The 57671-nt window shown below is 58.2% G+C and carries 50 protein-coding genes and 6 tRNA genes (2 of these 56 only partly in view); 26 read left to right on the top strand and 30 right to left on the bottom strand.

Going from position 1 to position 57671, the window contains the following annotated elements; translation table 11 throughout:
* The 12 genes from carB to rpsF all read right to left on the bottom strand — a co-directional run.
* Nucleotides 1-574 carry the beginning of a carbamoyl-phosphate synthase large subunit gene (gene carB, locus ACTQXI_RS04690; protein WP_441048766.1) on the bottom strand. The gene continues 2741 nt to the left of window position 1, outside the view, so 574 of the gene's 3315 nt are visible here — the first part of the coding sequence; the start codon lies at nt 572-574; its stop codon lies off the left edge, out of view.
* Nucleotide 575: 1 nt separating this feature from the next.
* Nucleotides 576-2021 (bottom strand): glutamine-hydrolyzing carbamoyl-phosphate synthase small subunit, encoded by a 1446-nt coding sequence (gene carA / locus ACTQXI_RS04695; protein WP_441048767.1) that lies wholly within the window; start codon nt 2019-2021, stop codon nt 576-578.
* Nucleotides 2022-2432: 411 nt separating this feature from the next.
* Complete coding sequence (locus ACTQXI_RS04700; RefSeq protein ID WP_441063247.1) at nt 2433-3398, bottom strand: hypothetical protein; 966 nt, start codon at nt 3396-3398, stop codon at nt 2433-2435.
* A 19-nt stretch (nt 3399-3417) separates the two neighbouring features.
* The gene (locus ACTQXI_RS04705) at nt 3418-5187 is read right to left on the bottom strand and encodes an ABC transporter ATP-binding protein (RefSeq protein ID WP_441048769.1); all 1770 of its coding nucleotides are present in this window, start codon (nt 5185-5187) and stop codon (nt 3418-3420) included.
* Between the two features lie 82 nt (nt 5188-5269).
* Nucleotides 5270-5965, bottom strand: a complete 696-nt coding sequence (locus ACTQXI_RS04710; RefSeq protein WP_195838565.1) for an NUDIX domain-containing protein — start codon at nt 5963-5965, stop codon at nt 5270-5272.
* A gap of 21 nt (nt 5966-5986) precedes the next feature.
* Nucleotides 5987-7291 (bottom strand): phosphoribosylamine--glycine ligase, encoded by a 1305-nt coding sequence (gene purD / locus ACTQXI_RS04715; protein ID WP_441048770.1) that lies wholly within the window; start codon nt 7289-7291, stop codon nt 5987-5989.
* 120 nt (nt 7292-7411) lie between these two features.
* Nucleotides 7412-8698: an adenylosuccinate synthase gene (locus tag ACTQXI_RS04720; protein WP_427717940.1), complete on the bottom strand. Its 1287-nt coding sequence runs from the start codon at nt 8696-8698 to the stop codon at nt 7412-7414.
* 92 nt (nt 8699-8790) lie between these two features.
* A complete protein-coding gene (gene dnaB, locus ACTQXI_RS04725) occupies nt 8791-10188 on the bottom strand; it encodes a replicative DNA helicase (RefSeq protein WP_427718155.1) in 1398 nt (465 codons plus the stop codon).
* A 220-nt stretch (nt 10189-10408) separates the two neighbouring features.
* Nucleotides 10409-10948: a 50S ribosomal protein L9 gene (rplI, locus tag ACTQXI_RS04730; protein ID WP_441048771.1), complete on the bottom strand. Its 540-nt coding sequence runs from the start codon at nt 10946-10948 to the stop codon at nt 10409-10411.
* A gap of 15 nt (nt 10949-10963) precedes the next feature.
* On the bottom strand, nt 10964-11230 hold the full coding sequence (gene rpsR, locus ACTQXI_RS04735; protein ID WP_006235829.1) for a 30S ribosomal protein S18: 267 nt from the start codon (nt 11228-11230) through the stop codon (nt 10964-10966).
* 72 nt (nt 11231-11302) lie between these two features.
* Nucleotides 11303-11755, bottom strand: a complete 453-nt coding sequence (locus ACTQXI_RS04740; RefSeq protein WP_006235830.1) for a single-stranded DNA-binding protein — start codon at nt 11753-11755, stop codon at nt 11303-11305.
* A gap of 48 nt (nt 11756-11803) precedes the next feature.
* Entirely contained in the window at nt 11804-12097 is a 294-nt protein-coding gene (gene rpsF / locus ACTQXI_RS04745; protein ID WP_006235831.1) for a 30S ribosomal protein S6, read from the bottom strand.
* A 493-nt stretch (nt 12098-12590) separates the two neighbouring features.
* On the opposite strand from rpsF, the gene ACTQXI_RS04750 reads away from it, so the two are divergent.
* From ACTQXI_RS04750 to ACTQXI_RS04765, 4 genes are all read left to right on the top strand, one after another.
* Nucleotides 12591-12681 (top strand) — tRNA-Ser (locus ACTQXI_RS04750).
* Between the two features lie 48 nt (nt 12682-12729).
* A tRNA-Ser gene (locus ACTQXI_RS04755) sits at nt 12730-12820 on the top strand.
* Between the two features lie 301 nt (nt 12821-13121).
* A complete protein-coding gene (locus tag ACTQXI_RS04760; RefSeq protein WP_229770653.1) occupies nt 13122-13811 on the top strand; it encodes a trimeric intracellular cation channel family protein in 690 nt (229 codons plus the stop codon).
* Nucleotides 13812-13995: 184 nt separating this feature from the next.
* Nucleotides 13996-15141: a polymer-forming cytoskeletal protein gene (locus ACTQXI_RS04765; protein ID WP_441048772.1), complete on the top strand. Its 1146-nt coding sequence runs from the start codon at nt 13996-13998 to the stop codon at nt 15139-15141.
* A 104-nt stretch (nt 15142-15245) separates the two neighbouring features.
* On the opposite strand, the gene typA is transcribed toward ACTQXI_RS04765, so the two are convergent.
* From typA to ACTQXI_RS04835, 14 genes are all read right to left on the bottom strand, one after another.
* Nucleotides 15246-17084, bottom strand: a complete 1839-nt coding sequence (gene typA, locus ACTQXI_RS04770) for a translational GTPase TypA (RefSeq protein ID WP_154516764.1) — start codon at nt 17082-17084, stop codon at nt 15246-15248.
* A gap of 117 nt (nt 17085-17201) precedes the next feature.
* Nucleotides 17202-17651, bottom strand: a complete 450-nt coding sequence (locus tag ACTQXI_RS04775) for a hypothetical protein (protein ID WP_154516767.1) — start codon at nt 17649-17651, stop codon at nt 17202-17204.
* Between the two features lie 30 nt (nt 17652-17681).
* Entirely contained in the window at nt 17682-18038 is a 357-nt protein-coding gene (locus tag ACTQXI_RS04780) for a hypothetical protein (RefSeq protein WP_441548391.1), read from the bottom strand.
* A 33-nt stretch (nt 18039-18071) separates the two neighbouring features.
* Nucleotides 18072-18572, bottom strand: a complete 501-nt coding sequence (locus ACTQXI_RS04785) for a bifunctional nuclease family protein (protein WP_427748159.1) — start codon at nt 18570-18572, stop codon at nt 18072-18074.
* A 186-nt stretch (nt 18573-18758) separates the two neighbouring features.
* A tRNA-Ile gene (locus tag ACTQXI_RS04790) sits at nt 18759-18835 on the bottom strand.
* Nucleotides 18836-18839: 4 nt separating this feature from the next.
* A tRNA-Ala gene (locus ACTQXI_RS04795) sits at nt 18840-18915 on the bottom strand.
* Nucleotides 18916-18982: 67 nt separating this feature from the next.
* A tRNA-Ile gene (locus tag ACTQXI_RS04800) sits at nt 18983-19059 on the bottom strand.
* A 298-nt stretch (nt 19060-19357) separates the two neighbouring features.
* Nucleotides 19358-22069: a DNA gyrase subunit A gene (gene gyrA / locus ACTQXI_RS04805; protein ID WP_441548403.1), complete on the bottom strand. Its 2712-nt coding sequence runs from the start codon at nt 22067-22069 to the stop codon at nt 19358-19360.
* Between the two features lie 185 nt (nt 22070-22254).
* Complete coding sequence (gyrB, locus tag ACTQXI_RS04810) at nt 22255-24285, bottom strand: DNA topoisomerase (ATP-hydrolyzing) subunit B (RefSeq protein WP_441048774.1); 2031 nt, start codon at nt 24283-24285, stop codon at nt 22255-22257.
* Nucleotides 24286-24389: 104 nt separating this feature from the next.
* The gene (locus ACTQXI_RS04815) at nt 24390-24953 is read right to left on the bottom strand and encodes a DciA family protein (protein ID WP_441048775.1); all 564 of its coding nucleotides are present in this window, start codon (nt 24951-24953) and stop codon (nt 24390-24392) included.
* The gene (recF, locus tag ACTQXI_RS04820; protein WP_427717918.1) at nt 24940-26046 is read right to left on the bottom strand and encodes a DNA replication/repair protein RecF; all 1107 of its coding nucleotides are present in this window, start codon (nt 26044-26046) and stop codon (nt 24940-24942) included. Before recF ends, ACTQXI_RS04815 begins: the two co-directional genes overlap by 14 nt.
* A gap of 9 nt (nt 26047-26055) precedes the next feature.
* A complete protein-coding gene (dnaN, locus tag ACTQXI_RS04825) occupies nt 26056-27159 on the bottom strand; it encodes a DNA polymerase III subunit beta (protein WP_427729028.1) in 1104 nt (367 codons plus the stop codon).
* Between the two features lie 238 nt (nt 27160-27397).
* Complete coding sequence (locus tag ACTQXI_RS04830) at nt 27398-29101, bottom strand: DnaA ATPase domain-containing protein (protein WP_441048776.1); 1704 nt, start codon at nt 29099-29101, stop codon at nt 27398-27400.
* Nucleotides 29102-29116: 15 nt separating this feature from the next.
* Nucleotides 29117-30493 (bottom strand): ATP-binding protein, encoded by a 1377-nt coding sequence (locus ACTQXI_RS04835; RefSeq protein ID WP_441048777.1) that lies wholly within the window; start codon nt 30491-30493, stop codon nt 29117-29119.
* Between the two features lie 345 nt (nt 30494-30838).
* Between ACTQXI_RS04835 and rpmH the strand changes: the two genes are divergently transcribed.
* From rpmH to ACTQXI_RS04880, 9 genes are all read left to right on the top strand, one after another.
* Nucleotides 30839-30973 carry a 50S ribosomal protein L34 gene (gene rpmH, locus ACTQXI_RS04840; RefSeq protein ID WP_019127408.1) on the top strand — a complete coding sequence of 45 codons (135 nt, stop codon included), beginning with the start codon at nt 30839-30841 and terminating at the stop codon, nt 30971-30973.
* A 20-nt stretch (nt 30974-30993) separates the two neighbouring features.
* Nucleotides 30994-31332 carry a ribonuclease P protein component gene (rnpA, locus tag ACTQXI_RS04845; protein ID WP_154516785.1) on the top strand — a complete coding sequence of 113 codons (339 nt, stop codon included), beginning with the start codon at nt 30994-30996 and terminating at the stop codon, nt 31330-31332.
* Nucleotides 31329-31553, top strand: coding sequence for a membrane protein insertion efficiency factor YidD (gene yidD / locus ACTQXI_RS04850; RefSeq protein ID WP_154516787.1), 225 nt, complete (start codon nt 31329-31331; stop codon nt 31551-31553). Before rnpA ends, yidD begins: the two co-directional genes overlap by 4 nt.
* Before the next feature lie 29 nt (nt 31554-31582).
* The gene (locus ACTQXI_RS04855; RefSeq protein WP_441042215.1) at nt 31583-32353 is read left to right on the top strand and encodes a YidC/Oxa1 family membrane protein insertase; all 771 of its coding nucleotides are present in this window, start codon (nt 31583-31585) and stop codon (nt 32351-32353) included.
* Nucleotides 32354-32397: 44 nt separating this feature from the next.
* Complete coding sequence (locus ACTQXI_RS04860) at nt 32398-32967, top strand: Jag family protein (protein ID WP_154516793.1); 570 nt, start codon at nt 32398-32400, stop codon at nt 32965-32967.
* 96 nt (nt 32968-33063) lie between these two features.
* Complete coding sequence (gene rsmG / locus ACTQXI_RS04865; protein WP_441548392.1) at nt 33064-33801, top strand: 16S rRNA (guanine(527)-N(7))-methyltransferase RsmG; 738 nt, start codon at nt 33064-33066, stop codon at nt 33799-33801.
* Nucleotides 33802-33931: 130 nt separating this feature from the next.
* Complete coding sequence (locus tag ACTQXI_RS04870) at nt 33932-34732, top strand: ParA family protein (protein WP_441548393.1); 801 nt, start codon at nt 33932-33934, stop codon at nt 34730-34732.
* A gap of 19 nt (nt 34733-34751) precedes the next feature.
* Complete coding sequence (locus tag ACTQXI_RS04875; RefSeq protein ID WP_441548394.1) at nt 34752-35630, top strand: ParB/RepB/Spo0J family partition protein; 879 nt, start codon at nt 34752-34754, stop codon at nt 35628-35630.
* Complete coding sequence (locus ACTQXI_RS04880) at nt 35620-35874, top strand: hypothetical protein (protein WP_441548395.1); 255 nt, start codon at nt 35620-35622, stop codon at nt 35872-35874. Before ACTQXI_RS04875 ends, ACTQXI_RS04880 begins: the two co-directional genes overlap by 11 nt.
* Nucleotides 35875-36066: 192 nt before the next feature.
* On the opposite strand, the gene rlmN is transcribed toward ACTQXI_RS04880, so the two are convergent.
* Nucleotides 36067-37119 carry a 23S rRNA (adenine(2503)-C(2))-methyltransferase RlmN gene (rlmN, locus tag ACTQXI_RS04885; protein ID WP_441548396.1) on the bottom strand — a complete coding sequence of 351 codons (1053 nt, stop codon included), beginning with the start codon at nt 37117-37119 and terminating at the stop codon, nt 36067-36069.
* Nucleotides 37120-37204: 85 nt separating this feature from the next.
* Here rlmN and ACTQXI_RS04890 point away from each other — a divergent pair, with 85 nt between their 5' ends.
* Both ACTQXI_RS04890 and ACTQXI_RS04895 read left to right on the top strand, forming a co-directional pair.
* Nucleotides 37205-38170, top strand: a complete 966-nt coding sequence (locus ACTQXI_RS04890; protein WP_441548397.1) for a D-alanine--D-alanine ligase family protein — start codon at nt 37205-37207, stop codon at nt 38168-38170.
* Nucleotides 38164-41058, top strand: coding sequence for a helicase C-terminal domain-containing protein (locus ACTQXI_RS04895; RefSeq protein ID WP_441548398.1), 2895 nt, complete (start codon nt 38164-38166; stop codon nt 41056-41058). The genes ACTQXI_RS04890 and ACTQXI_RS04895 overlap by 7 nt, the downstream gene beginning before the upstream one ends.
* Here the strand turns inward: ACTQXI_RS04895 and ACTQXI_RS04900 are convergent.
* Both ACTQXI_RS04900 and ACTQXI_RS04905 read right to left on the bottom strand, forming a co-directional pair.
* Nucleotides 41055-41972 carry a helix-turn-helix transcriptional regulator gene (locus tag ACTQXI_RS04900; protein WP_441548399.1) on the bottom strand — a complete coding sequence of 306 codons (918 nt, stop codon included), beginning with the start codon at nt 41970-41972 and terminating at the stop codon, nt 41055-41057. The genes ACTQXI_RS04895 and ACTQXI_RS04900 overlap by 4 nt on opposite strands.
* Nucleotides 41959-42981 (bottom strand): helix-turn-helix transcriptional regulator, encoded by a 1023-nt coding sequence (locus ACTQXI_RS04905; protein WP_441548400.1) that lies wholly within the window; start codon nt 42979-42981, stop codon nt 41959-41961. Before ACTQXI_RS04905 ends, ACTQXI_RS04900 begins: the two co-directional genes overlap by 14 nt.
* 198 nt (nt 42982-43179) lie before the next feature.
* Here ACTQXI_RS04905 and ACTQXI_RS04910 point away from each other — a divergent pair, with 198 nt between their 5' ends.
* Nucleotides 43180-46290 (top strand): hypothetical protein, encoded by a 3111-nt coding sequence (locus ACTQXI_RS04910; protein ID WP_441548401.1) that lies wholly within the window; start codon nt 43180-43182, stop codon nt 46288-46290.
* A 20-nt stretch (nt 46291-46310) separates the two neighbouring features.
* Complete coding sequence (locus ACTQXI_RS04915; RefSeq protein WP_427729007.1) at nt 46311-46529, top strand: hypothetical protein; 219 nt, start codon at nt 46311-46313, stop codon at nt 46527-46529.
* 62 nt (nt 46530-46591) lie between these two features.
* Here ACTQXI_RS04915 and ACTQXI_RS04920 read toward each other — a convergent pair whose 3' ends face one another.
* Nucleotides 46592-50023, bottom strand: a complete 3432-nt coding sequence (locus tag ACTQXI_RS04920; protein ID WP_441548402.1) for a SpaA isopeptide-forming pilin-related protein — start codon at nt 50021-50023, stop codon at nt 46592-46594.
* Between the two features lie 298 nt (nt 50024-50321).
* On the opposite strand from ACTQXI_RS04920, the gene ACTQXI_RS04925 reads away from it, so the two are divergent.
* The 9 genes from ACTQXI_RS04925 to ACTQXI_RS04965 all read left to right on the top strand — a co-directional run.
* Nucleotides 50322-50396, top strand: a tRNA-Gly gene (locus ACTQXI_RS04925).
* 192 nt (nt 50397-50588) lie between these two features.
* Complete coding sequence (gene purB, locus ACTQXI_RS04930; RefSeq protein ID WP_154516820.1) at nt 50589-51935, top strand: adenylosuccinate lyase; 1347 nt, start codon at nt 50589-50591, stop codon at nt 51933-51935.
* 129 nt (nt 51936-52064) lie between these two features.
* Nucleotides 52065-52328 carry a TIGR03905 family TSCPD domain-containing protein gene (locus ACTQXI_RS04935; RefSeq protein WP_427717875.1) on the top strand — a complete coding sequence of 88 codons (264 nt, stop codon included), beginning with the start codon at nt 52065-52067 and terminating at the stop codon, nt 52326-52328.
* 47 nt (nt 52329-52375) lie between these two features.
* Nucleotides 52376-53539 (top strand): hypothetical protein, encoded by a 1164-nt coding sequence (locus ACTQXI_RS04940; protein ID WP_427794048.1) that lies wholly within the window; start codon nt 52376-52378, stop codon nt 53537-53539.
* Between the two features lie 152 nt (nt 53540-53691).
* Nucleotides 53692-54414: a response regulator transcription factor gene (locus ACTQXI_RS04945; RefSeq protein WP_006236208.1), complete on the top strand. Its 723-nt coding sequence runs from the start codon at nt 53692-53694 to the stop codon at nt 54412-54414.
* Between the two features lie 11 nt (nt 54415-54425).
* Nucleotides 54426-55991 (top strand): sensor histidine kinase, encoded by a 1566-nt coding sequence (locus tag ACTQXI_RS04950; RefSeq protein ID WP_154516828.1) that lies wholly within the window; start codon nt 54426-54428, stop codon nt 55989-55991.
* Nucleotides 55992-56109: 118 nt separating this feature from the next.
* On the top strand, nt 56110-56988 hold the full coding sequence (locus ACTQXI_RS04955; protein ID WP_154516897.1) for a phosphoribosylaminoimidazolesuccinocarboxamide synthase: 879 nt from the start codon (nt 56110-56112) through the stop codon (nt 56986-56988).
* Nucleotides 56989-57564 (top strand): hypothetical protein, encoded by a 576-nt coding sequence (locus tag ACTQXI_RS04960; RefSeq protein ID WP_427717870.1) that lies wholly within the window; start codon nt 56989-56991, stop codon nt 57562-57564.
* Between the two features lie 93 nt (nt 57565-57657).
* Nucleotides 57658-57671, top strand: the start of a protein-coding gene (locus ACTQXI_RS04965; protein ID WP_441048787.1) for an aminopeptidase. The gene runs 1267 nt beyond the window's last position; only the first 14 of its 1281 coding nucleotides appear in the window; its start codon is at nt 57658-57660; its stop codon lies beyond the right edge, outside the window.

Consider the following 57671-nt stretch of genomic DNA (forward strand, 5'->3'; position numbering starts at 1 on the left):
CGATGGAGACGAGCTCCTCGTGGGTGTGCGCGATGCCGCCGCCGGCGCCGCCCAGGGTAAAGCTCGGGCGCAGCACGCAGGGATATCCCACGCGCTCGGCGATGGCCTCGGCGTCGGCCACGCTGTAGGCATAGCCCGAGCGCGCGACCTCCAGGCCGATCTCGGCCATGGCCTCGTTAAAGAGCTTGCGGTCCTCGCCGCGCTCGATGGCGGCAAGGTCGCAGCCGATCATCTCGACGCCGTACTGGTCGAGCGTGCCGTCCTTTGCCAGCTCGACGGCGGCGTTCAGACCGGTCTGGCCGCCCAGCGTGGGCAGCAGCGCGTCCGGGCGCTCCTTCTTGATCACGCGCTCGATAAATTCGGCGGTGATGGGCTCGACATAGGTGCGGTCGGCCAGGCCCGGGTCGGTCATGATGGTCGCCGGGTTGGAGTTGACCAGGATGACCTCAAAGCCATCCTCCTTGAGCACCTTGCAGGCCTGGGCGCCGGAGTAATCGAACTCGCAGGCCTGGCCAATGACGATGGGACCCGAGCCAATGACGAGGATACGCTTGATGTCAGTACGCTTAGGCATGTTAGTTCTCCTCGGTCTCGGTCGTGGCGGAACCATTGTCGGCAAAGTTCCAGCCCTGCAGGCGGTCCTTCGCGGTGTCGATGTCCAGGTAGTTCTCCTCGCCGTCCATGAGTCGCGTAAAGGCGGTAAAGAGATAGTGGGCATCGGTGGGGCCGGGCGAGGCCTCGGGGTGGTACTGGACCGAGAAGCACGGGGCGTCGAGCAGCTGAATGCCCTCGGCGGTGCCGTCGTTGAGGTTCACGTGTGTCAGTCGAATGCGGCCAAAGCGCTCGTTCATCACGACGGGCGCGATACCACGGCGCACCCAGACGCGCAGATCGCCGTCGGCCGCATGCTCGGTCTCGCCGCCCGAAAGTTCGGGGACAAGCTTGCCCAAGCTGGGGAACAGCAAGCCAAAGCCATGGTTTTGCGCGGTAATTTCCACGCGGCGGCTGACCAGGTTCATAACCGGCTGGTTACCGCCACGGTGACCGAATTTGAGTTTTTCCATCTGGGCGCCGCATGCCAAGCTGATCATCTGGTGACCCAGGCAAATGCCAAAGACGGGCACCTTGCCGATCAGCTGCTGCACCTGCTCGTAGGTCTCTACCACGGCATCGGGGTCGCCGGGACCGTTGGACAAAAAGACGCCATCGGGATTCATGTCGAGTACCTGACGCGCGGGTGTATCCCACGGCACGACGGTGAGGTCGCAGCCAGCACGGACCAGACCCTCCAGGATGCCACGCTTGACACCGCAGTCGTACGCGACCACGTTGTGGCGGGCGGGAGCGGGGGCCGCAAGCGCAAAGCCATGCTCGGCAGGCAGATCGCTTCCGGCGAACGGATGGGGTGCAGGGCAGCTCACGGTCTTGACCAGGTTCTCCCCCACCAACGTGGGAGCAGAGGCCAAGCGCTCGGCAAGCTCGTCGATGTCGAGGACCTCGGTCGAGATAATGCCCATCTTGGAGCCATTGTCGCGCAGGTGGCGCACCAGGGCTCGGGTGTCGACGCCCTCGATAGCGACGATGCCGTGTGCGCGCAGGTACTCCGGCACGCTGACGGCCGAGCGCCAGTTAGAAGGCGTGGCACACATGTCGCGCACGATCATGCCGCGCATGGCGGGAGCACTCGCAGGGCGTACGTCATCGCCGGGGAAGGCGGACTGGACATCGGTCTCGTCGATGCCATAATTGCCAATCTGCGGATAGGTCATGGTAACGATCTGGCCAGCATAGCTCGGGTCGGTCATAACCTCAAAGTAACCCTCGAGTGAGGTATTGAAGCAGACTTCGCCGGTCGCGGTGCCCTCGGCACCACATGCACGGCCATAAAAAATGGTCCCATCCTCAAGGTACAGGATGCAGGGACCGCAAGCACCCTTGCTGGTTTTGGCCAGCATGCGCTGGCACAGTTCGCTGGGCGCGATGGTGCGGGCGGCAGCGCCCGCAATATGGTTGTTCGCCATAGTTCTCCTTCCCGGTCTCTCGGGACCGGCTTAAAGGTGTGTAGTTAGGCCTCGCGGTATTCTAACCGTAAGTATGACTTATGGCGTTAATTACATAGAATTGTTTACAAAATGATAATTATGACTTCTTATGCATAATGATTTTTCTGGGACGGGGATTAAAAAATCATTCTGAAAGCAGAGCTTTGTCGCTGAGTAGTCAATTTGGGACGGGGCTATTTTAGCTGCCCCGTCCGTCAATCAACCTAACCGTCGTGCCACCAGCCGGGGTAGCTAAAATAGCCCCGTCCCAAATTGACTACTCGCCAACCGCATACATGACAGAATAATTTTTTAATCCCCGTCCCAGAAAAATCATCCCGCGTGGACTTGCGGCTCACGCGGGATGTCATCGTTCTATATGGCTGGGGACTACTTTTGCTTGTCCTGCTCAAGTAATTCGGACGGGGTGCGGCCAAGCTTGCCGCCACGGAAAATCTCGCGGCCGTGCAGGCGGTGCTCCAGGTCACGTTCGGCCTTTTCCTCGTCAATCTTAGTCTGGCTCACCGCCGGGTCCTCGATGAGCGACGATACCGAGTTCACCTGTTTCTGAATACGCTCGGCAATGGTGTCATCCATGCTCACGATACGCATCTTCCAGTCGATATTGGTGGCGTTGGAAGAGCTCTTGGTCCAGACGAACGTCAGGATGGCGCTCTGGTGGCCCTGGGCGGGAAACATGCCAAAGAAGGAATCATGCTGAATCCTGCTGTCCTCGTCGATATAGGCGTGGACGTTATACACCACACGGTCAATCTTGTCGTTGAGCAGGGCATTGGTTGCGAGCGCCGCCGCCTGAATCTGACCGTTGGACAGCAACTCGAGCTCATTGGCAGAAGACGTGTCCAGCACCGTCACCTCAACCGTGCCCGCACTCTCGTCGGCCTCGTCGACGGTAAAATCGAGCGGGAACTGCGTAAAGCCGTTGCCCCATTCAAGTCCACCTTTGAGCGCGGTCGAGACGGTATCCACCGAAACGCTCTCGGAGAGGTTCGCGGTGTTCAGGCGTCGCATCACGCCGTAGCCGATCTGCATGCCCACAATCAGCACCAGGATGCCGATAACCACGGCCATGGCAGTTTTCGTAATGGTATGGCTCACCTGCGAACCCGAAGGATCGTCCTCGGACAGCGGGTCGATATGTTTTGCCTGGCTCGCGCGATCCTCGCTGCGCAGCCGCGCCAGTGTCGCCTTGTCACCGCGTTTGACGGCAGACTCTTTCTCGCGCATGCGCTCGGTACGCTTTTTGGCGAGTGTAGGATCCAAGACGCCGGATGCATCGATTTCGGAGAATAACTCCGTCACTTCTTCCGGAGTCAGATGGTTCTTATCAGCCATAACCTTCCTGCCATATCAATCAGTCGAGCTCGTGCGCACGCGCACCTTCGAACTGCATTCGATAGTAACGGGCATAAGTGCCGCCACGGGCGAGAAGCTCCTCGTGCGTGCCACGTTCCACAACGCGACCATGCTCAACGGTCGCAATCTCGTCGGCATGCTTAATGGTCGAGAGACGGTGAGCGATGATGATCGTGGTGCGGCCGCGCGCCAAGCGCTCGAGCGACTCCTGCACCGCCTCCTCGCTCTCGTTATCCAGAGCACTGGTCGCCTCATCCAAAATAAGGATCTTGGGATTTTTGAGAAACACGCGCGCGATGGCGACGCGCTGCTTTTGACCACCAGAAAGACGGCTGCCGCGCTCGCCCACCACGGTGTCATAGCCCTGCGGAAGCGACTCGATAAAAGCATCGATGTTGGCGCGATGGGCCGCCTCGGCGATTTCTTCTGCCGTGGCGCCCGGCTTGCCATAGGCGATGTTCTCGCCAATCGTTCCGTCGAACAGATAGACATCTTGCTGCACCAGGCCGATGGATCGGCGCAGGCTACGCTGCGTCACGTCGCGCACATCCTGGCCGTCAATGCTAATGGAGCCGGCGGAAACGTCGTAAAAGCGCGGCAACAGCGAACAAGTCGTTGATTTGCCGCCGCCCGAGGGACCAACCAAAGCGATGGTTTGACCGGGCTTAATGGACAGATCCATATGGTCGATAACGGGACGCGTCCCGTCGCCCGCGCCCAGCTCGACATCCTCGTAGCTAAAGCACACGTCGCGATACTCAACAGAGCCGGCCGTCACCTGCAGATCCGCAGCACCCGGCTTATCCTGAATATCGGGGACAGTCGAGAGCACCTCGTCCATGCGCTTAAAGCCGGCGATGGCTTTCTGATACGTCTCGGCCGAATTGACGAGCGTCTCAAGCGGCGTGCAGAACAGCGAAATGTAGAGCGCGAAGGTTGCCATATCGACCGCCTGCAGCTGGCCTTGGGCAACGAGCCAACCGCCCAGCAGCACCACGATCACATAGAGCACGCCCGAGAGCAGACCATACGTCGCGGTGTAGACGCCCATGGCGTGATACATGTTTTCCTTGGACGAAAGGTAGCGATCGTTAGAGGCACGGAACTTAGAGCGTTCGGTCTGCTCATTGGCAAAGCTTTTGACCACACGCATGCCCGCCAGCGAATCCTGCAGCTGCGCATTGATGCCGCTGATCTTTTTGCGGTTATCGCTAAAGACCTCGCGCATGCGCATATTCTGCCAAAACATAATGACCGCGAACACCGCCGTCACCACGGCCATGACGAGTGCGAGCACCGGCGCAATGGTAAACAGAATCACAAACGAGCCAATGATCTCGATACCGCAAATAATGATCCATTCGGGCACGTGGTGCGCCGCCTCGCAGATATCGAACAGGTCGTTGACCACGCGGCTCATCATGTCACCCGAGCTGTTGCGATCAAAGTACGCAAAGCTAAAACGCTCGTACTGATCGAACAAGTCCTCACGCATCTTGGACTCCATGCGCGCGCCCATCACGTGGCCCCAATAGCTCACAAAGTAGCGGCAGGCGCAGCGGGTGGCATACATCAGCACCAGTCCCACCGCGATCATACCGAGCGCCTGCATAATGGCAGTCTGGCCCTGGGTAAACAGCCCGCCGCACAGATTGCGCAGGATAATGGGAAACGCCAGGTCAATGGCGGCGAGCACCAGGGCGCAAATGGTATCGGCAACAAAAAGCCCCATCTGGGGCTTGTAGTAAGACAGAAAACGCTTCAGCATGTGATCCTCAAAGAAATATCAGCAACGTAAGACCCTGGGACAAAGCAATCAGTAGTACTTGTCCCAGGGCTATCCCCACTCGTTACAGTTCAGAACCACCAAGGCGGTGCGCGATGCTGTCGCAGGCGAGCGCGCCCACGACGGTCTTGGCATCCTCGATCTTGCCGTCGAGCACGGCATCGATCAGCTCGTGCAGCGGCACCAGGTCAACGTTGACAAACTCGTCATCGTCGGGGTTGGGCGCATCGAACTCGAGCTTGGTGGCCAGGTAGATGTGAATAATCTCGTCGCAAAAACCGCAGGTCGTGACAATAGACGTTAAAAAGCGAATGCGCCCGGCCTTAAAGCCCGTCTCCTCATGCAGCTCGCGCCTGGCACAATCGAGCGGGTCCTCGCCTGGGTCGAGCTTGCCGGCGGGAATCTCAACCGTCACGCGGTCGATGGCGGTGCGGTACTGACGCACCAGTACGATCTTGCCGCTCTCGGTCAGCGCCACAACGGCCGCCGCACCCGGATGGCGAACGATATCGCGGGCGCTGCGGTGACCGTTGGGCAGCTCAACCTCAAGACGGTGGACGTCGAGGATCTTGCCCTTCCAGGCGCACTCCTCCGAAAGAATCTTCTCGTGCAGCTCGGCATCGTGCGGGTCGTCGTCGCCCAGCACCAGCGCCGGCTCGTCAGCGACCTCGCCACCAGGCTCGCCCTCGGCGTGCCCATACATGCGGCTGTCCTCTTCGACGATTTGCGCGTCCACGAGCTCTTCGTTCTTCTCGTCCATCCGTCTCATTCCTCTCGGATTTTAGGCATCCCAGGCGTCGCGGCCGCGCAGCGCGCGCAGGCCAATGTCGTGACGCAGGGTCTTGCCCTCAAAATCGATCTTCTCGCAAGCCTCGTAGGCAAGGTTGCGAGCGTTCTCGAACGTGTCGCCCAGCGCGGTCACGGCGAGCACGCGGCCGCCGTTGGTCACGAGCTGGCCGTCCACCACGGCGGTGCCGGCGTGATACACGGTCACGTTCTCCATGGCCTCGGCGTCCTCGATGCCGGTGATGACCTTGCCCTTCTCGTAGCTGCCGGGATAACCCGCGCTCGTCAGGACAACGGCCACCGCCCACTCGTCACGCCAATCGAGCTCAATCTGGTCGAGCTCGCAGTTGGCGCAGGCAAGCATGACCTCGACCAGGTCGTTCTTAAGGCGCGGCAGCACGACCTGCGTCTCGGGGTCGCCAAAGCGGGCGTTAAACTCCAGCACCTTGGGGCCGGCGGGGGTAAGCATAAAGCCGCCGTACAGGCAGCCACGGTAATCGATGCCCTCGGCGGCGAGCTCGGCCACGGTCTGCTCCATGACCTTCACCATGGTGGCGTGCTCATCGTCGGTCACGATGGGCACCGGGCTGTAGACGCCCATGCCGCCCGTGTTGGGACCAAGGTCGCCCTCAAGCGCGCGCTTGTGGTCCTGCGAGGTGGCCATGGGGCGCACGGTCTTGCCGTCGGTAAAGGCCAGCAGCGAGCACTCGGGGCCAACGAGCATCTCCTCGATAACCACGGTGTTGCCGGCGTCGCCAAAGGTGCCGCCAAAGCACTCGCGCACGGCCTCTTCGGCCTGCGAAAGCTCAGTTGCCACAATAACGCCCTTGCCCGCGGCAAGACCGTCGGCCTTCACGACCAGCGGAGCGCCCTGCTCGCGCACATAGGCGAGAGCCGAAGCCTCGTCGGTAAACGAGCCGTAGGCGGCCGTCGGAATGCCCGCGCGCTCCATGAGCTGCTTGGAGAACAGCTTAGAGCCCTCCATCTGAGCACCCTCGGCACCCGGGCCAAAGCAGGGAATACCCGCCGCGCGCACGGCGTCGGCCACGCCCGCCACGAGCGGAGCCTCGGGGCCAATCACCACGAGTCCGCATCCGTGGCTCTGTGCAAACGCCGCCACGGCAGCAGGATCGCAATCGTCGAGAACCACGTTCTCGCCGCAGCTCGCGGTGCCGCCGTTGCCCGGGGCGATGTAGAGCTTGCCGGCGCGCGGTGATGCCGCGAGCTTGGCTGCCAAAGCATGCTCGCGGCCGCCGCTGCCCAACAACAGGATGTCGATGGTTTGAGTGTCCGCCTTCAAGGGTGCCTCCTCTATGGATTAACGGCCCGTCAACCATGCGGGCCCATTACAAGCAAATATACCCCTCGGCCGCCCGTCCGGGCTGCGAAGGGGTATATCGCAATGACCAAATAACGCCGATTACTTCCAGAATCGGTTGATGATCTGCTCGCGGCCGGCGCCAACACCGACAAACGTCACGCGCGTGTGCGCCAGATCCTCGACAAATGCCACGTAGTCCTGAGCCTCCTGCGGCAGCTCCTCAAAGCTGCGGCAGCCGGTGATATCGCACTTCCAGCCAGGAAGCTCCTCGTAGATGGGCTTGGCATGCTCAAAGCGCACCTGGTGCTCGGGCACGCTGGTGTAGCGCTCGCCGTCGACGTCATAGGCCACGCACACCTTAATGGTGTCGAAGACCGAAAGCACGTCGAGCTTGGTCAGGGCGATGTCGGTAAGACCGTTGACGCGCGAGGCGTAGTTGGCGATGGGACCGTCAAACCAGCCGCAGCGGCGACGGCGACCGGTGGTCACGCCGTACTCATAGCCCTCCTCGGTCAGCGTATGGCCGGCCTCGGACTCGTAGGAAAGCTCAGTGGGCATGGGGCCTGCACCGACGCGGGTGATGTAGGCCTTCATGACGCCCAGCACGCGATCGACGTTTTTCATGCCAACACCAGAACCGGTGATCGCGCCGCCGGCGGTGCAGTTAGAAGATGTGACAAACGGATAGGTGCCGTGGTCGATATCGAGCAATGTTGCCTGGGCGCCCTCAAAGAGCAGGGTCTTGCCCTCATCGATCATGTTGTTGAGCAGCAGGCTCGTCTCGGTGATGTACGGGCGCAGGCGCTCGGCCATGGGCAGGTACTCTTCACAGATCTGGTCCACGGTGTAGGTGGGCAGGCCGTAAAGCAGCTCGAGCTCGGGATTCACGCGGGCAAGAGCGGTTTCCAGCTTGTCGCGGAAGAGCTCCTCGTCCAGCATGTCCTGCATACGAAGACCAATACGAGCCATCTTGTCCTGATAGCACGGGCCAATGCCGCGCTTGGTGGTACCGATGCTCTTCTTGCCGAGCTTCTGCTCAAAGGCGCCGTCCAGGTCGACGTGATACGGCATGATCACGTGTGCGTTGCCGCTGATCTTGAGGTTCTTGGTGGTGATGCCATCGGCCTCGAACATGTCGATCTCCTCAAGGACAACCTTGGGGTTGACGACGCAGCCGTTGCCAATCACCGACACGTGGTCGGCGTACATGATGCCGGAGGGCACCTGGTGCAGGCCGTACTTCTTGCCGTTGACAACGATGGTGTGGCCGGCGTTGTTGCCGCCCGAATAGCGCACGACGGCATCGAAGTCGCCGGCGATCAGGTCGCAGATCTTACCCTTGCCCTCATCGCCCCACTGGGCACCGACCAAAACGGTTGACGGCATGTTTACTCCTTACATACATGGACTGTCTGCGCGCCACACGGCGGGCAGAAGCACAAAACATTCCCAGTATACCCGTGCAACGGGCGCCTGTCCTACTCCTCGGTATGCACCCCATCAAGCTCATAGAACTTGGTAGACGCCGGCAGGAACATCAGGTCGACGTCGCCGATCGGGCCCGAGCGGTTCTTGGCCACGACAATACGCGTGACGCCCTCGTCGGGTCGGTCGTCGCGCGAGGCCTCAGCCTCGTCGGCGGAACGGTCCAAGAACATGACGATATCGGCGTCCTGCTCGATGGAGCCCGATTCGCGCAGGTCGGAAAGCTGCGGGCGCTTGCCGGTACGGGATTCGACCTGACGCGACAGCTGAGACAGCGCGATCAGCGGAATCTTGAGTTCCTTGGCCATAATCTTTAAGCCACGAGACATCTCGGAGACCTCGACGGTGCGACTCTCGGAACGACGTCCCGGCGGAGGACTCACCAGCTGCAGGTAGTCCAAGATAATGATGGCCTTCTCCTTGTTGTGGAGCATGCGGCGGCTCTTGGCGCGAATCTCGGTCACCGTGGTGCCGGGCGTATCGTCAATCAGAATATCGAGCTTGGACAAGGTCTGCGTGGCCTCGTTGATATTGGCCCACTGCTCGGGGCTAATGCGACCCATGCGAAAATCACTGATCGAAATCATGGCATAGGCGCAAATCAGGCGCTGGGCAATTTCCTTGCCCGACATCTCCAGCGAGAAAAAGCCGACGGTGTAGCCCGCAGCGGCGGCATTGAGCGCCAGGTTTAGAGCGAACGAGGTCTTACCCACGGCGGGGCGGGCGCCGATAATGATGAGCTGGCCCTCGCGGAAGCCCATAAGCATGCGGTCGAGTGACGGGAAGCCCGTGGGAACGCCCGCTGCCTGGCCACCGGCCTGGCACACTTCCTCGGCCTCGTTATAGGCCTCGACCATAAACTCGGTCAGTGTCTTGTAGCTCGACTTAACCTCGCGCGCCGTAACCTTGAGCAGCTTGCTCTCGGCCAGCTCCACGACCTCTTTGGTATCGGTGGGGGCGTTATAGGCCAGCGCGTTAATCTCGTTGGTGGCGCCGATCAGCTCACGCAGCATCGAGTCGCGACGAACGATGGCGGCATGGTGCTGCCAGTTGACGAGCGACAGGGTCTGACCCATCAGCTCCAAAATGTACGCCTCGCCGCCCACGGCATCGAGCTTGTTGATGCTTCGCAGGTAATCGATCAGCGAGATGGAGTCGATGGGGATGCGACTGTTGTACATATCGACCATCGCGGTATAGATGGTCTTATGAATGGGCCGGTAGAAATCATCGGGCTGCAGCTCGACCTGGGCTTCTTCGACCACTTCGGGCGATAGCAGCATGGCGGCCAGCACGTTGGCCTCTGCATCTTGGTTTTGGGGGAGACCCAACTTGGAGCCGCGGTCCTCGACCGTCAGCCATGTCTCCCTATCGTCATATGCCATGAGCATCCTCATTCATATCGCTTGCGAGCATCCATAGTATCAGCCACAGCTTTAAATCGAGGCGCGCCTTAACAATCATCACCGAACCAAACGGATGAACGGTCCCTTATGTGGGACTGCATCTCAATGTATGACGTGACACCCACTCAGCGCAAAAAAAATAAAAGGGCGCCCCGGTCTCCCAGAGCGCCCTTCTTAGAACAAGATTGTTGCGTTGCAGCAAATGCTACTCGGCAGCAGCCTCGGTCTCGACCTCGGCGGTCTCGGCCTCGGCGACCTCAGCGGCCTCCTCGGCCTCAGCCTCGGCAGCGAGCTCCTCGGCGGTAACGCCGACGAGAACGACAACCTCGGCCTTGATCTCGCGGTACAGCGAGATGGCAACGGTGTGGGCACCGGCAACCTTGATGGGCTTGCCGAGCTCGACGCGCTTGCGGTCGATGTCCATACCGAGCTGATCCTTGATGGCGTCAGCGATCATAGCGGCGGTGACGGAGCCAAAGAGGATGCCCTCGTCGCCGACCTTGACGTCGACGGTGACCTGCTTGCCCTCGAGGGCAGCCTTGGTCTCGTTGGCGGTAGCCAGACGGACGGCCTCGCGCTTGGCGATGTTGTTGCGACGCTCGTCAAGCTGCTTGAGGTTGCCCTTGGTGGCGGCAACAGCGAGCTTCTTGGGGAACAGGAAGTTCTCAGCGTAACCCTGAGCGACCTCTACGACGTCACCCTCGCCGCCCTTGCCCTTGATCTCATCGAGAAGAATAACCTTCATGATGCGTCTCCCTTCTTAGCCGCGGTCGCGGTTGCCACGAGAGGAAACCACGGGGACGGTGTACGGCAGGAGAGCCATCTCGCGGGCACGCTTGATGGCGTTGGCGATGTCATGCTGATGCTGCGTGCAAGCGCCAGTGACGCGACGGGGCTTGATCTTGCCACGGTCGGTCATGTACTTACGGAGAAGCTGAGTGTCCTTATAGTCGATGAACTCAGTGTTCTCCTTGCAGAACTGGCAGTACTTACGACGCGGCTGACGTGCAGAAAAATCATTAGCCATGTCAAAATACCTTTCATTTGGCAACTTCGGCGAACCGAAGCCGCCTCTCACTCAAAAATAGGTGAACAACCCTTAAAACGGGATGTCCTCATCGTAGACGTCGACCGCGGGCGGCGTAGCCACCGGTGCGGCAGGACGTGCTGCGGGCGCGGGAGCTGCGGGGGCGTAACCGCCCTGATCGTAGCCACCCTGGCCACCACGGGAGCTCATAAACTCGATCTCATCGACGATGACCTCAAGCTTGCTCCTGCGCTGACCGTCGCGCTCCCAAGAGCTGTAGCGCAGCTTGCCCTCGATCGCGACCTTGTTTCCCTTTGCCAGGAAACGGCTCACGGCCTCGGCGCGGGTGCCGAACATAGTGCAGTCGACAAAGTTGGGATAGTCCTCCCACTCGCCAGTCTGCGCATTGCGGCGGCGATCGTTCACGGCGACGCCAAAGGACAGAACCTGGGTTCCGCCGGCAGTGGCGCGCAGCTCGGGATCGCGGGTGAGGTTACCGGTGATGTTCACTCGATTGATGCTCATTACTCACTACTTCCTCTTGGGGCACAAGCCCAGTCCAAAACGACAGTCTTACTCCTGGTCGTCGCGACGGACGATCATGTGGCGGACCACAGCGTCGGTGATGCGCAGGACGCGATCAAGCTCGGCGATCTGGGTAGGATCTGCGTGGAAGTTGATGAGGGTGTAGTCACCATCGGTGAGGTCGTTGATCTCGTAGGCGAGCTTGCGCTTGCCCCACTCGTCAACGGAGTCGACCTTGCCAGCGCCCTCAGCGATCGTGGTATCGATACGCTTCATAACAGCGAGACGAGTCTCGGGGTCGAGCGACGGGTCAACAAAGAACAGCAGTTCATAAGCCTTCATATTGTCACCTCCTCTGGACAAATGTGGCTTCAGGTCGTGAAGGTGCGCCTGAAGCAGGAAAAGACTTGGTAATAGTATCTTTCAACCTCCCAGGCTGCAAGAATATGCAGCTACAACCTCATGACCTCCACATATGCCCATACTCGCACGGCCTTTCTTGCATATTCCAACCAAATGCTGTCCAAGAGCTTGACGGATTTGAGGACAAGGGCGGGTACATACCGACTTTCTGCCAGATAACCGCAAGTCGCTCGCAGCATGGCTGCGGTCGCAAAATGCATACCAGCGGTACAACGCGACATTTTGAATTATTAAACTTGATTCCCGACCGTCCGTAACTACCTCATTTGAACAGTTCGCCTGGGCCGATTACGCAGGTCATCGATTGGTTTCGGCACGGTTGGGCAAACGACGGAGCGATGCAATTTAAAAAATGCCAAGTTTTTGGTTTGCACTTTGCGATTCCTCGTGTATACTGACTTTCGCATTTAACGGAGAGTTGTCCGAGTGGCCGAAGGAGCACGATTGGAAATCGTGTAGGCGTCAAAAGCGTCTCCAGGGTTCAAATCCCTGACTCTCCGCCAGTTAATTCCAAAGCAGGCCTTTGTGCCTGCTTTGTTTTTACCCCACGCGGAGGGGTGGCAGAGTGGTTGAATGCGGCGGTCTCGAAAACCGTTTGGCCTGTATAAGGTCACGAGGGTTCGAATCCCTCCTCCTCCGCCATTTTGGTTGAGAAAGCTCCCAACAAAGGGAGCTTTTTTGTTTTGATTCCCTTACAGACAAATACGGCGGCGGAGGAGGGGTTCGAACCCGCCAGGGCGTTCAACACCAACCCAGATCTCCAAACATGTACATCACCCTCCAAAGATGTCAAAAAAATGTCGTTTTTGGATGCTGATGTACATGTTTGGAACCTGTGACCGCGCCCAGTTCCGACCGTTTACCGAGCAATGGGGTCACGACCTCCCACAACCATGTACTATGTACGGGCATTTTCCAATCCAACTACCCAAAGGAACCCACCTTGCCCGTCATCGCCACTGTAATCGTTACCGCACACGCCTCGGATGCCATGGTTGCCATCCCGTTTTGGCTCGAGATGTTCGCTGTCGTCGCGGCATCGATTTCGGGTGTACTGGTTGCGCGCGAGCACAAACTCGATCTGGTGGGCGCCGTCGCGCTCGCCGTGGTCTGCGGTCTGGGCGGCGGTCTTTTGCGCGATATGACGCTCCAGGTGGGCAACGTCTACATCCTTAACCAGCCCATGGCGCTGCCGCTGTCCATCGCCACGGCGGCCATCATCTACATCTTCCCTGCCATCGTCGACAAGCCCGACAAGCTCATCCCCCTGCTCGACATCATCTCGGTGGGTATTTATGCGGCAACCGGCGCAGATAAGGCGCTCGTGTACGGATTTGCACCGGTCGTGTGCATCATGATGGGCTTTTTTACCGCGGTAGGCGGCGGCATGCTGCGCGATGGTTTTATGGGCGTGGTGCCGGGTATTTTCCAGCGCACCAACTTCTATGCCATCGCGGCTATCGCTGGATCGGCAAGCTATGTTTGCCTTGTCATGAGCGGCTTGGTCAGCAATGTCGTCGCGCTGGTCGTTTGCGTCGCAGTGACCATGGGCCTGCGCTGGCTCTCGCTGCGCTTTGACATCAAAAGCCCCACCGAGGACGATATCGCGCGTTTCCTACATCGTAAAAAATAGATTGCACGGCCCGGCCCATCGCAAGGTGACAGCCTATCTACAACCGGCCGCAGGCCCGATATCCCGCGACGCCTTACGTAGGCAATTGCCCATGCAGAATACTGCAACCGCGAGTTTCTTTTAGAGCGAAGGCGCAATGGGTACCATATTGGTCGTATGCAAATCACCAAGCAAAGGATTCACCATGCCTCACAACCAACCCGCGGCGGCGCAACGTCACAACATGCGCGGACACCTCATTATGGCCTTCGCGCTTATCGCGCTGGCGTTTACCGCGCTGCCTTCCATGGCATTCGCCGGCACCGACACCGCGGGCAATGTTTTCGTGTCCGACGGGGATTCCAGTCCATCCGGCGTCGGGGGCGATCTGTACTGGGCCGGTCAAAGCCTTAGCCTGGACGACGCGTCCATCGACCGCGATATCATCGCCGCCGGCGAAAGCCTGTCGATTCGCGACTGCACCGTAGGCGGCGCCGTTCGCCTGGCGGCGCGCACCATCGATATCGCCAAGACCACCATTGATGGAAGCGTGACAGTTGCCGCTCAGCACGTCGTACTTAACTCCGGCAGTACCGCCAATTGCTTCTATGCCGCAGGTGAGACGGTTGCCCTGCGCGGCTCCGCCAAGTCGGCAGTGCTCGCGGGCAGTACGGTAACCATCGACGGCACTGTCGATGGCGATGTTGAGGTCTGGGCCGACAAGCTGGTGCTCGGCAAAAACGCCAACATCACCGGCACCGTAAACGCTCATGTCTCACAGGATCCCGAACGCGCCGACGGCGCCAAAGTGGGAGCCCTCAAGATCGACCGCACCGAGAACGAAGACACCTCCACCATCAACGACGTCATCGGCGGCATCGTTGCCGCAGCTCTTTCCACCTGCTTTGTCGCGATTCTCCTTGAGCTCGTCTTTCCGCGTGCAACAGCCAGCGCGGCCGGCATGCTTCACCAGCACCCCGTCCCGCTGTGGGTGAGCGGTCTTTTGGGCACGGTAGCCGCCGTTCCCGCCATCTTGCTGCTCATCATCTCTATTGCCGGCCTGTCGCTCGCCGGAGCCCTGATGTGCGGCGTCATCGGCATCGCCCTGGTCTCGGCGTCCTTTGCGGGCACCGCGGTCGCACGCATGGTCGGGCACAGCCAGAACCGCTACGCCATGGCCGCCGTGGGCGGCGCCATCGCCGGCGCCCTTACAGCACTTCCCCTTATGGGCAACTTTATCAGCGGCGTAGCCTTCGTCTTTATGCTGGGCTATCTCATTCAGATCATCTGGCGCAACGCCCACGTCAAGCCGCAACAGGCCCCCAACACCCCGGGCCTTCCCTCCGCCTAACCGCCAACCACCGCAAAGGTTTCCTTCCTCTTTGTGGTAGTACAAAAAGGGCGCCGGCCGCGACGGTCGACGCCCTTTCTTGTGAATGCTACAGAGCTCAGCGCTTATTTGTTGACCTGACCGGCGCGAACGGCAGCCTTCTTGCGATCGGTGGCGTTGAGCAGACGCTTGCGCAGACGGATGTTCTTGGGGGTGATCTCCACCAGTTCGTCATCGGCGATGTACTCCAGCGCCTCCTCCAGCGAGAAGGTGCGAGGCGGCACCAGCTGCACGGAGATATCGGAGGTCGAGGAACGCTGGTTGCCCAGGTTCTTGGTACGGGCGATGTTGACGACCATGTCGCCGGCCTTGCTGCGCTCGCCCACGATCATGCCCTCGTAGCACTCGACACCCGGCTCAACAAACAGCTGGCCGCGCTCCTGCAGCGTGCCCAGAGCGTAGGCAACGGCCTTCTCGGTGGTCATGGAGATCATGGCGCCGTTCTGACGGTTGCCGATCTCGCCGGCGTAAGGACCGTACTCCAGGAAGGTGTGATAGAACACGCCCTCGCCGTGAGTGACGTTCATGATGCGGTTCTTAAGGCCCATGATGCCGCGGGTCGGGATCTTAAACTCAAGGTGCGTCACGATGCCCGAGGTGTCCATGCTGGTCATAATGCCGCCAGAGGTGCCAAAGACCTCGACGACCTTGCCCGAGTACTCGTCCGGGCACTCGACGACAGCCTGCTCGACGGGCTCCATCTTGTTGCCGTTCTCATCCTTCTTAAACAGAACGCGGGGACGGCCGACCTGGAACTCAAAGCCCTCGCGACGCATGGACTCCATCAGGACGGACAGGTGCAGAATGCCGCGGCCCGAGACCTCGACGCCGCTCTTGTCCTCGAGCTCCTCAATCTTCATGGTCACATTGTTCTCGGCCTCATTGAACAGGCGCTCCTTGAGCTGACGAGCGCCCACAATGTCGCCATCGCGGCCGACGAGCGGAGAGGTCGAAGCCTCGAAGACGATGGACAGGGTCGGCGGATCGATCTCGATAGGCTCGAGCTCGACGGGGTTCTCGGGATCGGTGTAGACATCGCCGATGTCGGTGCGCTCGATACCCACGACGGCGGCAATGTCGCCGGCGCCGACTTCCTGGCACTCGGTGCGGCCCAGGTAGTCGAAGGTAAAGAGCTGCTTGACGGTAGCGGTGGCGCTGGAACCGTCGTTCTTGACGACCAGGATCTGATCGCCCTGGCGAATGGTGCCGGAGTACACACGGCCAATGCCGATGCGGCCGACAAAGTTGGAGTGGTCGATGGTCACGCACTGCATAGCGAGCGGCGCGGTCTCGTCAACCTCGGGCGCGGGCATGTCGTCGATGATCATGTCGAGCAGCGGGTACATGTCCATGTTGCCGTCGTTGGGGTCAAGGCGGGCAAAGCCATTCATGGCGCTGGCATAGACCACGTGCTCCATGGCAAACTCGAGCTGGTCGTCGGTGGCGCCCAGGTCGGCCATAAGGTCCAGACAGTCGTTATAGGCCTTCTCGGGGTTGGCGCCCGGACGGTCGATCTTGTTGATGACGATCATGATCTTAAGGCCGGTGTCGATGGCGTGACGTAGGACAAAGCGGGTCTGGGGCATGGGGCCCTCAAAGGCGTCGACCAGCAGCAGAGCGCCGTCGGCCATGCGCAGCACGCGCTCGACCTCACCGCCAAAGTCGGCGTGGCCCGGGGTGTCGATGACGTTGATCTTAACGTCCTTGTACTCGATAGAGATGTTCTTGGCGAGAATCGTGATGCCGCGCTCGCGCTCCTGGTCGTTGGAGTCCAGGACGCGATCCTCTACCTGCTGGTTGGCACGGAAGGCGTCCGTGGCACGCAGGAGCTTGTCGACCATCGTCGTCTTACCGTGGTCGACGTGGGCGATAATGGCGATGTTCCTCAGATTGTCTACGCGCATGTAGTTCCCCTATCTTCTATCTATATACAAACGGCACGCGTATGCGACCCGTCCAGCAACACAACGCTCGGCGGGAATATTGAGCCTTTTACCGAAAACTCGTTTATTTTAGCGATTCTAGATGAGAGGGGTTTCCTCACCTGCAGGTTCAGGGTCGCTCCACATAAAACCATCGCCGGCGCCCATGCCCTCGTACAGCACATATGCCGAAAAACCGCTCTCGAGCGTGGTCTCGAAGAAGCTAACGAGCAAAGCGTCGTGATATCCGCCCTCGATCTCTACACAGCCGGTGTAGCCGATGGCATAGCGGGCGATGCGGCCCAGGCCTTCGTCCTTGAGACCCATCTTGTGCTCGGAGATAAAGTTGGTGGCAGCCTCCAGGCATGCCTCCTCACCGTCCTCGTCGAGAGCCGCAAGATAGCGGTTGGAGGCGGCATCCTCGATCGCCACGACAACGCCCGGGTTTTCACCGGCGGCAAGGTCGTCCAAAAACGCACCGATCAGATCGCACACCATGGCGTCGAGCTCGGCGGAGACGTTACCGGCGTCCTGCATATCCTGTGCCATCTTTTGACCTTCCCATCGCATTCGGCGTCGTTATAACTCCTGTGCCTCGGCCGCGATTCTGGCGGCAGCGTCACGGGCGCGAACCATATCCGCCGCGCGCTTGTCGAGCACCTTGATCTGGTTGGTCAGCATTACCGCATCGACCACTCCCCAGATCACCAGGCCCGTCGAAATCGAAAACCCAAGCGCACCAACTGTACCACGAAGCCGCGACAAGATTACCGCGGCAAGCGCGGAGACAACAACCATCTTGATATAGGAGTCACGGCGCTCGCGAAGGGTGCGAGCCTGCGTCACATACGCAATGCGCGCGGCCTCAAATGCCTCGGCGCGCATATGGGCCTCACGCGCGATAGCGGCTGCTTCGGTCGACACACTGGTACCCATCAGCGCTCGCCGTGCATCGTGCTCAACCGACATTTAGAAATCATCGGGCGAGAGCGTGTGGACAAACTCGTCAAACTTCTCGAACTCACTCTCGTCGTCAACCTCGTCGGCAAGCGGAGAGACGGTGCCCAAGCGATTCATGATGTCGTCCTCCACAAACATGGGGGCATTGCTGCGCACGGCAAGGGCGATAGCGTCGCTCGGTCGTGCGTCAAGCATACGCTCGCCCCTATCGGTGTGCACGACGACCGTCGCGTAGAACACCGGCGGCTCGGCGCGCACGATCTCGATACGCTCGATCTTCGCTCCCACCACTTCGATGGTATCGAGCAAAAGATCGTGGGTGATGGGGCGATCGGTGCGGCCGGTATCGATACCGCGGCTGATGGCCGCTGCCTCGTAGGAACCGGTCTGGATGGAAAGAGAGCGCAGCGGCGCGGACGAATCCGACTTACGGCAACGCTCGCGCAAGACGATCAGCGATGGCACGGGACCGGCGGCCATGACGATGGTCTCTATGTCGACACGAACCATGGAACACCTCCGGTACGTTGTTATTGGCATGCGCGGCAGCTCCGCCGCATTGAATAGCTATACTACCCAAACTTTCGCACCGCACACAAAATCAAAGTAGTTAATTTGGGACGGGGCTATTTTGACTACTTTTGTTGGATTAGAAAAAAGCCCCGAGGCAATACCCCAGGGCTCTTAACGTTTTGATGGTGGACCTGACAAGATTCGAACTTGTGACCTCCCGGTTATCAGCCGGACGCTCTAACCAACTGAGCTACAGGTCCATCATGGTGGAGGTTAGGGGGATCGAACCCCTGACCTCAGGCTTGCAAAGCCCGCGCTCTCCCAGCTGAGCTAAACCCCCACGGAGACAGTAATAAACACCCCAGCGGCGACTCGGCTCTCGCTGGGGTGTTTATTGCGAAAGAAAGTGGTGGACCTGACAAGATTCGAACTTGTGACCTCCCGGTTATCAGCCGGACGCTCTAACCAACTGAGCTACAGGTCCATCGCGCAAGGGATATATTAGACGAGTCGTTACGCGCGCGTCAACAACTTTTTTGAAAATCTTTGGGAGGGGTGGTCGCTGGGCTGGCGAGATAGTGTTGGTTTGCTGCTCGGGCAGTCCTGCGCAAGACGAAGGCCACATTAAGTGGCCTTCTTTGCGTGCGGAACTCGCAACAAACCAACACTATCTCGCCAGCCCAGCGACCATGGGGTCCCAAGGTTTTCAAAAAAGCGGTCGGCGCGCAGGTGCGCCGACCGCCGATATATGGGGTCTGATGATTTTTACCAGCTAGGGCCTCTTACTCGTCTAGGAGATCCTCTGGTATGTCGTTGCCGTCGCCTGGGTCGACTGGGGCCTCTTCGGTGACGTCTGCGGTCTCGGCACTTTCGCCCTCGGGCTTCTCTTCGGCGGCCGTCATGCGGGCAACGGCGCACACACGGTCGTCATCGCTTACAGTCATCATCTTGACACCCTGCGTGGTTCGACCGGTCTGGCTGATCTCGTCGGTCTTGACGCGAATGACCGTCGCGCCCTCCGTCACGATAAACAGCTCATGCTGCGGGCCGACCGCCTTCATGGCCGCAAGGTTGCCCTTGCGCTCGGTCATTTGGATGGTGTAGACACCCTGGCCGCCGCGGTTTTGCTCCGGATAATCCGAGACCGGCGTGCGCTTGCCGTAGCCGCACTCGGTAATGACAAACAGGTCGCCCTCGCCGTTGGTGACCTCCATGCCCAGGACACTCACGCCGTCCTTCATGCCAATGCCGCGGACACCGCTGGTGTCGCGGCCGGTAGCGCGAACCTGGTCCTCGGGGAACATAATCGCCTTGCCCGCAGTGGTGGCCATAATGATCTTGTCGCCCTCGCGTACGCGGCGCACGGCGAGCAGCGCGTCATCGTCCCTCAGGTTGATGGCGATGAGTCCATCGCGGCGGCTGCGATCATAGGCGCTCATCACGGTCTTCTTGACCATGCCGTTCTTGGTGGCAAACATCAGGTACTCATCGGCGGGGAACTTACGACAGCTAATGACGCTCGCGATCTTCTCGCCTTCCTCAAAGGGAAGCAGGTTGACGATTGCGGTGCCGCGCGCCTGGCGCGTACCAACCGGCAGCTCGTGCACCTTCAGACGATAGACCTTGCCCTTGCTCGAGAAGAACAGCACATACTCGTGGGTGGACGCGATAAACATCTCGTCGATAACGTCGTCCTCTTTAAGGTTGACGCCCGACACGCCCTTGCCGCCGCGCTTCTGGGCGCGGTAAGCGGCCACCGGGATACGCTTCACATAGCCGGTGTGGGTGATGGTCACGACCATGTCCTCGTCGGCGATGAGGTCCTCGACGTCCAGATCCTTCTCGACCTGGCTGATCTCGGTACGGCGCTTGTCGCCAAACTTCTTGGAGATCTCACGCATCTCTTCCTTGATGACGCCCAGAATCTTCTCCTCGTGCGTCAGCAGGTCCTCGTAGTAGGCGATAGCACGGCGCAGGCCGTCCAGCTCTTCCTGGATCTTGTCGCGCTCCAGGCCGGTCAGGCGACGCAGCTTCATCTCGAGGATGGCCGTGGTCTGCTCGGGCGTAAAGCCAAAACGCTCAATCAGGCGGCTGCTGGCCTCGGCATCGGTCTGCGAGGAGCGGATGATGCTAATGACCTCGTCGATATGGTCGAGGGCCATAAGGTAGCCCTCAAGGATATGTGCACGGGCCTGGGCCTTTTTAAGGTCAAAGTGGGTGCGGCGGGTGACTACGTCGACCTGGTGGTCGATGTAGTGTTGCAGCATCTCGCGCAGGCTCAGGCATTTAGGAACGCCATTGACGAGCGCCAGATTGTTGGCACCAAAGGTGGTCTGCAGCGAGGTGTACTTATACAGGTTGTTAAGTACGACCTGCGGGATAACGCCCTTCTTGAGCTCAATGACCAGACGGATGCCCTTTTGGTTGGACTCGTCGCGCATGTCCGAGATGCCCTCGATGCGCTTGTCGTTTACGAGCTGGGCGATTTTCTCCTGAAGGGTGCCCTTGTTGACCATGTAGGGAATCTCGGTAAAGACCAGGCGGCTGCGGCCAGTCTTGGTGGACTCCACATGGGCCTTGGCGCGCACGGTGATGGAACCGCGGCCGGTCTCGTAGCTCTGCCTAATGCCGGCGCTACCCATGATGATGGCACCGGTGGGAAAGTCCGGGCCGGGCATAATCTGCATGAGCTCGTCGACGGTGGCGTCGGGGTTGTCGATCAGGTAGCAGGTGGCCTCGATCGCCTCGGTGAGGTTATGCGGGGCGATATTGGTGGCCATGCCTACAGCGATGCCTTGGCTGCCGTTAACCAGCAGGTTGGGGAAGCGTGCGGGCAGTACCACGGGCTCGGCGAGCGACTCGTCGTAGTTGGGCTGCCAGTCGACGGTATCCTTCTGCAGGTCGCGGAGCAGCTCCATGGCGGGCTTTGCCAGACGGCTCTCGGTGTAACGCATAGCTGCGGCACCGTCGCCGTCGATGTTGCCAAAGTTGCCGTGGCCGTCGATAAGCGGCGTGCGCATGGAGAACCACTGCGCCAGACGAACCATGGTCTCATAGACCGCGGAGTCGCCGTGGGGGTGGTACTTACCGATAACTTCGCCGACCGTCCAGGCCGACTTCTTGTGCGGGCGGTTGGGGTAGATGCCGCTCTCGTTCATGGCGTACAGGATGCGGCGGTGCACCGGCTTTAAGCCGTCGCGCACGTCCGGCAGGGCGCGTGCCGTAATGACCGACATCGAGTACTCGATAAACGACTGCTTCATCTCGCGGCCAAACTCCGAAATCTGGAGCTGGCCGCCGTTGATGTCCTCGCCGGCCGAGGCACCGCGATCGACCGCGCCAAAGCTCTCCTCGAGCTCGGCGTCGTCATCCTCTTCCTCTTCATCCTCGACATCGGGGTTGTAGGAATCCGGATCGCCGTCCTCGCCCTGCTCGGCGCGGGCGAGCAGGCGCTTCAGATCATCGGGCATACCGGCGTCGCCGGCCTCGTCCATACCCTCGTTGTTGTTGATATCGTCTGCCACGTTACCTCCTCATGGTTTGCGTGGTCCATTAGTTCCCTACCACGGAGACAGCTTTTCCAGGTGCCGCAGATTCGCCCGAAAGAAGAGGGAAGCGTACTTGGGTACGCAACCGACGATTGAGGGCGAAGGTGCGGTGGCTGGGAAAGCCGAACAGGTTAGGCATCTAAGAAGCGTGCATCATGCGCGTGTTTTTCAATGTACTCGCGGCGATAGCCCACCTCGGAACCCATGAGCTCGCGTACGGCACGGTCCGCCACCACGGCATCCTCGATCGTCACGCGCTGCAAAATGCGGGTCTTGGGGTCCATCGTCGTCGAGGCAAGCTGCTTGGGGTCCATCTCACCCAGGCCCTTGTAGCGCTGGACGGTATAGCCCTTGCGCTTCTTGGTGATCTTGCCATCCTTGGCCTTGCCGTCCTCGTCGTTGTCGTCGGGGTTCAGGCCCAGGCTCTGAATGGTGTCGCGCAGTATCTCGTCTTCGGGCTGTCGGCCGTTGGGATACACGTAGTGGATCTTGTTGCGCACCTTAATGCCAAAGATGGGCGGGCAGGCAACATAGACATAGCCGGCATCGATCAGCGGACGCATGTACTTGTAGAAGAACGTCAGCAGCAGGATGCGGATATGCGCACCGTCGACATCTGCATCGGTCATGATGATGATCTTGTGGTAGCGCGCCTTGGTGATATCGAAGTCGCCGCCGTCGCCGGCGCTCGTCGTGACGCCGCAACCGATCGCGGTGATCAGCGACTGGATGGTGTCGCTCGAGAACGCACGATGGTCGCCCACGCGCTCGACGTTCAGAATCTTGCCGCGCAGGGGCAGAATCGCCTGGATGTCTCGGCGACGGCCGTCCTTGGCCGAACCGCCTGCCGAGTCGCCCTCTACGATGAAGAGCTCGGTCAGCTCGGCATCGCGCACCGAGCAGTCGGCGAGTTTGCCGGGCAGCGACGCCGTCTCGAGCAGGCTCTTGCGACGGGTCGCCTCGCGCGCCTTGCGGGCGGCGTTGCGGGCCTTGCAGGCCTGCTGCGCCTTCTTGACGATCTCGCGGGCGGGCTTGGGGTGCTCCTCAAGGTAGTCGGCAAGACCGTCGGTCACGATCTTGAGCGTAAGCGCGCGCATGTAGGAACTACCGAGCTTGGCCTTGGTCTGGCCCTCAAACTGCGGATCGGGCAGCTTGACCGAGATGACGGCCGAGAGACCCTCGCGCACGTCGTCACCGCTCAGGTTGGCCTCTTTCTCCTTAAGCAGGTTCTGCTTGCGGGCGTAATCGTTAATCACGCGGGTGAGGGCGGTGCGGAAGCCCTCGAGGTGCATGCCGCCCTCGGGGGTGTAGATGTCGTTGGCAAACGACATGACGTTCTCGCCATAACCGGCGTTCCACTGCAGGGACACCTCGACCTCGCCCATCTTGGCCACGGGCGCATCCGGGTCCGATTTGCCCTCAATGTAGATGGGCTCCTTAAAGGCCTCGGGGACGTCCTTGCCGTCGTTGAGGAACTTGACGAAGTCGATGATGCCGCCCTCGTAGCAAAACTCCTCCACGCGGGGAGCCGCCTCACGCTCGTCAGTCAGCACGATCTTGAGGTTCTTGTTGAGAAACGCCGTCTCTTGCAGACGATTGTGCAGTGTATCGAAATCGTAGACGCAGGTCTCGAAGATCTCGTCGTCGGGCCAGAAGGAGACGGTGGTGCCCGTCGAATCCGAGGCGCCCACGACCTCCATCTTCTTGACGGTCTTGCCGCGCGAGAATTCCATCTCGTAGATATTGCCGTCGCGGCGCACCTGTACGACCACGCGCTTGGACAGGGCGTTGACAACGGAGATGCCCACGCCGTGCAGGCCGCCGGAAACCTTATAGGCCGAGTTATCGAACTTACCGCCGGCGTGAAGGATCGTCATGACGACCTCGAGCGTCGGAATCTTTTTGACAGGATGCTCGTCGACGGGGATGCCGCGCCCGTTATCGACGACCGTAATGGAGTTGTCGGCGTGGACCGTCACCTGAATCTCGGTGCAGAAACCGGCCATGGCCTCGTCGACGGAGTTGTCAACGATCTCCCACACCAGGTGGTGCAGACCGCTGGCGCTCGTCGAGCCGATATACATGCCCGGGCGCTTACGGACGGCTTCGAGACCCTCGAGGATCTTAATTTCGCCGCCATCGTAATCGTTTTCGTTTGCCACACGTCCTCCTTCGGTTAAGAAAATCTGTATAGCCTTACTATTTTATCGTAAAAAATACCCTCGGAGACGAGGGTATTTGCCTATACAAGGCCACCAGATGCGATTTAAGACTCTTTTTTGCTTTGCACGCCCTTGGCCCACTCGGCACTGGCCCTCATGGCGTTCTGGAGGGCCTCACGCAGTTTTTGGTCTTCGATGGGCGATACCTGGCGCTCGATCTCGGCGCGCTCGGCTTCATTCAGGTCGGCATGCGGCGCGGGCGGGCGCTCGGTCGCGACCGGGCGCAGGCGCTCTTTTGCCGCGGGCGGCGTGTGGCCGGGACGGGTCGTCTTAAATACCAGGCCATCCACATGCGCGCCGGCACGCTCCATGCGTGCGCGGATTATCTCGCGCAAAAGTGTCATCTCCTGTGTCCACGAGGGCGAATCGAGATACACCAGCAGCTCGTTGGACTCGGGAAGATAACGTAGCCCCGTCACATGCCGGCCCTCGCGCGTGCCCGAGCACACCGCGTTCCAAGCACGGTAGACCGCGCGCGATTCCTCGGCGGCCTCCATTTGCGCACGACGCTCGGGCGTAGCCGACGCCAAGATGCGCTGGCGCTCGACACCCAAAAAGTCACTGAAGGCAGCCGTGCCGTTCTCACGCTCGTAATTAGCATGCCTCACCCATGCTCACCACCTTGGCTCGATCAAGTAACTCATCGGTAAAGTATCCCAAATTGGTGGTGGTTATGACCGTCTGGATGTCGTCGCCGATCAGCTGCAAAAAAGCGGCGCGGCGATCGCCGTCGAGCTCGCTCATCACGTCATCCAAAAGCAGCAGCGGGGCGGTACCCAGAATATCGCGGGCTACGGCCACCTCGGCCACCTTCCAGGCCAGAACCAACGTACGTTGCTGACCCTGACTGGCAAACGAGCGAGCCGAGCGGCCGGCGACCGAAAACTCAATCTCGTCGCGGTGCGGACCCACGAGTGTCACGCCGCGGCGGATTTCCTCGTCGGCACGCTCGTCGAGCGCCGCGAGCATGTGCTCGTATGCCCAGCCCCTCAGCTCCTCGCGGTCATCGGTCTGGGGCAGCTCCCCCAACGTGGACGCATAGGCCACATCGGCCTCCTCCCCGGACGCAACCAGCCCGTAGGCATTGCGCACGTGGGCGTCCAAGCGATCGAGCAGGGCCAAGCGGTGCACCAGCAGGGCCGATCCGGCGCGGGCAATCGACTCATTCCACGCGCCGAGCATCTCGCGACAGCACCATGTCTCTTTGAGCAGGGCGTTGCGCTGCGTCACGCAGCGGCCGTAGGCGCTTGCCAGATCGGCATAGCGGGCGCTCAGCTGCACGCCAAAGTCGTCGAGCGCGGCGCGACGCACGCTGGCACCACGCTTAACCATATCCAGATGATCGGGGCAGAACAAAACACTCGGCAGCACGCCGCGCACGCCAGAGGCGGCACATCGCTTGCCGTTGCGGCTAAACGAACGCTTACCGTCCTCCACGCATAGGCCCATGTCCAGCACGCGGCCATCGCCCTCGAGCCTAAGCTCGGCCTTGCACAAACCCGTGCCGTCGTGCACAAGCTCGACGGCAGTGGAATGCCTAAACGAGGCGCCGCTCGTTAGCAGCTGCAGCGCCTCTATGAGGTTGGTCTTTCCCGCCGCGTTGGGCCCCGCGAGCACCGTCACGCCATCGCTCAGTTCCAGGCGATAGCTATCGAAGCTGCGGTAGCGCGCGACGGAAAGATCGCGGGCGAACATGGCCATAGGGCGCCGCTAGATGCGCACCGGCATGACCAGGTACAGATAGTTGATCTTGTCGTAGGACTTAAAGATGCCGGCCTGCGAGTAGCTCTTGAGCTCCAGCGTGATCTCCTTCTCCTTGGACAGGGCGTTGAGACAGCCAAAGATGTAGTGGTAGTTAAAGGCAATGGTACCCGACTCGCCCTCGGCCTCGACATCGATCGTCTCCTGCGCCAGATCCTGGTCATTGGAGATGGAGGACAGGCCCATCTGGCCGTTCTCGACATCGATCTCAAACTTGACGGCGGGGTTGGCGCTCGCGATGACCGCCACGCGCTTGAGGGCGGCATTAAAAGCCGCCACGTCGATCTTGACGCTCGTTACGCACGAATCGGGGATGAGCTGCTTGTAGTTGGGATACATACCCTCTATGCGGCGCGACACGTAGGTGGTATTGCCGGCTTCAAAGACAACCTGGGTGTCGGTGGCACCGATCATAATGGTCGCCTGGCTCGCCATGATGCTCAGGGCGTCGTTGAAGGCATCGGCCGGCACGTTGAGCTCAAAGGAGCCCTCGAGCGTCGAGGTCTCCACCTGCGTATCGCACACGGCCAGACGGAAGGAGTCGGTCGCCACCAGGCGCACGGTGTTGTTTTCGACCCTCATATGCACACCGCCCAGGATGGGGCGGGCCTTGTCGGTCGAGGTGACGCGCCACACGCGGCTGACCATCTCGGACAGAATGTCGGTCGGGAGCTCAACGGCGCTCTCGATGGCATAGGCCGGGAACTCGGGGAAATCGTTGGCATCGAGCGTATTCAGGCGGAAGGAACTCTTCTCGCAACCGATCAGCACCTGGCGCTCCGAAAGCTCAAAGGTAACTGGGGCATCGGGAAGGGTCTTGGTGATGTTGGAGAGCATCTTGCAGGGGATTACCATCTCACCTTCCTCTTCCACATGTGCCGCGATGCGGTGACGAATCGAGATAGTGTAGTTAGAGGTCTGGAATTCCAAGATGCCGTCTTGTGCCTTGATGAGCACGCCCGACAGAATGGGGAGGGTGGATGCCGAAGCGACACCCTTCATGACGACGCCGATTGCTTGCGTAAGCGAGCTCTGGCTGACGGTGAACTTCATCTTTTAATACCTTTCTATAGATATAAATATCTCAATAATAGTAATAGTACTGACGAAACTGTTGATTACTCCCAAACATGCAGGTCAAACCCAAAAAGAGAATCGACAATTCCCTGTGTGCAACAGGGGTCGTTTTCCACGTTCAAAACCTGCGCAAAACTTTTCATCGGAGCGGGCTGGGTTTTAGACACCTTATGCCCGCGGTTTCGACAAGTTTTCAACAGGTGTGCCTATTTCCCTACGAGCGCAGTGTAATTTTGTCTCGTAGCGATTTGAGGTCCTCGGTCACGGTCCGGTCTTCCTGAATCATCTTCTGGACTTTTTTGTAGCTCGTGCTGACGGTCGAGTGGTTGCGGTTGCCAAACTCCGCACCCACGGCGGTGGTTGTCATCTCGCACATCTCGATCGCTAGGTAGATGGCGATATGGCGCGCCTTAGCGATATTGGCATTGCGGCGCGGACCAATGAGCTCCTCATGCGTCACGCCGTACTGCTCCTCGATAACAGACTGAACTGTCTGCACGTTGATCTTTTTGGCCGACGTGTCGAAGTACTGGCTGGCGATGGCATCGATGTCGTCGAAGCTCAGCTCGCTACCCTCGCGCTCGCGGTCGCCCGCCTCCCCGGCGCAGCGCTCGCAGAAGCTCTCGAGCTCACGGATGTTGGTGCCCGATACCTCCGCCATATGTTTAAAGTGCTCGTCGGTCAGATGTCCGCTGTCGCCACCGTAGGCCGCCAGCAGCGAGTCGTCGCCCGCCTCGGGCGCCGCCGCGATCGTGTTCTCGTAATAGCGCTGCAGAATCTTGTACTTCATCTCGTAGCTGGGCTCTGCTACCAAGCAGAGCATGCCGGCGTTAAAGCGGCTGGTCAGACGCTCGTCCATGTTCAGGTCCTTGGGCGCACGGTCTGCGGCAATCACGACCTTCTTGTTGTTGCGGATAAACTCGTCCATGAGCTGGAAAAAGTAGTCCACGCTCGCGCGCTTGCCGATGATGTTTTGGATGTCATCGATGATGAGCACGTCCACGCCGTGGTATGCCTGCATGATGGGAGCGTTACTCTTCTTTTGGCGGTCGAATTCCGTCATCAGATCATCGATGTATGCCTGTGAGTTGGCGTATTTCACTTTGATCTCGGGCGACTTCTCGGCGAGCTCGTTTTTGATGGCGAGCAGCAGGTGGGTCTTGCCTAAGCCCGATTTGCCATAGATGAACAGGGATGTGCAAGTACCGCGTTCGTCTGCGAGTGCGGCGAATTTAAGCGCCGAACGATAGGCGTGGCTGTTTTCGGGGCCGTAGACAAAGTTTTCGAAGGTGAATTTTGAGTTGGCCACGAGGGGCGCGCCGTCGGCGTTCTGCTCGCCCGGCGCCGCAGCCGCAGGCACGCTCACAGGCGATGTCGAGACTGGTTTCGCGCTCTTAGCGGGTGCCACGCCCTTCATCTGATTCATCATGCGGCGGAAATCGTCGGCCGACAGCGTGTTTTTGATCGCGATGCCCGGTTCTTCGCCCGGCGCCGCGTCGTGCGCGACGGGCATGTGTGAAACGCTGGGCGCGGTTGCTACCGGCACGGCTGTTGCGTGGGGCATGGTTTCACGGGAAACATCGCCCGCATTGGTCTCCGGAGCCGCCACAGGGGCGGCGGTCGTCAAAGGGGGAGTGACGGGTGCCGCCCCTGTGGCGCCTGTCGTGGGACCCTGCGGTGCCACGATGTTGAGCGCGATCGGCGCAAAGGCAATCTCTTCTAGGTAGTGCTCGATAGTCGGCTGATGCTTTTTGAGCTGCGCAATGGCAAAGCGTGACGGTGCCTCGATGGTCAAGGTGTCCTCGGTCAGGCTCACGGCACGCGATTGCCCCAACATGTTGATGAGGCGTGCATCTTGGCCGTCGCGCTGGCAAAAAGCGATGGCATCCTCCAGGATGATGCTTGCTTCCTCGTCCACTGTCTCTCCCGTTCCTTAACTTTGGGCACGCACGCGAGCGCTGCCGAGTTCGGTCAGATGGTATTTCTGACCGTGTTTGATTACCAAGCCGGCCTGCGCCAAGTCATTGAGTGTGCGTGACCACGTGGGCGCGGAGTTTCCAAATGCTCGCGCCAGGTCGGTGGCGCCGCACTCTTGGTTTTGAGCCAGATATCCCAGCGCCGCGTTGCCGCGCTCGCTCACAAATACGTCCGGTTGCGGCTGTGCGTATTGATTCGCCGCATTAGGATACATCATTTGAGCTGCTGGTTGTTGAGAACTCTGCATGGTTGGCATCGGCTGTTGAAAACTTTGCGGCCACTGTTGGTATGGCTGCGGCGGCATCTGCTGGGCCCAGGGATTGTACGGCTGCGGCATCTGCTGATACGGCTGCTGATAGCCCTGGGGATACTGCTGCATATATTGCTGGGAGTATCCCTGCTGCGGCATATATTGTCCCGGATATGCCTGCGGGTACGGTTGGAAGCCCATCTGCCGAGCTCCTTGCATGCCCGTCACCTGCTGCATCGCGGCTGCATCCGAATCGGCCGGGACCATGGACTCTGCCGAGCCTTGAGTTGTCGTCTGTCCCGCGGGCTGGGGGTCCTGCATGGGCGGCATGCCGGGTTGATGCATCTGCTGCGAAACCATGGGCCGTTGCAGTGGGGACGCGGCCATGGTTTGCTGCGGAGTCATCATTGCTTGCTGTGGAAATGCTCCCGGCAGTGGGTATTCCGACCCCTGGGCCTCGGGGCGCACGGCTGCCCCGCGCCCTCCCGCGCGCTCAATTTCCTGCACGCGCTTGGGGTCGAGGCTCACCGTGACGACGGTGCCGTTGCCCATGTTATCTTCGATGGAGACTGCCCCGCCGGCGTTTTCCAGGTATTCCTGCACCATGGGAAAACCTGCCCCGGTGCCGCGTATATACCGCTTCATCTTGCTGTTTGCGCTGGTGACGCCAAAGTCAAAGGCGCGCTCTTTGTCGTCGATGCCCGGACCTTGGTCGGCAAAGCGGATAGTTTCCCCGCCGTCCAGGATCGAGATAATGGGCTCGGCAAAGTGGGCGTGGATAAAGTTTTCGACAATCTCGCGGATAACCATGAGTGAGATGTGTCCGCCTTGCTCTTTCATGCACTGGTAGACGGTGTTAGTCGTCTCTTCCAGATACGTGCGGATGTCTTGCGGCTCGATGACGATCACGCGCGGGGTCGAAAGCATGTCGTCATAGACGGCGATGCGCGCCGCATACATGGTTTTCGGTGTCTGTTTCGATGTCTGCTCGCCCTCTTCGCGCTCTTCGCGTACGCCGTTGATGTGCTCGTTGTCGGGTGCCGGGTCACCGGAATCGACCATGGTGTAAAAGTCGTCAGACATGCCGCTCGCAATCTTTCAAAAGGTTTCGGATAAATAGTAGCTCACCGCGCAATGTTTCTCATCTTTCGACAAGTTTTCAAAACATGTTGAAAACTTTGGAAAATGGGCGAAAAGTTCTCAACATTGCCAACATGACCTGTCGAAAACTCGGTGAAATATCGTGAAAAGTTGGAGTCATACTCAAAAACTCATCCGGCTTATGGCGGAACCGTGTGAACTGCGCAACCTTTTACCTTTGATTTCTTGACATTTGAACATTGATTTCCCTACAATCTTCAAGCTCACGTGTCTATATCTGCGTCCGCGCCCTCGCGGACACTCGAAATGCAGCAGGAGGAACTTAAGATGAAGCGTACGTATCAGCCTAATAAGCGTAAGCGTGCCAAGACCCATGGCTTCCGTGCCCGTATGGCCACCAAGGGTGGTCGTGCCGTGCTCGCCCGTCGCCGCGCCAAGGGCCGCAAGCGTCTCACTGTCTAGCAGCGATACACACATCTCGCATGAAGACTATTAAGTCTCGGCAAGATTTCGAGCATGTGTTCAGTCAGGGGCGTCGTTTCAATCATCCTCTGATTCGAATGACCATATGTGAATCGGTTGGCGAAGGCGACTCTGGAAGGGTCGCCTTCGTTGGTGCTAAACGACTCGGTTGCGCAGTTGTGCGCAATCGTTCTAAGCGTGTGATGCGCGAGGCCGCCCGCAGCTGCGGATTTCCCGTTGCGGGTTATGACATCATCTTGTTCGCGACCCCCAAGACGAGGATCTCGTCGCCGGAGGAGATGAACGAGGCATTGCGTTCGCTTGTGATACGCGCCGGCGTTGCCGGGGAGGAGCGATGAGCAATCACGTTTTGCGACGTGTTGCCATCGCTCCTATTCGCATATATCAACAGGTTATTTCGCCCTTATTGCCTGACGCCTGCATTTATTATCCAACGTGTTCTCATTACGCCGTCCAGGCTATCGAGAAATACGGTGTTTGTAGAGGCTGCTGGCTTGCCGTGAGGCGCATCGCTCGCTGCAATCCCCTGCACGTCGGCGGTTATGACCCTGTGCCCTAGCGGGCACTCGCTATCGGAGGAAAAATTACATGTGGGATTGGATCGTTAACATCCTTTTCGAGCTGCTCAAGCTCATCCAGACCTTTGCGGTCGACTGGGGCCTGTCCATCATTATCCTGGTGGTCATCGTCCGTCTGCTGCTGACGCCGCTCATGCTCAAGTCGACCAAGTCGACGGCCCGTATGCAGGTGCTGCAGCCCAAGATGCTCGAGATCCAGGAGCGCTATGCCGACGATCCCCAACGTCAGGCCGAGGAGATGCAGAAGTTCTACAGCGAGAACAAGTTCAATCCGCTGTCCGGCTGCCTGCCGCTTCTGATTCAGATGCCTATCCTCATCGCCCTGTTTACACTTCTGCGCAACCTGCCGCAGTACTTTAACGAGGGCACCTTCTCGTTCTTCAACATTCTGCCCGATCTGACTACCACGCCGAGTGCCTCTTTTGCCGATGGCTTTATGGTCGCACTGCCTGCGCTGATTTGCCTGATTCTGTTTGCTGTCCTGACCCTGATTCCGCAGCTGTACATGTCGCGCAATCAGACCGGTCAGCAGGCCCAGAGCATGCGCATGATGGCTGTCGTCATGACCGTCATGATGCTCTGGATGGGTTGGAGCCTGCCCGTTGGTGTTCTTTTGTACTACGACGTGTCTTCTGCCTGGCAGGTCATCCAGCAGATCTTTGTGACGCAGAAGGTTATCGAGAAGGCTAAGGCCGAAGAGGAGGAGCGTCTTAAGAACGCCCCGCTGCAGGTTGAGGTCACGCGTCGCGAGAAGAAGCCGCGCCCGCACAAGAAGAAGTAGCGGTATAGTAATCTTATTTAGGTACCTAACTTTTGGAGTACGTTATGTCTGAAGAGATCGTCGAGGATATGCTTGAGGAGGTTGCCCCGCAGGCCGCGGGCGATTATCTCGAGATTGCACAGCGCTACAAGGCTGGTGAAGAGCTTACGGACGAAGAGCTCGACACCATTGCCGATGTTGCGATTTCTATTCTTCGTTCCATCCTTTCGCATTTCGACGCCGCCAACTCTCCTATCGATGAGTATGAGGGCGACGAGGGCGAACTGATTCTTGATGTAACGGCTCCCGACCTTGCCGTCCTTATTGGTCGTCATGGACGCACCCTTGATGCCCTTCAGGTTATGTTCTCGCTGTTGGTGAGTCGCAAGCTGGGCTTTAGGTATCCGGTTGTCGTCGACGTCGAGGGATATAAGAGCCGCCGCCAGGACAAGGTTGCCTCTATGGCTCAGTCTGCTGCCGAGCGGGCAGTTCGCACTCACAAAAGCGTTTCGCTTCCGCCCATGAATGCCTACGAGCGCCGTCTGGTTCATATTGCTCTTCGCGGCAACGACGCCGTCGACACGCATTCTGAGGGTTCTGACCCCGATCGTCATGTTGTGATTGTTGCTCGATAACCTAAACGAGCTTATCTTAAGGGGGCGTGGTTTCCACGTCCCCTTTTTTTGTCAAAAGTTCTTGATACACTGATTTTTGTCAGATAGGAGTTTGTCTTGTTTGTACTAACCGATGAGCAGACAAGCCAGATGCTTGGTCGTCTAATTTCGTATTGCGAAGACTATTCTTTGAAGGTCTCCCATGATGTCCTATGCTCCTGTATTGAGCATCTTGATCTTGTTTTGGAGGCTAATAAGACCACCAATCTTACGCGCATCCTAAATATCGAAGATGCGGCTGTTCTTCATATTCTTGATTCGCTTGTGTTGCTTCCCTATATAGACATAGCTCCAGAAGGCGCGTTGTTAGACATGGGTACTGGTGCTGGGTTTCCTGGTATCCCTTTGACAATTGCTAGCGGACGTAAGGCTACCTATATCGATTCGGTTGGCAAGAAGGTTGATGCCGTCAACTCATTTGTTGAGGCTCTCGGTCTCAAGCATGCTCACGCGGTCCATGATCGTCTTGAAGAATATGCCCGAAGCCATAAGAAACAGTTTGCTGTTGTTACTGCTCGTGCACTTGCACCGTTACCAGTTCTCGTCGAGTACGCTTCACCATTTCTAATAGATAGTGGTCTCTTTGTTATTACTAAGGGAAACCCGTCAGACGTCGAACTTCAGTCTGGTCTAAATGCTGCTACCATATGCGGGTTCACCACGCTTATGACAGATGATTTAGATTTGCCAAATGGCTTGGGTCATCGCGAGTTTATCATTCTAAAAAAATCTCGTCCGGCATCTATTTCGCTTCCACGTGCTAATGGCATGGCGAAGAAGAATCCGCTTGCCTAGATGTTTCACGTGAAACATAATGGATAGTAATTACTTGTTATGTTTCACGTGAAACATAACAGATGATGAATCGGAATGTTTCACGTGAAACATCCTCCGTTTAACAGCTTAAAATACACCAGGAGGGACCGTGGGATTTCGCGACGTTAAGCGTTCAAAGAGCGCAAAAGACACGCGTATCATTGCAATCATCAATCAAAAGGGTGGTGTGGGTAAGTCCACCACAGCAGTAAACCTTGCAGCAGCACTGGGTGAACAGGGTCGAAAGACGCTGATTGTCGATTTTGATCCACAGGGTAATAGCACGAGCGGCTTTGGAATCGAAAAAGAAGAACTCGATAACTGCATCTATGATGCATTGCTGAATGATGTTCCGGCAGAATCGCTTGTTCTGGATACAAATTGCAGTAAGGTATTTATAATTCCGGCTACTATCCAGCTTGCAGGTGCCGAAATTGAGCTTGTAAGCGCAATTGCACGAGAAACACGCTTGAAGGATCTGCTTGAGCCTGTTAAGGATGAGTTTGACTTTATATTTATCGACTGTCCGCCTTCACTTGGCTTGTTGACCATTAATGCGTTGACGGCGGCGGACAGTGTTCTGATTCCGATTCAGTGTGAGTATTACGCACTCGAAGGTGTCACCAAGCTGCTTGAGTCGATGAAGATGGTCAAAACACGCCTAAATAAGAGCCTTGATACCTATGGCGTACTTATGACGATGTATGATTCGCGAACATCGCTCTCAAATCAGGTTGTAGAAGAAGTGCAGTCGTACTTTGGCGATAAGGCATTTAAGACCTTGATTCCGCGTACGGTTAAAATATCAGAAGCACCGTCGTTCGGTGAGCCGGTAATTACATATGCGCCGCAAAATAAGGGTGCAAAGGCGTATATGAACCTTGCCAAAGAGGTGATCAAGCGTGCCTAGTCCTAGGAAGCGTGGCGGTTTGGGTCGCGGACTCAATGCATTGGTCTCTGAAGCAGAATATGAGACCGGTGGATCTGCGACGTCCGCATCCAATACTGCTTCGGAAACTAAACTTCCAATCGAAGATATCGTTCCGAATCCCAACCAACCCAGAATTCATTTTAATGAGACCGAGCTTCGAGAGTTGAGTGAGTCGATTCAGGAGCATGGTGTTCTTCAGCCACTTCTTGTACGCAAGCACGGTAATGGCTATGAGATTATCGCGGGTGAGCGCCGTTATCAGGCTTCTAAGCTCGCTGGACTTGAGGAAGTTCCTGTCATCATAAAAGATGTTGATGATGAACAGATGCTTGCGCTTGCATTGATTGAAAATCTGCAACGCTCTGATCTCAATCCCGTCGAAGAGGCTAAGGGATATCGACAGCTCATCGATGCGAGTGGTATGACTCAAGAGGCCTTGTCGAAGGCTGTTAGCAAGTCTCGCTCTGCAATTACCAATTCGCTGCGCCTACTTGATCTTCCAGAGGTTGTTCAGCAGATGATCTTTGAAGGTAAGCTGACTGCTGGCCATGCTCGTGCAATTCTTGCAGTTCCATACGAAGATGCACGCATTAAGTTAGCTGAGAAGGTTGTTGCGGAAGGATTGTCCGTCCGCGCGACAGAAAATCTAGCTCCGTTGTTTTCTGCCGGAGAGACCCCAAAAACGCCTCGAACCGCAACGCCTCAGTCTTTTAAGAAGGCGGCACGCGTTCTGCGTCAGGTGTTTAACACGAACGTTCGCGTAAAGAGCTCGCGCGGCAAGAACAAGATCGAGATTGAATTTAAGGATGAAGAGGAACTCTCTCGCATTCTGGGCGAAATGATTCAGTTTGATCAAGGAGGTCAGGATGAGGAATAGAGTTCTGACTGCTGTCGCTTTGGCTGCTACTGTTGCAGTTGGCGCTTATGCCGGTTATAAGATTGCGACAGATGATGAATTGCGTGGTCGTTTACTTCGCGGAGCGCAGGATATCGTTGATACCTCAAAAAAGAAAATGGATGTTATGACCGAGGACGTTGCCATGCGTACGGCTCAGATGACTAAGAATCCCAAGATCAACCAAGATTGGGTTAATCATCAATGGGAAAATGTAGGCTTTTAGGTACCTAACAATGACTCATCTATTCTGAAGGGTTCCTTGTCTGATCACCAGTACAGGGATCCCTAATATCGTCCTAAATAATACTGGACAATCGTATGATGCAGATAATCGATGAATATGAAACAGCCCCGGTTGCAATTAAGCAACCGGGGCTTTCTGATGTTTCACATGAAACGTTTAGGCTGGTCTCCCCTACGCGTTCTTCTGAACTTTGAAACGCTGCTTGAGTTGGCCACAAGCCGCATCGATATCGTTGCCACGAGAGTTGCGGATCGTGGTCTCGATACCACGGGACTCAAGACGGCGTTGAAGGTCTTCTACCTTATGGATCGGTGACGGCTTGAGCGGGCTGCCCTCAATATCGTTGAGCTGAATCAGGTTGACGTGGCACAGCGTGCCCTCGCAGAAGTCGCAGAGCGCCTGCATTTCGGGGTTGGTGTCGTTGACGCCCTCGATCATGGCATATTCGTACGTCGGACGGCGGCCGGTCTTCTCGGTGTAGAGCTGCAGTGCCTCGTGAAGGCGCAGGAGTGTGTATTTCTTGACACCGGGCATGAGCTTATTGCGTGTGGACTGGATAGCGGAGTGCAGCGAGACAGCTAGGGTGAACTGCTCGGGAATGTCGGCAAACTTACGGATGCCAGGAATAACACCGCTGGTAGACACGGTGAGATGGCGCGCCCCAATGCCGATACCGTCGGGGTCATTAAGGATGCGCAGCGCCTTAAGAACCTCATCGTAGTTGGCAAAAGGCTCGCCCTGGCCCATGAACACTACGCTTGTCGCGCGCTCGCCAAAATCATTGGAAACGTGAAGTACCTGGTCGACGATTTCCTGGGCGGTCAGCGAGCGCCTGAGGCCGTTGAGACCGGTAGCGCAAAAAGCACAGCCCATTCCGCAGCCGGCTTGGGTGGATACGCAGACAGAAAGCTTGTTACGACGGGGCATGCCGACGGTCTCGACAGAAATGCCATCGTGGTACTCGAGTAGGTATTTACGAGAGCCGTCTTTGGACACCTGCTTGGTGAGCTCGGTCGGCGTGTCGAAGGCAAATGCCTCCTTTAACTGCTCGCGGAAAGCCCTGGGAAGGTTGGTCATATCGTCAAACGAACAAACGTTCTTCTCAAAAACCCATTCAATGAGCTGCTTCGCGCGGAAAGCGGGCTGGCCGAGTTCGGACACGAGCTCGCGAATATCGTTTTGGCTCAAGTCGCGAATGTCCTGAGATTTAGTCCTGGGATTCATGGAAGCCTTTCGATTTTGGGGAAACGTAGGGGGTATCGCTACAATATGGTATCAGCTGCAGAAATCATAGAGGAGGAGTCTGCCCATGCCGGGTAAAAGCCTAGAGAACATGCACGTAGCGGTCTTGGCGGGCGGCCATTCCGCCGAGCGCGAGATTTCGCTCAATTCGGGAAAGAACGTCGTGGTGGCCCTAAAGGAGGCTGGCTACACTTCGGTGGAGCTGCTCGATACGGCTGCCGATGATTTTATGGTGACTATGGCAACTGGCGATTTTGACGTGGCGTTTATCGCCATGCACGGCGCCGGTGGCGAGGATGGCGCCATGCAGGGAGCCATGGAGACGCTGGGTATCCCCTATACGGCGTCGGGTGTGCTCGCCAGCGCGTGTGGCGCCGATAAAGAGGTTTCAAAGCTTCTGTATGCCAAGGCAGGCATCCCCATTGCCCCCGGTTTGGCGCTTGAGGCGGGCGACGAGGTTGATATCGATCGCATCGTTGAGATTTGCGGCGAGCGTTGCTTTGTAAAGCCCGCCGTCAACGGCTCCAGCTACGGCATCTCCCTGGTACACGAGCCCTCTGAGCTGCCTGCCGCCATCGCCAAGGCCTTTGAGTACGGCGATAAGGTGCTGGTCGAAAAGTGCATCGAGGGAACCGAGATTACCGTAGGCGTCTACGGCGAGGATGACGTGCGCGCCCTGCCGATCGTCGAGATTCGCAAGCCTGAGGACTGTGAGTTCTACGACCTGGATGTGAAGTACGTCGATCCCACGGATATCCACCGTATTCCGGCGCAGATTTCGCCCGAAAACTATGCTCGTGCCCAGGAACTAGCCTGTGCGGCTCACAAAGCCCTCGGCTGTCTGGGCATTTCGCGCAGCGATTTTATCGTGAACGAGGACGGCCCCGTCATCCTCGAGACCAATACGATTCCCGGTATGACCGATACGTCGCTGTATCCGGACGAGATTCGTCATACCAAAGACATGACCTTCCCGCAGGTCTGTGACAGTCTGATTCGCATGGGTCTCCGTCGAGCGGGCATTGCATGCTAATCGAGGATGCTGTATCTCCTGGAACGCCGCAGTTTGTCATTGATTCCTATGCAACGCTCGCCGAGCGTGCCCGCACACAATCGTTTGGCCTTATCGAGGAGGATGTTATCGTCCTCGATACCGAGACCACGGGTCTTTCGGTCCAGGACAACGAGCTTATCGAGATTTCCGCGGCCCGTCTTTCGGGCCGCGAGGTCGTTGACCGCTTTGACACGTTTGTGCATCCCAAGCAGCTGATCCCTGCCGAAATCACTGAGCTCACAAGCATCACAAACGCCGATGTGGCCGATGCCCCCTCGGCTGTAGAGGCCGTGGCTGCGCTCGCCGATTTTGTGGGCGGGTGCCCGGTTATCGCGCATAATGCCACGTTTGACCGATCGTTCATCGAATCGGTCAAGGGCGGTGTCAACGTCAGCGACATCTGGATCGATTCGCTGGCGCTGTCCCGTATCGCGCTGCCGCGCCTGGCGTCGCACAAGTTGTCCTTTATGGCTGATCTGTTTGGCTGCGACTCCGTGTCGCATCGTGCAAATGCCGATGTCGATGCCCTGTGTGGGGTGTGGCGCGTGCTGCTGGTTGCCCTTACGGACTTGCCGCAGGGCCTTATGGCGCGTCTGGCGGATATGCACGCGGATGTTCCTTGGTCCTATCGTCCCATTTTCTCGTTTTTGGCAGGTCAAAACCCCGGCTCGATTTTCTCGCTTGTCGCCGCCCGCGCCGACGTGCTCAAGGCCGATCGCGCCGATGATCGCGTGGATGCCGACGAGCTGCCGGTTCTTAACATGCCGAGCCGCGAAGAGATTGAGGCGGATTATGCCCCTGGTGGTCTAGTCAATCGCATGTATCCCACTTATGAGCCGCGCGACGAGCAGATTGCCATGGCGCTCGAGGTACGCGACGCGTTGATTACGGATACGCATCGCGTGATAGAGGCCGGTACGGGCGTCGGTAAATCGATGGCGTATCTCGTGCCCTTTGCCGAGGCCGCCCGCCGAAACAACATTACCGTTGGCATTGCGACCAAATCGAATAATCTTGCCGATCAGCTTATGTACCACGAGCTGCCAAAACTCGCCGAACAGCTGGACGGAGGCTTGTCATTCTGTGCGCTCAAGGGATATGACCACTATCCGTGCCTGCGCAAACTCGAGCGCATGAGCCGAAGTCAGGCCGAGATTACCACCAAGCGCGATCCTGCCGACACGCTCACAGCGGTTGCGGTGATCATGGCGTATGTGTGCCAATCTGCCGATGGTGACCTCGATTCGCTCGGCATTCGCTGGCGCAGCGTCAACCGTCCCGACTTTACGACGGCCTCGCGCGAATGCGCTCGCCGCCTGTGTCCGTTCTTTCCCGATAAATGCCTCGTCCACGGTGCCCGTCGTCGCGCGGCGCATGCCGATGTCGTGGTCACAAATCATTCCCTGCTGTTTCGCAACGTTGCGGCCGAAGGGAGAATTTTGCCTCCCATCCGCCACTGGGTAATCGACGAGGCCCATTCCATCGAGCGCGAGGCGCGCCGCCAGTGGGCGCGCGTGGTCTCGGCAGACGAATCTCGTGTGCTATTTGAGCGCCTTGGCGGGTCGAGCTCCGGTGCATTGAGCCAGGTATCTCGTGATTTGGCGACATCCGAAGGCTCCACGCTTTATCTGGGGCTCACCGCGAAGGCGACGTCTACGGTCGCACGCGCGAGCATGGCACTCGCCGAGTTGTTTGACGGCGTGCGTGAGCTCGGCCGTCGCGCCCGCGGTGGCTACGACAGCGCAAATCTGTGGATTGGCCCCGAGTTGCGCGAGTCGGATGACTGGCATGACTTCTTGCAGTCTGCCAGCGCTGCTATCGATGCCCTGGAGCAGGCGGATAAAAATGTTGCCGCGCTGGTGCAGGCTGTCGCTGCCGATAAACCCGAGGTCGTCGTCGACCTGGGCGATATTTCGCGCCGTCTGCACGAGCTGGCCGAGAACCTCAAGCTCATCATTGACGGCACCGACGAGCATTATGTGTACTCGCTGCAGGTCAACCGCCGCCTACGTGCGGGCGGAGAATCCATGACCGCCGAGCGCATCGACATCGGCGAGGCCCTGGCGAACGAGTGGCTGCCCGAGGTGCATACGGCCATCTTTGCCTCGGCAACCATGACGGTGTCCAAGAGCTTTGAGCACTTTAACCATGCCGTAGGCCTCGATCGCATTGGCGCTTCGGCATCCTCGTCACTACATCTGGATTCGAGCTATGACTTCGATTCGAACATGGCCGTAGTCGTGGCGGGGGACATTCCCGACCCTCGCGACCGCGAGGGCTATCTGTCCGCGCTCGAGCGCGTACTGGTCGATGCCCATCTTGCTATGGGCGGGTCGGTGCTCACGCTGTTCACCAATCGCCGCGATATGGAAGACCTGTATGCTCGGGTTGAGCCCAAGCTGGCGCGTGCGGGCCTGGAACTCAATTGTCAGCAGCGCAATTCGTCTCCCCGTCGCTTGCGCGATCGCTTTATCAACGAGTCGACCTCGTCGCTCTTTGCTCTCAAGGCTTTTTGGGAGGGCTTCGATGCCAGCGGCGAAACGCTGAGATGCGTCATTATCCCCAAGCTGCCATTCTCGAGTCCCACCGATCCTCTCTCGTGCGAGCGCAATCTGCGCGAGGACCGCGCCTGGGTACGCTACTCGCTGCCCGAGGCGGTTCTCGAGGTCAAGCAGGCGGCCGGTCGCCTGATTCGTTCATCGACCGATTGCGGCGTGTTGATTTTGGCCGACCCGCGTCTGGTGACGAAGGGTTACGGCAAGAAATTTCTGACATCGCTGCCTACGAGCTCGTATCAGCGCATCGAAACGGCGCAGATCGGCCACTATCTTCAGTTATGGCGCCAAGCGCACGAACGCCATCGCTAAGAACGGAAGGACATTGCCTCGGCGGCATCACATAGGCGCTTTGAAAGGGCGGGGTCGTCTGCGATGCGGATGGCTCCGCCCGCTGCGATAATCTGGCTAAACAGCCAGTTTTCGGAGCTATAGGAAACGGTCACGCTTGCCGTACCCTCCCCATCGGCTTTAATTGACCTGATACCTGCCCACCTCACGCGTTCTGCCATATCGAGCGGCATCAGGAGCTTAACGCTCTGGCTTGCCTGTGCAAGGGAATCGTGCAGGGACGTGGTTTCGGTCGTGTGACGCACGACGGAGTCCTCCGTCAGCAGAAGCTCCTCGATCTTGTCCATACGGTAGGAGCGCTGCCCGTCTGCCTCGACATCCCAGGCAATCAGGTACGTTTGGTCGCCGTTGGTCGTAATCTTTAGGGGGTCGATCAATCGCCTGCGTGGATGCTGGTCGTCCAGGGAGCGGTAGGTGACGAGGCATCGCACGCCATCCTGAATTGCACAGCAGAGTTGCTGCCAATAAGATCCGCGGGCGACGGTATCGTCAACGCGTTGGTTGTATCCGAGTTCCGCCGGAAGGAGTGCGCGCCGGATGCGCGCCGCCGCGCACTCCTCGATTCCGAGTGACTCCAATTCATGATTGAGTACGGCGCCCTCGGCGGCACTCAGGCGAAGCGGCAGCACACGGCCCGCATCGCCGATGAGAACCACACGTTCATCGTGGCATTCGCAAATGATGCGCGCGCCCGATTCGCGGTCTGCGAGCGTCGAGATGATGCCGATGATCTCGTCGAGCGAAGCTCCGGAGATATCGAAGCGACTGCAGATTTCGTCTCGCGTCATGCCCGCCTCGCCGGCGGCATAGAGTGCCTCCATGATGTCGATGGAGCGCGAGAGCCTTTGTTCGCTGGTGAGCTTACGCACGGCCATGAGCGCTCACTGTCCTTTCGATGAGGCGGTTCCACGCCTGCTTGAGTTCGTTGGGCGCTACGGGCCTCATACCGTCAACGCTGTGTTCCATGCAAAATGACGCCGCCGCATTCAGGTCGCGAACGTCAACGGTCCAGGTCCAGCCGTCTTTAGCGTGCTCGAGCTTTCCTCGCCCACGTGTGAGGCCGTGGACCATGTCGGATTGAGCCTGCGGAGCAAACGAGAAAGTTGCCGTGACGGGTTGGCAATCGGAGAAATCGAATTCAAAGAAGAGGTAATCGTTGAGATTGAAGTCTGCGGGAATGGCGTAGGCCCGCGATGGGCGCCACGCACGAACGATGCGATCGCAGCGAAAGGTTCTGATTTTTCCGGTGGCATCATCTAGGCCGCAAAAGTAGGCCGTTCCTTCACGCTCGAACATGCCGTAGACGCAAACAGTGCGTTGTCGTTGCTCACCCCGTCCGTTTTGATACAAAAAACGCAGCGCGCATCGGTCGGCAAACGCGCTCCATACCGCATCGACCGTCGGCGAGTGAACAACGGGGGGCTCGGCCGTATTCGTCTCGCCGGTAAGATAGGCAATTTTGGAGCGTATGTCGGCGAGCGGGGTCGCAAAGGCCGAAGAGCCCGTGGTGAGGGTCTGATCGATAGCGTTTAGCAGAATGTCGGCATCGTCTGCGGTGATCAAGCCGCCCGCGGCAAACGTATGCTCACGGTCGATTGTCCAGGCGCTCTCCTCGGTCTCCTGGGCACCCGCGGCGCGAACTTCCTTGATCACAATGCCCCGCTCGAGCAGCTTGTCGCGGTCGCGGCGAAATTTTCGCTTATCCGAGTCGACGTTGCCCGATCCGTAGCCTAGGTCAGAATCCAGCACGATCTGCTCGGTAGTTAGAGGCTCGGGGGAACTGTTGAGGACAAAGAAAAGGTTGAGGATACGCTGGGCGGTTTTGTCGAAACCGGGTTCTGGCGCATTTGTTTTGTTTGTCGCGGTCATATCGCTTACCGTCATAGAATCCTCGCATGGGAAGGTTATTTGATGCCATGATTTTAATCCGATATGGAGATTAGGCTATATCCTTGTCCGCTCAGTGCGTTAAGATGCCCAGATTTCGGCCGATTGCGTTCGCTCGGGGTATACTTTCGACTATATACGGTTCTAATGTGCAAGCATTGGGCCTATTTGTCGGATTATGGATGTGGAGCGCACATGGCGAACACCCAGAACTATATCAATCATCTGCTACAGGGCACGGGCATCACGCCGGCGTGCAGCGAAGAAGAGCGTTTGGCTGCCGAGGATATCGCCCAGATCTTCCGCAATCATGGCTTTGATCCCGAAGTCCAGGAATTTAACGCTCCTGCACCCAGCAGGCTGGCATTTGCCGTCACAGGCATTCTGTCTTTTGCCGGTGCCCTGCTTATGGGTATTGGCGGCAGCATCGGCTTAATCGGTGTTCTGCTGGCCATCGTCGGTGCCGTGTTGTATGTGCTCGAGCGTACCGGTCGCCCTGTTATTTCTCGCCTGGGCAAGACGGGCGTGAGTCAAAATGTCATTGCCTATCACAAGGCCACAGGTCCGCTTGCATCTCCGCGCAACCGTCCGGTGGTTGTTGTCGCCCATTACGATTCTCCGCGTGCCGAGCTCCTCGCTCGCGAACCGTATGCGCCATATCGCGCGCTCATCGCCAAGATGCTGCCGGTCGCCACGATTGTCCCCGCTGCCGTCGCCATTCTGCGTATACTGCCGCTCCCCGGCGCTCTTAAGGTTCTGCTTTGGATCGTTGCGATCCTCGCCTCTCTTGTGGCGCTCGCCAACGCGGCCAATATCATTGCCAACCGTTTTGTTCTTCCCTATACGTCCGGTGCGGTCTGCAATAAGTCTTCTGTAGCCGCGATGCTCGGTGTCATGGATAACGTTGCCCCTTACCAGGGCGAAAACGAGTTCCCCAACGACATTCCGTTTGATGACTATTTTGGTGAGCAAAAGCGTCGTGCCGAGGAGATGGCGCGCGCGGCGGCTGAGTATGCCGCTGCCCAGCAGCAAAACGACTACGGTAACACGATCGAGTACGAAGAGCCCTCCTACACCGAGGACGAGTTTGGCCAGCCGGTCGCTCCCGAATCCGAGCAGGGCGAAGTTTTTGACGAACAGATCGATGGCTTTGAGGGTGCCTCAGCTGACGAAACCCTGATTGGTGTCATTGCTCCCGAGGCTCAGGCTGAAGCCGAGGTTGCTGCCGATCCGGTCGCGGATGAGGATGTCGTCGAGTCGATTGGGGCGCCCGCTGTCGCCGAGCCGAGCGAGCCCGAGCCCAAGCTGTATCGCAATGCTGCCGGTAATATTCGCTTTGGTTCTGATGCCATTCGTGCCTTGGGGATGCTTCCCGAGTCGTGCACGCTTGATTACGAAGAGGGCGAGGAGCCGACGATCGATCCCGAGCCTGCTTCGGTTGAACCTGTCGCCGCGCCTGCCGACGAGCCCGTCGTCGATACCGAGCCCGAGACGGAACCCGAGCCCAGCCCTGCACCCGAGCCGGACACCGCTGCACCCGCTCCGGTGGTTCAGGATGTGTACGACGATTCCGCCAGCGATTACGATGAGTATCCGCAGCGCGTTTCCTATGAGAGCGATACCGATTTTTCGGCCGATCTACCGGTCGCGACGCCCCATGCCGATATAGCATCTGCGTTCTCTTCGATTGGAGCCAGCGCTTCAAGCTTCTTTAAGGGCGCACTCGCTAAGGGTAAAAAACTTGTCGACGACCTTGAGGAAAAGCGTGCCGCTGCGCGCGAGGTGGCAGAGCAGGAGGCTATCGCCCACCAGCAGGCTGCCGAGGCCGAGCGTGAGCGTGCTGCGCGGGAATTTGAACAGCATGAGGCTGAGCAGCCTGCCGCGACGGAGGTCGCCGAGGCTACGACGTCCTTCGAGGCCCAGCAGCCAATCGACGCCACCGAAACGCTCGACGCCGCGAACTTCGATGCCACGATAACGTTCGAGAAGCAGGGTACTGCCATCGCCGAGCCCCTTTCTGTTTCCGATGAGTCCCAGGATGTTGCAGATGAGATCGAGGCGCCCGAAGCCGAGCCGGCTGAGAGTGTCGATGCCGAGCAGGTTGAGAACGTTGACGCCGAGCCGAACACCGCCGACGAGATTGAAGCCGAAGCGACGGTCGTCGTTGAGCAAGAAGAGACACCGGTGATTTCTAACGCCGATGAGTCCAGGCCGTACTCTACGCAGATCTTTACCATGCCTACCCCGAGCGATCCCGGCTCCACGGTTGCCAACCCCGCATCGGCGCAGGTCGAGACGGTTGATTCGCTCATGGCACAGATTTCGTCCAAGGCCGCACCGCGTCCGCAGATGAATATCCCCGATCCCGCTTCTGCTCCGGTGCCCACACCTTCTTCTTCGCCGCTTGCCTCGGTCCCCGATCCGTCGCTGCCCTCGATGCAGCAGGCCAACGTCGCATCCCGCACATCCCTCTTCGATCTCCCCGACCCCTCGGCTCAGGCCGACGATCCTTTCGCGACAGCTCAGGGGCCCGAGCCCACGTCGGCACCGGTTGCCCCCTCCATGCCCGTTTCTTCGGGCGCTCAGCCCATCGAAACCATCTCTGCTCCCGTCGCCAAGGAGGCAAAGCCTCAGAAGCGTGGTCTGGGCGGCTTGTTCGGACGCAAAAAGAAGAATGAGCAGAATAGCATGAGCGACTGGCTGGGCGTCGAGGATGACTACGATGCCAAGAAGTCTGGCCGCGGTATCGGCTCTTGGGATAACTTTGAGGACGATGATAACGGCTGGAAGGGCGGTGCCACCTCTTCTGACGGCGCTTCTGCCGAGGACATGCTTTCGGCTGTTGCCTCCATGGGTGATGACGAGCTGCTTGGTCACGATATCTGGTTTGTGGCAACGGGTGCCTCGGATTGTGACGGCGCCGGTATGAAGGCGTTCCTCGAAGCCCATCGCGATAAGCTGCGTGGTGTGTTCTTTATCAATCTTGAGTCCATTGGAGCCGGTAGGCTTTCGGTCGTGACGGTCGAAGGCGAGCAGCAGTTGCTCAAGGGTGATCGCCGCATCATGAATCTGGTCAGCAAGGTGTGCAAGTCGTTCCACGTTGATTGTGGCGCGTTTGAGATGCCCTATGCCAAGACCGATGCCTATGCCGCGCTCGAGGCGAGTCGTCGCGCCCTCACAATTGCCGGTGTCGATGGCCCGCGTCTTGCCTGCGCGCGCACCGAAGACGATTTGCCGTACAACGTCAACCCGACGAACATCGCTACGGTGTCCGAGGTTGTCACCGAGGTCATCCGCCGTTCGTAGCGGACCTCTAAGGAGTTAGTGTGTTTTCATACATCAAACGCCATTGGCCCGTCTATGTGGTTCTGTTTTTGATCGCCATCGCTATGGGTCTGGGGGCCGCATATATCGTGGGCGCTAAGGGGTCGACGCCCAGGTCCACGATGAGCGAAGAGGTGGAGCAAGAGCAGAGTTTGGGTGCCGACGGCATTTCGGATGGCGATCTGGAACTTGTTGACGGCGGGTCTGCGTCTACGGAATAGCCTTTGGTTACATACGCCAGATAACGGGCGAGCCGGCATATCGGCTCGCCCGTTATTTCTACCTACTCCTCTTTTGATGCCGAGCTTAGCCAAGTGAGCCAAATTGCTGTGCCACCGGCGGTCAATAATGCGGTGAGAAAAGAGATGATGGGTGCATTGCCCGTATTTGGAAGATCCTGCGGAATGGCGCATTTTTGAACAACACGATCTTTATCGTGCGACTCGAGTTTTTCGCCTCCTCCGTTGCGGCAAAGGTCAACACGGGCACTGTTGGCGAGTGCGGTTTGGGGCGTATAGGATGAGGTTGCACACATCCGGATGATTGCTCCGTGTAAATCCGATTTGAGGGATGCCGTCACGTCGTCAAGGTCGTCATGCTCGTCTTTAAGCCCATTGCGATTCCAAGAATCGTTGTCGCGCCGGGTCGTAAAGTCTGCGGAAACCGAGCCATACTCAAAGCGAATCCCCGTGATAACAGCGTCGTCCGAAAGCGTAAGGTCCTTTACTTCGAGGGTGGAAGACTCCGTGGTCGAGACATCGGCTTTCCAAAGACTCCAGCCATCGTAATCGACAATCCGCACATCCTCGCCCAGCCGCTCTTTGACCTCGGCTGTCTCGAGCCACGGGTTGGTGTGTTCATCGTCAAGTGTGGCGTTGGCCTTTTCCTTTATGCCCAACTTGTCTGCCGGTGACGTTCGATACCAAACATTGCAGAGCCCGTTTAAGTCGCCGACGGCGATCGGGGTTTTAATGGCGACAAGTTTGGCCGTGCCGTCTTTGGCACATTCGAGATCGTCGGTGACGGTGAACTCGTCGACCCAGGTGCTCGATTCGTTTTGAGCGTCGATGGTGTAGGAATAGGAGCCCTTACTGTCGGGTTGCGTCGCCGCCCGGTTTTTACCGTCGCCGTTCGCCACTGTTCCCTTTGCGGTTGGCCGCGCGATTTCTTGTCGCTTGTCGACGCTCCCCTTAATCTCAATCGGTGCATCCGTCATGGTTACGGCCTGGATCTTCCCCGTATCCTCGACTTCAAAGGATACGTCTTCAGCGAGGTCATAGGAGCGCGGGGACATTGTTTCGCGTAGGGTATAAGAACCGGGTTCAAGGTGCTCCACGCGATGGGGCTGCTCGGATGATATCCAAGAATCAATTTCTGTTCCATCGGCGTCGCATAAGACCAGTCGGGCGCCTTTAACTTCATGCTTGTCTGTTATATCGACCTTGGAGAAATCGACCTTGGTGTAATCATTAGACAATTTGATCTGCGACTCGACCACGGGGACCTTCTGGTCGATATAAGTAAGCTCAACGATATGTGCTGTCCGATCAAGTAGATAGCCGTCGGGAGACTGGGTTTCAACGACTTCGTATCGTGCCGTTCCGCAACCCAGCGAAAGGTTGTCTACGCGAGCTTTACCCTGTTCATCAGTTGTGACGGCGGCAACGGCTTCACCGGCAAGGGCGGCAATGTGGCCATCGGGGCAAACGATATCGTCGGCAGCGCGAATTTCAAACTTGGCACCAGATAGGGCACTGCCGTCTACTGCGTCAGCCTTCGCGATCTCGATGCTTCCGGTTGCCGCGCTGTTGAAATACGAGACGGCGGCGATAGGTGTGAGATCTGCATCGGCAGGAATCGTCACCTTCAGTTCGTCGCCCACAAGGTAGGGCGCTTTGGCTGCGACTTCTCGTACGTAATATGTGCCCGGCTTGAGCGATTCTGGCAACGTGACGGTGCCGGTCGCATTGGTGGTAAAGGTGTTCATAACGTTGTGCGTCGGATACCAGCATGTTTGAGAGATGGGTTCACGGTTGCTGTTGAGCAGCTGAAAACTAAAGCCGGCAAGGGGGACGGAAGCTCCCGTCTGGGCATCGCGTTTGATGATTTGGAGGTGTGTCGAAAGGGTGTGATTGTCCACTATGTACTGAAGCTTGGCTCCGTCGGCGATTTGCTCGGGCGCGATGGTCCAATCCTCTGCCCGCTTGAAGCCTGCGGGAACAGTTTCCGGGACCTCGCGAACGGTATACCCCTCACGATCGTAGGGGATGGCTCCATGGACGCCGTCCGGCCGTGTGCCCGCGCCAAACCAGGCCTTGGTCTGGTCTTTGGTGGATGCGAAGCCATAGATATTTGTCGTCAATGTGCCTACGACCTGCTTAGAGCTGTTGCTGACAATTTCAAAGACGACGCCTTCCGCTGGCTGTTCTAATCCCGATTGCTCGCCGTTCCCGTAATCCTTGAACTTGGAAATCTCGAGGTCAAACGCAATATGAGTATTGGGGATGCGGCGTTCGAGCTCAACGACGCCCATGTCGTTTAGTTGATTGGGGCCGACCGTATAGGTCCAGCTGTCATGGGGGAGCAGGTAGCCCTCTGGTGCTTTCGATTCGTAGAGGGTAAAGGTTCCCAGGGGAATGCCGCTTAAGGTCGCCTGGCCATCGCCTTCGGTCGTGAAGGTACGCGTCCACCCAGGGGTAGACTGCGAGACACAGGTAAATTCGGCTTTGGCGAGCGAGGTTCCCGCCTGCGCTCCGGCATTCGTGGCGGCATCGGTTTTGACGACACGCAGCGTGATAGAACCTGGCTGCTCGTTGATTGTGACATGTCCGCCGATTTTTCCGGTGGTAAAGTCAATGCGATCGCGTCGGGACAGATAGCCTGTCGGCGCTTTGGTTTCGATTAGGTAATATGCCGTGTTGGGCAAAAGCGTTGCCCGTGCACGACCGTTGCCGTCCATTTTGATGCTGCCGACGTGTTTGTCCGTGTTTTTCTCAAAGATGTTAAACGTCGCCCCACCTAACTGATACGTATCGTTCCCGCTGGTAATGACAGTGTTTGCAGATCTTTTTTCAAAGGATACGTTGATGGTGGGCAAAACGTAGAGCATATCCTGGTGACGGCCTTCGTTAGAGACGGGTCCGTGATAGCGTCTGGCGCGATGCGGGTCGGCCTTAATATTTCCGGCTTTTGCGTTGTCGTAGAGCCAGCGCGCCGCCGCGACAACCTCGGCGTCTTGATCGAACTTGCCGCTTTTGGCAACGCCGGCGTTGTTTGTATACGCAAAAGAGCCGTCGGGGCGCGTGGTTCCTTTGAGCATCCACACGGCAATCTGGGTTGCGGCGCGGGCGCGTTCGGCCGTTAGGTTATGGCCGCCAAATGATGTGGCGGAAGGGTATCCATGGCAGATGACGGCGGCAAACTCGTTGTCGAGCCATGTCCAACCCTGATTGTAGGTCCGCCATGGTCCTCCTGGGCTGCTGGGGCCGGGGCAGTCTTGGTTCATGCAGTAAGAAATCGAGGCGTCTTGTGCCTCGTACTTGCCAATGCCAAACGGTCCGCACATATCGCTGATGGTGCGAAAACTAAGCGTATCGTTTCCATCGACGGCGCAGGCGGTACCAGGCGTGGCGCAGGCTAGAAACAACAAGAGGAATAGGAGCAGCGGTGCTGTTGCGATTGCGCTGTGGACAGAGTGCGTGGGTGCATTGGACATGGCTGCTCCTTATCCTTTGTGCGCCGCGCTGGGAGATTGCGGCGCGTGGGATGAGATTAGCGCCGGGGGTCATACGGGTAAGTACCGCGAGCTGACCAAGAACTTGCCAAGTTCCCAACAAATGGAGACCGGTTTTAGATAATCAAACAAAAAAGCAGGTAGAAGACGGTGTAAAACAGGTTACTCGAGTCCCTGTTTTCGCAATTCGAGCAACAAGAAGATGATTTTCCATGCGTAAAACAAGGGTTAGCGCCCTTGTATCAAACAAGACAACCGCGTTATACTATCCCCCACATATGCGGGCATCGCCAAGTGGTAAGGCATCAGCTTCCCAAGCTGACACTCGCGGGTTCGAGTCCCGTTGCCCGCTCCAAAAAAATAAAAGCACGGCACCGCTGCGGTACCGTGCTTTTTTCAATAAAGTGCCGGGACTCGAACCCGACAGGGTGTGAACGTTAGGCAAATGGCAAAATGTTAGGTTAATACCTGCTGCCTATACTTGCACCTGCGCACGGTACAATGGTTGAGTTACGACCAACGTGCCAATAACCAAAAAGGAGCCGCTATGATCGATCGCTATACCCGCCCGGAGATGGGACACATCTTCTCCCTCGAGAACAAGTACGCCATTTGGCAGGAGATTGAGGTTCTGGCCTGCGAGGCCCAGGCGGAGCTCGGCAAGATCGGTATTTCTAAAGAAGAAGCTCAGTGGATCCGCGACCACGCCAACTTTGAGAAGGCGAAGGTCGACGAGATCGAAGAAGTCACGCGCCATGACGTCATTGCCTTCCTGACCAATATGAAGGAGTATATCGACGCCGATGTTCCCGAGGGCGAGCCTAAACCCAGCCGTTGGGTTCACTATGGCATGACCAGCTCTGACTTGGGCGATACGGCCCTGTGCTATCAGCTCACCCAGGCCTGCGACCTAATTATCGAGGACGTCAAGAAACTCGGCGAGATCTGCAAACGTCGCGCTTTCGAGGAGCGTAACACGCTCTGCGCCGGTCGCACTCACGGCATCCACGCCGAGCCTATGACCTTTGGTATGAAGTTTGGCTCTTGGGCCTGGGAGCTCAAGCGCGATCTGGATCGCCTTGAGGACGCTCGCAAGAACGTCGCCTTCGGTGCCATCTCGGGTGCCGTTGGCACCTACAGCTCCATCGAGCCGTTTGTCGAGGAGTATGTCTGCGAGCACCTGGGTTTGGTTCACGACCCGCTGTCCACGCAGGTTATCAGCCGCGACCATCATGCCTACCTCGCTGGCGTCCTCGCCACCACGGCGGCCACCTGCGAGCGTATCGCTACCGAGGTTCGCAATCTGCAGAAGACCGATACACTCGAGGCCGAGGAGCCGTTCCGCAAGGGTCAAAAGGGCAGCTCCGCCATGCCGCACAAGCGTAACCCCATCACCATGGAGAAGGTCTGCGGCCTGTCGCGCGTCGTGAAGTCCAACGCCCAGGTCGCCTTCGACAACGTCGCCCTGTGGCATGAGCGTGACATTTCGCACTCTTCTGCCGAGCGCGTCGCCCAGGCCGATAGCTTTATCGCACTTGACCACATGTTCCAGTGCCTTATCCGCGTTATCGATGGCCTCCAGCTGTATCCGGCTCGCATGATGGCCAACCTCAACAAGACCCGCGGTCTCATCTTCTCCTCCAAGGTTCTGCTGGCCCTCGTCGATACGGGCATTACCCGTGAGGACGCCTACGCAATCGTGCAGGAAAACGCCATGGCGACCTGGCATGAGGTGCAGGACTGTGTTTCCGGCCCCACCTTCAAGGAGCGCCTCGAGGCCGATCCGCGCTGCACCGTCAGCCAGGAGAAGCTCGACGAGATCTTTGATCCGTGGGACTTCCTCACCCGCATCGATACGGTCTTCGATCGTCTGGAGCAGCTGAGCTTCGAGTAGGTTCGGGCATAACGTTAGCTTTTTAGGGCGCTTTGCTGGTAATGTGTGTTGCCGGTAAAGCGCCTCGTTGCATTTATGGAAAGACGGGGATAATAGTCGTCTCGAATGACATTCTGAGAAGGAGATCGCATGATTTCGTTTGATTACAAGCCCCAGGGCGTGTGTACTCGCAATATTCACCTCAATCTTTCCGATGACGGCAGCAAAGTACTGGGCGTTGAGTTTACCGGCGGCTGCAACGGCAACCTCAAGGCCATCTCTAAATTGGTCGAAGGTGTTTCTTCCGATCGTGTGATTGAGGTGTTGGCCGGCAATACGTGCGGCACGAAAAAGACCTCCTGTGCCGACCAGCTTACGCGTGCCATCGAGGCCGCGCGTGCCGAGATTGCCTAATGAGTATTTTTGATCGCGTTAAGAATGGGGTAACGCGCCGAGGATTTGTGTTGGGTGGTGCTGCCGCGAGTGCTGCCACGCTGCTTGCGGGGTGCTCGAAAAAAACGGGCACCAGCGATGATGCTGCCGGTGAGCCGCAGGTTATCAAAGATGATTCCAAGATCGTCTCGATTACCGAAGAGTATGAGGCCGTCGACATTGATCTTAAGCCGACGGCGTCGTGGACGTTGCCATTGGGGACGCTGCTGTACTACTGCGATGGAGGTTACGCTGCGGCGATGATGGCGCCCGCATCTGCGCTGCATGCCAACACGCTTGGCGTGTTCAACATGGGGGACGGCTCACTCACCACGTTGATTGACGATCCTGTCGAGGGTTCCGGTTATGCGTTTTACGACGTTCGCGCCACCGATAGCGTGTTTGCGTGGGTTGAGATGAACTACGCGAATTCGTCGTGGAAGCTCTATGCGCAAACCCTGTCGGGCGCGGCGCTTACTGGTAATGCCGTTGAGCTTGATCGCGGCGGTGAGGACTACGACCCTCCGCTGTTTACCGCCTTTGACTCGTCGGTCATCTGGTACAAGATGCCTTCGACCGGTGGCAATAAGACCGGCAGCGATTCATATTGCTACCGCCGTTCGCTCGATGAATCTAAAGCGGAGGCAATCTGGAAGTCGACAGGCCGCTTTGCGTCTGCACCGCGCGTGAGCGATGGCATCCTGACTATCTCACCCCGCGTGCGCAATGACGAGGGCGTCTACTACGGCATGACGGCGATCGACCTGACGGACGGCAACAATACCAAGAGGGCTCAGCTGGTCCTTCCTTCGTCGGTGTCACCTTTCGAGGCCGTATATATGGGCGATACGTTTGTGTTCTCCATTGAGGCGACCTATGCCGGCGTGGGCGGCCTGGGCAATATGGGTACCTACATTGGTAACGAGGGCGGCCCGTATCAATTTCTATCGCGCGAACCGCTCGCGTGCGCCGCCGGCAGGAAGGGCAAATATCTGGTTAAGGTTCAGGCATCGCATTTTCTGATCGATACCTCCGCTAAAACCTATGGTTCGCTGCTGTCGCCCGACCGCGCTCTCGAATATGGCGACTATCCAGCTACGGCGGGAAAATCGAATACGTTTTTAACCTATGCCACGGTGCGTAATAGCCAAGGAATTCCCGAGACGGTTACCGCTCGCCTGTTCTCTCTTTAGCGCCGAGGGGTTAAAAAGGCGCCAACGGGGGAATAAGCCCATTGTAACCGTGAGTACCGCCCGCCGAGCTGTCGCGCCCATGCGATGCCCGGTGGGCTCAGGTGCGTTAAAATGGGCTTGTTCTTAGCTAATTGAGACAGGGGGGCCGTGTTATGGCTTCAGATGCAAAAAAGATTCTGCTGGTCGAGGACGAGAAGGCGATCCGTGACGCTGTCGCTGCCTATCTCGAGCGCGAGGGCTACTGGGTTGTTGGCGTTGGCGATGGCCAGTCTGCGATCGAGGAGTTCGAGAAGCACCAGTTCGACCTGGTTGTGCTCGACCTTATGCTCCCCAAGATCCCCGGCGAGCGCGTTTGCCGCACTATCCGCGATACCTCGGATGTGCCCATCATCATGCTTACCGCCAAGGGCGAGATCGAGGATCGCATCATCGGCCTCGAGCTTGGTGCCGACGACTACCTGATCAAGCCGTTCTCGCCGCGCGAGCTCGTCGCCCGCGTTCGCGCCCTGTTCCGTCGTGCTCACCAGGCAGACGAGCCCGCCGTTGAGGTACTCGACTTTGGCGATCTGGTCATCGATATCTCGGGCCACAAGATCTTGGTCGAGGGCAAGGAAGTTGATTTGACCGCTTCCGAGTTTAAGCTGCTTACCACGCTTGCTCGCCATCCCGGTCGCGTCTATAACCGTATGGAGCTGGTCGAGAAGGTGCTCGGCTACGACTTTGAGGGCTACGAGCGCACCATCGACAGCCACGTGAAGAACCTTCGCGCCAAGCTGGGCGACGACCCCAAGAAGCCTAAGTGGCTCTATACCGTTCACGGCGTCGGTTATCGCTTCGAGGCTCCGGCCAAGACCGATAAGTCGGACGAGAAATAGGTAAATCACATATGACACCTGCGCGCTTTGAAATCGGACAAAAGCACAAGCAGGAGAACGAGGCGGGTTCCAAGGCAAGTTGGAACACGCCTCGTTCCGATTCACGGCCGGCGATGAGCTATCCCTCGCGTATGGCTTTGGCTTTTGCCCTGACATCGCTCATGACGGTATTGGTGCTGGTGGGCGTTGTCTCCGTTGTGTGGGGCACCGTCTTTTCGGATTACACGCGCTCCAATATCGTCGAGATCGCCAATTCTGCTGCCGAAAAGCTTGCGACGTCGTATGAGGAAAACGGCAATTGGACTGCGGGCGAGCTGCGCACGGTCGCGACATCGAGCTTGGTGTCCGACGACCTGGGTATGCAGGTCGTCAACAAAAAGGGCGTTGTCGTTTATGACGACTCATGGCCTTCGGCAAGTGCGACCGCCGATGTGCGCGAGAGCGAATTGCCGTCGAGCAGCTCGAGCGGTAAAAAGGCCTCGCATAGCCCGGTCTCGTCAGCGCCCACCGACTCCGATAGCGTTGCCAACGTCGAAATCGTTACGTCCTCTGGCGAGCATGTCGGACAGGTAAAGCTATGGGCTATCGGCTCCGACGCTCTGCTCACTAAGGCAGATTCTGCGTTTAGGGAGAAGACCTTTAACGCCATGGCTCTTGCCGCGGTTGTTGCAATCTGCATCTCGGTCGTTATCGGATCGCTCGTGTCGCGCATGCTTACCAAGCCGATTCATCGTATTACGAGCACAGCCAAGCAAATTCGCGACGGCGATCTGTCTGCTCGTACGGGCTTGCGCGGCGATGACGAAATCGACCAGCTGGGTGAGACCTTTGACGAGATGGCCACCTCACTCGAGAAAGATATGAAGCACGAAAAGCGCCTGACCTCGGATGTCGCACACGAGCTTCGTACACCGCTCATGGCCATGCTTGCAACGGTCGAGGCCATGCAAGATGGCGTGTATCCCACCGACGACGAGCATCTGGAGACGGTCGCTTCCGAGACGCGTCGCCTGGCTCGTTTGGTGCAGCAGATGCTCGACCTATCGCGTATGGAAAACAGCACGGCTCCGCTCAATCTCGAACCGGTGGACATGGTTCCGTTCGTGCGATCGATTGTGAACGGCCAGGAGCGTCTGTTTGCCGACCGTGACCTTCGCCTTCGCTTTGCAGATGAAACCCAGGGGCACGACGATGTCGTCGAGGCCGATCCCGACATGATCACGCAATGCGTCATCAACCTCATGAGCAACGCCATGCGCTACACCCCCGAGGGCGGTTGGGTCGTAGTGTCGGTGCTCAGTGACCGCAAGCATGTCAGTATTGCCGTTTCGGATACCGGTATCGGTATTGCCAAGGACGATCTGTCGCGTATCTTCGGACGATTTTGGCGCGCCGATGCCAGCCGCGCCCGCGAAGCTGGCGGCCTGGGCGTCGGCCTCGCCGTAACTAAACAGATCGTCGAGCGTCACCATGGCTACATATCCGTGGAGTCGGAGCTTGGAAAGGGTACGACTTTTACGATTCATCTGCCCCGCGAGCACACGGCGGACGCGGCATCTACTACAATGGAGCACTAGCTTTTCGCTATTCGGTGAAGGAGGGGCCGCGTCCCTGCCGCTCCGAGTTTGCGAAAACGTGCGGGAAAGAACCCGCATTTCTATCGTATTTAGGTAAGGAGTGACTCACGTGACAACGATGGAGCGTCGTCCGGATTCCCGTGGCAAGGTTCGTGATATCTACGATGCCGGCGAAAACCTGTTGATGGTCGCCACCGATCGCATTTCTGCGTTCGACTTTATTCTTCCCGACGAAATTCCGTTTAAGGGAGAGGTGCTCAACCGTATCTCGGCGTTCTGGTTCGACAAGTTTGCCGATATCGTCCCCAATCACCTCGTCTCCATCGATCCGGCGGATTTCCCCAAGGAGTTTGCCGAGTATCGTGACTATCTCGCAGGCCGCGCCATGCTGGTTAAGAAGGCCCAGACGATTCCTATCGAGTGCATCGTCCGCGGCTATCTGACCGGTTCGGGCAAGAAGACCTACGACGAGAACGGCACCGTCTGCGGCATCCAGCTGCCTGAGGGCCTGACCGAGGCCTCCAAGCTCCCCGAGCCGCTGTTCACCCCGTCCACGAAGGCCGAGATCGGTGATCACGACGAGAATATCTCGTTTGAGCGTTGCTGCGAGATCGTTGGCGAGGACATCGCCACGCAGATCCGAGATCTGTCTCTTAAGATCTACAAAGCTGCCGCCGAGTATGCAGCGACCCGTGGCATCATCATTGCCGACACCAAGTTTGAGTTTGGTGTCATCGATGGCAAGGTCACGCTGATCGACGAGTGCCTCACGCCCGACTCCAGCCGTTTCTGGCCTGCCGCCAGCTACGAGGAGGGTAAGATTCAGCCTAGCTACGACAAGCAATTCGTCCGCAATTGGCTCAAGGCCAACTGGGATATGACGGGGGAGACCCCGCATCTGCCCGCCGAGGTCATCGATGGCACGTCCGAGCGCTATCGCGAGGCCTTCCAGATCATCACGGGCTCCCAGTTTACAAGCATGAAGGAGAACGCGTAAGTGAGTACCCGCAGCGCCACGAACAAGCGCACGCAATCCCACGAGGTTACCGGGGTTGCGCGCAAGTCCGCCGCATCCGCCAAGCCAGCTCGTCAGGCAGCGAGTTCTGTTCGCGTCGTGCCGGCATCATCCAAGGCACGCCGCAAGGAGCTCGAGAAGGGCGAGAGCCTCGAGGGCCTCTCTAAAGAGGAGAAGCGCGCCCGCAAGGCTAAGCGGCGCGCCAAGGAGGACCGCATCTACACGGTGTCGAGTATCCTTCTCAAGCAGGATGAGGACTACACCAAGCGCCGCCGCATCTGGTGGGCCGTGCTTACTATCGGCATGGTGCTCGTCGTGGCCATTTGGTCTTCGCTGTACTTCGCTCCCGCTGGCATGGTGTCCAGCCCCGTCCAGATGGCCGGCATTGTTTTGTCCTACATCGTCATTCTGGGTGACTTCATCTACGACTTCGTGCGCATCCGTCCCTTGCGTAATATGTATCGCGCGCAGGCCGAGGGCATGTCCGATAACAAGCTCAACGCTATTATCGAGCGCTCGGCTGCCAAAGAGGACAAGAAGGCCTCCAAGAAGAAGTAGTAGCGTTACAACCTATAGATATCGCTAAGATATAAGGCGCGTCGTTTTTTGCGGTGCGCCTTTTTACTGTCCTGTAGATAGATGGAGTGGCACATGATTCGAGCTGC

The organism is Collinsella sp. LCP19S3_C9, assembly GCF_052121575.1.
Taxonomy (GTDB): Bacteria; Actinomycetota; Coriobacteriia; order Coriobacteriales; family Coriobacteriaceae; genus Collinsella.

Coding starts and splice junctions, on each gene's coding strand:
- rpmH (WP_019127408.1), top strand. CDS start 30,839: ATGAAGCGTACGTATCAGCCTAATAAGCGTAAGCGTGCCAAGACCCAT.
- ACTQXI_RS04785 (WP_427748159.1), bottom strand. CDS start 18,572: ATGGTTCGTGTCGACATAGAGACCATCGTCATGGCCGCCGGTCCCGTG.
- carA (WP_441048767.1), bottom strand. CDS start 2,021: ATGGCGAACAACCATATTGCGGGCGCTGCCGCCCGCACCATCGCGCCC.
- ACTQXI_RS04920 (WP_441548402.1), bottom strand. CDS start 50,023: ATGTCCAATGCACCCACGCACTCTGTCCACAGCGCAATCGCAACAGCA.
- ACTQXI_RS04935 (WP_427717875.1), top strand. CDS start 52,065: ATGATTTCGTTTGATTACAAGCCCCAGGGCGTGTGTACTCGCAATATT.
- ACTQXI_RS04780 (WP_441548391.1), bottom strand. CDS start 18,038: ATGGGTACCAGTGTGTCGACCGAAGCAGCCGCTATCGCGCGTGAGGCC.
- ACTQXI_RS04945 (WP_006236208.1), top strand. CDS start 53,692: ATGGCTTCAGATGCAAAAAAGATTCTGCTGGTCGAGGACGAGAAGGCG.
- ACTQXI_RS04905 (WP_441548400.1), bottom strand. CDS start 42,981: ATGACGGTAAGCGATATGACCGCGACAAACAAAACAAATGCGCCAGAA.
- ACTQXI_RS04900 (WP_441548399.1), bottom strand. CDS start 41,972: ATGGCCGTGCGTAAGCTCACCAGCGAACAAAGGCTCTCGCGCTCCATC.
- ACTQXI_RS04895 (WP_441548398.1), top strand. CDS start 38,164: ATGCTAATCGAGGATGCTGTATCTCCTGGAACGCCGCAGTTTGTCATT.
- ACTQXI_RS04950 (WP_154516828.1), top strand. CDS start 54,426: ATGACACCTGCGCGCTTTGAAATCGGACAAAAGCACAAGCAGGAGAAC.
- ACTQXI_RS04740 (WP_006235830.1), bottom strand. CDS start 11,755: ATGAGCATCAATCGAGTGAACATCACCGGTAACCTCACCCGCGATCCC.
- rplI (WP_441048771.1), bottom strand. CDS start 10,948: ATGAAGGTTATTCTTCTCGATGAGATCAAGGGCAAGGGCGGCGAGGGT.
- ACTQXI_RS04860 (WP_154516793.1), top strand. CDS start 32,398: ATGTCTGAAGAGATCGTCGAGGATATGCTTGAGGAGGTTGCCCCGCAG.
- ACTQXI_RS04890 (WP_441548397.1), top strand. CDS start 37,205: ATGCCGGGTAAAAGCCTAGAGAACATGCACGTAGCGGTCTTGGCGGGC.
- ACTQXI_RS04835 (WP_441048777.1), bottom strand. CDS start 30,493: ATGTCTGACGACTTTTACACCATGGTCGATTCCGGTGACCCGGCACCC.
- dnaN (WP_427729028.1), bottom strand. CDS start 27,159: ATGAAGTTCACCGTCAGCCAGAGCTCGCTTACGCAAGCAATCGGCGTC.
- ACTQXI_RS04855 (WP_441042215.1), top strand. CDS start 31,583: ATGTGGGATTGGATCGTTAACATCCTTTTCGAGCTGCTCAAGCTCATC.
- recF (WP_427717918.1), bottom strand. CDS start 26,046: ATGGCCATGTTCGCCCGCGATCTTTCCGTCGCGCGCTACCGCAGCTTC.
- ACTQXI_RS04700 (WP_441063247.1), bottom strand. CDS start 3,398: ATGGCTGATAAGAACCATCTGACTCCGGAAGAAGTGACGGAGTTATTC.
- purB (WP_154516820.1), top strand. CDS start 50,589: ATGATCGATCGCTATACCCGCCCGGAGATGGGACACATCTTCTCCCTC.
- ACTQXI_RS04705 (WP_441048769.1), bottom strand. CDS start 5,187: ATGCTGAAGCGTTTTCTGTCTTACTACAAGCCCCAGATGGGGCTTTTT.
- ACTQXI_RS04720 (WP_427717940.1), bottom strand. CDS start 8,698: ATGCCGTCAACCGTTTTGGTCGGTGCCCAGTGGGGCGATGAGGGCAAG.
- yidD (WP_154516787.1), top strand. CDS start 31,329: ATGAGCAATCACGTTTTGCGACGTGTTGCCATCGCTCCTATTCGCATA.
- ACTQXI_RS04710 (WP_195838565.1), bottom strand. CDS start 5,965: ATGGACGAGAAGAACGAAGAGCTCGTGGACGCGCAAATCGTCGAAGAG.
- typA (WP_154516764.1), bottom strand. CDS start 17,084: ATGCGCGTAGACAATCTGAGGAACATCGCCATTATCGCCCACGTCGAC.
- ACTQXI_RS04775 (WP_154516767.1), bottom strand. CDS start 17,651: ATGGCACAGGATATGCAGGACGCCGGTAACGTCTCCGCCGAGCTCGAC.
- rpsF (WP_006235831.1), bottom strand. CDS start 12,097: ATGAAGGCTTATGAACTGCTGTTCTTTGTTGACCCGTCGCTCGACCCC.
- ACTQXI_RS04880 (WP_441548395.1), top strand. CDS start 35,620: ATGAGGAATAGAGTTCTGACTGCTGTCGCTTTGGCTGCTACTGTTGCA.
- ACTQXI_RS04765 (WP_441048772.1), top strand. CDS start 13,996: ATGCCTCACAACCAACCCGCGGCGGCGCAACGTCACAACATGCGCGGA.
- ACTQXI_RS04910 (WP_441548401.1), top strand. CDS start 43,180: ATGGCGAACACCCAGAACTATATCAATCATCTGCTACAGGGCACGGGC.
- ACTQXI_RS04955 (WP_154516897.1), top strand. CDS start 56,110: ATGGAGCGTCGTCCGGATTCCCGTGGCAAGGTTCGTGATATCTACGAT.
- rnpA (WP_154516785.1), top strand. CDS start 30,994: ATGAAGACTATTAAGTCTCGGCAAGATTTCGAGCATGTGTTCAGTCAG.
- rlmN (WP_441548396.1), bottom strand. CDS start 37,119: ATGAATCCCAGGACTAAATCTCAGGACATTCGCGACTTGAGCCAAAAC.
- gyrA (WP_441548403.1), bottom strand. CDS start 22,069: ATGGACGAGGCCGGCGACGCCGGTATGCCCGATGATCTGAAGCGCCTG.
- rpsR (WP_006235829.1), bottom strand. CDS start 11,230: ATGGCTAATGATTTTTCTGCACGTCAGCCGCGTCGTAAGTACTGCCAG.
- dnaB (WP_427718155.1), bottom strand. CDS start 10,188: ATGCTCATGGCATATGACGATAGGGAGACATGGCTGACGGTCGAGGAC.